This window comes from Paraburkholderia humisilvae, assembly GCF_902859855.1.
GTDB classification, from domain to species: Bacteria; Pseudomonadota; Gammaproteobacteria; order Burkholderiales; family Burkholderiaceae; genus Paraburkholderia; species Paraburkholderia humisilvae.
Map to the genome: position 1 here is coordinate 1 of NZ_CADIKH010000009.1, position 56,619 is coordinate 56,619.

Here is a 56,619-nt window from a genome sequence, read left to right on the forward strand (position 1 = left end):
CCGGATTGGCAAGCAGGTCACGCTGGAGTGTTTTTGCGACTTTATTGCTCGATACGTGGGGTTGGGAGCACAGAGGACCGTGACCGATTGAAATACCATTGTCACATTCAACATACTTAAAAGCCGAAGACGTAATGCCGAGTCACAAACTCAAAACTCCACTTACGTAGTCACTAGTTGTAGTCGAAGCAGTTCACCGAAACGGCTGCGTCATAAGAGCTGACCGCCCACTCGCTATTTCCCAGGAACGTGACACCTCCAGCCGGGTTTCCATCGGAGCAGCCGTTGTTATTGATAACCGCCGTGGCACAGTACTTGTGCGTACCTGGTATCGGCGTGTAGGTACTCGCGCAGGTATTCGCGGAATAGGTGCTGATGACGGGTTCGAACGTTCGATCCCACACACCGGATTGGCAAGGCGATCACAAGATGGCGAGCGCCGTCGTCACATACCCGCACCGGGCACATTGAGGCAGTTCACGATGACCTGCCCAGCGTAGCTACCCCAAGCGATGTCGTCGCCCCACCAGTTGTTACTTCCGTCCGTGTACACCTTTTGCCAGCCACCTGTCGGGTCACCGCCTAGTTCGCCGATGGCGCAGTAGGCGTGCACGCCAAGATAGTTTCCGGTCGTGAACGGTGTTATCGAATACGTCGATACAGAGAAGGTTCCAGAGGCGACCCTCCACACGCCGGATTGGCAATCGCATCTAGCTCCTGCTCGTCAGTCGTAAGTGGCCGAGTTACAGGTTCGGCTGGAGCGGCACATCTGGCGAGCACCACTCGCTTCGCGACGCGATCGGGCCATAAATTCCGACAATTGTAGGATGACGACTATTGTCTGCGAGATGCAGAATTCTGGCTGTTCTCTTGCGGCCAGAATGACAAGCTACAGTCGAGCCTTTGGTAAGGCACTCCGCGGTTTCCGGAAAGCAACGAAGAGCACGCAGGATGCTCTCGCAAGCGAAGCCGGACTTGACCGAACCTATATTTCCCTCCTTGAGTTGGGGCAGCGATCCCCTACGCTAGACACGATGTTTGCTTTGTGTCAGGCGCTCAATATTTCCCTCGCCGAGATGGCTGCCGCGATTGAGGCAGCTTTACCTCCTCATTTGGACGAGTGAGGGACGGTGCGTGTCGGAAATTCTCGTGGCCGAATCTGCCGGAAGAAGGGTGCTCGTCAAGGAAGCTCTGAAGAAGTATACGGAGCGGATCTCCATCGGCAAGCGCGGGTACCAGCAGGAGCGATATCGAGCAAAGATGATTGGCCGGTCGTTCCTGGGTAAGCTCGAGTTGCCCGCCGTGACGTCGGTCGATATTGCGAACTATCGCGACATGCGGCTCGGCAGCATTTCCCGGAACACGAACAAGCCCGTATCGGGGAATACGGTGCGCCTAGAACTGGCGCTACTCAGCGACATGTTCAATGTCGGAATCATCGAATGGGGTGAATGCAAGGACAACCCCGTCTCACGAGTCCGCAAACCGAAGCTCCCGCCGGGAAGAGATCGTCGCGTAACGTGGGGCGAAGAGCGACGGATTCTGCGCGCGGCCGCAGCCTACCAGAACGATCAGGTGTATTCGATCGTCGTGCTCGCCATAGAAACGGCCATGCGACAAGGGGAAATCCTTGGCCTCACATGGGAGAACATCGACCTACGTGCCCGTATCGCTCACCTTCCAATAACAAAGAACGGCACAAAACGTGACGTCCCCTTGTCGCTGCGGGCCGTCGATGCGCTCAGCCGAAGGGGAGTGAAAACGGAAGGATCAGTCTTTTCCTACACGTCCGACGGGTTCAAAAGCGCTTGGCGATTGATTCTGAAGCGGGCTCGCGTCCAGGATCTGCACTTTCACGATCTTCGACACGAGGCGGTATCGCGGCTGTTCGAGCTCGGGACGTTGGACGTCATGGAAGTTGCGACTATTTCAGGCCACAAGAGCATGCAGATGCTCAAGCGGTATACGCACCTGAAGGCATCGAATCTGGTGGCAAAGCTCGACGGAAAGCGGATGCTCAATAAGGGTAAGAAAGTAATCACGCAAGCGGTGATTCCTTACCCTGCAATCGTGGGCAACAATCCTCACGGGACGACGTTGCAATTCATCGATTTCCCGCACCTGCGCGTGGATGGTGGCTCTGTGGACGACGTGGCTACCCGGGCGAAGGACATCCTGCTGCGCGAGTTGGTCAACCTGGTCAGGGACTCGAAGAAGGCGCCGGCGCCGACGCCTCCGCTCGAATATTCTGAAGATGCCCACGTGCTTCTCATTGATCCACTGTAATGCGGTGGCGTTGACCATGCAGGTCAGCCTGAGGGCATGAGTCCCCACGACTTGAGGATTCGCTGGATGGCAGTAGCGTACTGATCGCGGTAGCGCGGCGTTTCGGAATGGTACGAACCGATGGCGGCCCACGTGTTCCCGTACTTGACCATCTTCTGCTTGAGCTGCCAAGCGGCAACGTAGATGTTGACGCACTGGTCTCGCAGAGAGGACGGACTTACTCCATAAGCCTCAAGCTCCGGAAAGTGAATCGAGTTGATCTGCAATTCACCCACGTCGATCGAGCCGTTGGAGTTGCGATGTACGGCCGTGGGGTCACCTTTGGATTCGTACCAGGCAATGGCCCGAAGAACGTTCGGGTTTACCGATTGATACGCAGCGGCGTTGTCGAAGCAGTCTGCCCGGGCGGATTGCACTGCGGTCAACAGCACAAGGGCCACCCCGGGCACTAACCCCGCAAGCCGACGACGGATGCGAAGGCTGGCGTGCAAAGCGAGCTCCCTGGGCGGAAGTGGGAACGGATACCACGTCCATCCGAGTCGTCGGAGTTCGAGGAATCGATGTCGTACTTCGAGGCAACCTCTGAAAGCTTCGTGTTGAGGCTCTCGAGCTTGACTAGCAGGCGGTTAAGGCGAACCAGCAGCCACGCGAGCGCCGGCGTCAGCTTCGTGCCGGACATTGCCGCCGAATAGGTGTCGACGACATCACCGTTTCGCTCGACTAGGCTATTCTTCACGCCCTCCATACGTAGGAACAGCTCGTACAGATCGGCCCGGCCGTCGCCGTTGCCGCGCAGTTGCGCAGGAACGCTCCGACGATCGATTTGCGCGTATTCGCACATGTATTGGTTGGTCACGCTCATGGTTTTCTCCTTGATTTGTCTTACAGGAGTCAATCTACCGAACTTCGTCTGTGTTTCTATCCCTGTTGTTTCAGTCCGGCAGCCACGCGAACGGCGCTTGGGATGCGTCCACCACAAGACCACCAGTTGCTGCGACGGGGTTGGCCTCTGCAGCCGGCGGAAGGGATTGCGGTGCCGTCGAGGTTTCCCGGACATCAGCACTGCGGGCTGGACGTTGTGGCTCAACTGCCGCAGCCGGCAACAGCGCGATCGCGGTGGCGCTTCGCGAATGAGACAGCTTGACGATATCGGCAACTGACTTGATCGGTCCGTGCAATTCCTCGAGGTGAGCGCCGAGCTCGGCAAGACGGAGGAGCTCGGCATTTGCGTCCGAGCCTTCCTCGAGACGTTCCATATGGCGGCGAACGGCGTGATGCGTGGGCACCGTTATCCGGAGGCGCATGGCGGAAGGAGGGCGTGCCATGGTCGCTTCCCTCAGGCCGCGGCGCGGCTGTTCGCGTCACGCGCCGCCCAGAATTCCCCCGCGAACTGAAAACCGCGGACATTGCTGTGGACGGGATCGGCGTCGGTGTGAATCTGGCTATGTGATTTGCCCAATTCCTTCTTCACGTAGCCCGCGAACAGATGTGCTCCACCGCCGGTGATCAGGATGTTGTCGATGTCGGAGATGTTTCCGATAGACAACAGCATTTCGTTGATTGCGTCTTCAACGATCTGCGTCACGATTGGACGCATCGGCGCGATGTTCACCTCGCGGCCGTTGATATTCAGGGCGGCGCCGACGCGAAGAGCGTTGTCGATTCGCTGCATGGTCCGCGGGTTCAGAGTGAGGTCTGGAGCGATGTGTTCAGCCACTGCGCTAATGACGGCCCAGACCGACTTGGGAGTAGCGCTGCAACGGCCGGTTAAGGGCCGGGCTCCCTCGGTGACGAACCAGTCGAGCGTGCCGTAGCCGGCATCGATGACCAGATTCGTTTGGTATTGCATCGTTTCCAGAAGTTTGCGGGGGACCGCGTAGTTATAGAAAGCGCCGCTCGGTTGCGGGAAGACTTTTACGCGGCGCACGTCGACCTTGAGGATCTGGTCGTGCTGGACGGGATTAGGAACTTCGTGAACGCCGGTCAGGAGGCCTTTGAGTTCGTCGGCGTAGCGATCGTAAGTGGTCAGAGGCAGACCGACCACCATGTAATCAACTGCCGACAGGCGCATCTTCTGAAGAGCGCCTAGGAAAAGTGCGCGGTAGATGCGGGTCGTCGAGTAAGCCGCTGCGACCTCGCGTTTGTAGATGCCCTTGGATTCCGTCAGGGCATCAGCGCCAACGGCATAACTCTCACCGTCTACAGTGACGACGATCCGATCCGCCTTGCTCATGAGACCGCCGGTGAAATCCGACTGAGTAGCTCGGGGGGCGAGAGAAGGGAAGAGGCCGACTTGAGCGTCGGTGTCGATGTTGCGCTGCGAGGTGGTGTATTTGGTGTTGCCGTAGCCGACGTCGATGGCGCGAACGATGGGCGGGGTTGCCTTGCTCATATAGATTCTCCACAAGAAGTTAACAAAGCATATGGACTATTAAGATTCTTGGCAAGAAGTGAAGTGAAAAATTGGCCAGTTATCGGCCAAGTGCGGGCGGTAAATGGCCTATATGCGGCCAAAGATCGGCCGGATACATGGATTGAGATGTGATGCGCGGCACGAAAATGTACCGCTCAGGGCCAGAAACAGGCCATTTATCGGCCAAGCGTGGCCGATTTTCCGACGGTTGTCCGCAAAGTTAGCAGGACGATCGACCGAGCTGGCACACCGCTCGATCGTTTTGTGTGCAACTTGCAAAAGGTATTGTAAAGAGAGTGTCCTGCCATGTGGCGTGAGACACATGAGCAAAGGGGAGTTCGGGAATTTGTGTAAAAGGTAAAGGCGTAGTGAAGAGATTCAGATTCTTGACAAGAACCGTTTACCTATCTAATCTGCGAACCATCGATAGCACCGAACGGTGCGTTGATCGGCAGCTGGGCCGCTTCTAGCCACCGACGCCCGCACGTAGGCAGCGTCGGGGACCGGACGCGCAACGCGTCCAAAAGCAGGACAGTAGAGGCAATCGCCTCGCCCGAAATCCGATGAGGATCGCTCGGGCAAAACGCAACTGTGGTCCCACGCGGATTCACTCGGCTCGCAAATCAGCGACGCCAAGCATCATCGCCCGCCAGAACCTTTCATACAGACAACGACACCTGATTGCACGATGACCTCCTGCGCGAATAGCGCCGGGTTGGTCCGGCAAGCGTCACGCATCGAGCGTGAGATCAGCCCTCAGCGTCTGCACTGGAAGCCTCCGGCGCAAGAAAGCGCTCGCCACTTACATTCCGTCAGGAAGCATGTGGCGTGACGTTAGCAATATGGAATCGGTACACACCACCGACCCAAAATGTGTGATTGCTCCACGAGGAGCAGCCCGCCAGCCGCCTGACCTACACGGGCGGCATCCACTGGCGCGAAGCGCATGCGCTTCTAGTTATTCCGATGACTCCCATTCCGCTAGACGCGGCTTCGTGCGAAACGCATGGAAGCCGACCTACCCGTTTTCGAGCGCCCGTTGAGGCGTATCGAGGGCGGGCCGGGTATCTGGCAACTTGCTCGAACTCCATCACGGGTTCGGAGGCTGCAAGGGAAGGAATGGGAGGAAGCAGATTCGTTCGGGAAGCGCTTAGGGCGCTAACCGAGAGTCAGGAGGATGCCGCACCTCTTAAAAATGCGACAAAGGCCCCCCGCTTAGGACACAAGCGGGGGTGGCGCGAAAGCGCATCTGTACGGCCGAGGGATCGGTTGTGCAGTTCCGGAAGGTTCTAACGTAATGGCTCTGCCACCCCCCGTCGCTCCGGAAGGCGACAAGAATCACGTTGTAGGGATAGCAACAGAAACAGATCGCCGGCCTCAAGCCCGGAGGGATTGGTGCGCGTGCGCGCCGATTCCTGCGGGAATGAGGCCGGTTGAAGGATTCACGTGCTCACGCGCCTACCGATAGAGCACACAAGGGCAAGCAGGAATCAGGAGTGAGGATGACGGACTTCTTCAATACGGACGGTAAAGCAGCGGAAACGCCAAGGCACGGCGCGCAGGCTTCTATTCCTCACGGGAACTGGAGAAAGCAACTTTCCGACCTACTGAAGCAACAGGAGAACCTGCGGACGGTTCGTGGCGACCGGCGGGCAGCGGACAAGACGCTCGAAGCTCGAGGCCACATTCTTTACCAGGGGTTTCATGAGCTACGCATTCTCGGATACCGGTTCGACACGATTACCAGTTTCCGGCAGAAACACATGCAAGCGCTGGTGGATAAGTGGCTCGATGAGCGCAAGGCGGCGTCCACTATCCAGAACCGGATCACGACCTTCCGCATCTTCTGCAACTGGATCGGCAAGCCAGACCTCATTGGCTCGACCGCGCAGTACGTAAAAGACCCCAAACGCGCCACGCGCGTGCTCTCTGCGCAGACAGACAAGAGCTGGTCGGGAAATGGCGTGAACATCGACGAAAAGCTGGCGCAGATCAGGCAGGCTGACGAGCGCGCGGGGCTGATGCTGCTCGCCGGCCGGACGTGGGGACTGCGTCGACTGGAGATGGTCTGTATCCGTCCATACGCGACCGTCGTCGTGGGCGGAACCACGAACATCGTCGCATTCAGCGATGTGAAGGTGTCGCGTGAGGAGTTGAAGGCTGCGATCGCTGCGAGTGGTTCAGGACTTCCTATCAAGAAAGGCACGAAGGGCGGTCGATATCGTGTGCTTCCTCTGGACACGCCGGAGAAGATCGACGTACTCCGCCAGCTTCAGTCCGTGGTCCAGGACCACGACGGCTTTCTGGGGTGGCCAGGGGAGTCGCTCAAGACCAACGCCCGCCGTCTTTCGTACATCGCCAAGAAGTTCGGGCTGACCAAGGCCGATCTGGGCGTCACCCTTCACGGCCTGCGCCACGAGGTCGCGAATAACGAGTTCGAGCACCTGTCGGGGGTCCAGAGCGCTATCCGGGGGGGCAGCAGTCCGCTGCGTGGCGAAACGCGTGTTGCGGCACAACTGGTAGCCCAGCTTCTCGGACATTCCCGCGTGTCGATCATCAGCGCCTACTGCGGCAGCGTGATCAACCTTGGCGAAATCCAGAAGAACCGCGCGATCGCGGAGCTGGACGCGCTCCAGACTCATCTTGACGCGATCCGGGACGCGCTTGATCGCCACGGCTTCATCAGCCTCTACCTGGTCGGTGCTCGTGCGACAGGGAAGCGTCGTCCGCAGGACACGGCTGTTCCGTACGAGTTCATGACATTCGGGGAGACCGGACAGCCCACCTACGCGTTGCGCTCCGAGCTCGAGGCACTGCTTTCGGCGCCTGTGTACGTCCGCATCATGTCCGAGGAAGGGGACGAGGCGAGCGCGACTTACCTGAACAACATGCTTCAGGTGATCGACGGCACGAACGCCGGGACGGACCAGAATGCTGGCGATTTCGGTCAGGACGATGGAGGGATCGATGCTGCTATTGAGTCGTGACGGTGCGGGAGAGAACCCGCGAGAGGTTGCCTCAGAATGGGTGCGTGACGGACGGAACTGGGTTTGCCTTGCGGCCGAGGACCCGGTTCGGTGGATGCTTGGGAGGGAAGCCGGCGAGGTGAAGCGCAAGCTTGTCGCGGATGGGGTCGAGTATCGCCTGGTGCGAAATGGCTCACTGCTCGATTTTCTGGCTGCGATCCTGACTGGAACCGTGAGCGGCTATGGCACCGTCGTCATGCCGATTCCTGTCAGCGATTGCCTGATGGGCAGGACGGCTCGGGAGGTCCGCGCCGAATTCGGTGTGGATCTTCCCCGCGCGTGGGAAAGGATCATGGCGTGGTGCGACGGTTTCCAGATTGGACGTATCGAGGTCTTCGGCAGCGACGCTGGCCGGACGGGTTACGTTTCTCCGGATGCGCCGCGCGGGATCGTGGCGGCGAATCGCGCGCTACGGTCGTCCGTTTCTGCCCGGGTGCTCTGGTTTGGCGCGATGGTCGGTGTTTCGTTCGGGATCGATCTGGAATCCGGGTTGACCGTGGGCGTTACGGATTCAGACCGGAGTGTGTGGATCGCTACGCGGCGTCCGGCCGAGATGATCGTCTGGCTGCTCGGCCTCGTGACGATGCGCGAGGTCGCTTTCGCCAATCCGTTGACCCAAGGCGACTGGCCCTCCTTTGTGGCTGGCGTGCTCGCCTCTCCCGCACAGTTGCACCCGGTTTGTGAGCGACGCCTTCCGGGGAGCACGGGCGAGAAGGAACAGTTCGGGCGATAGGTTACCGTCCTCACGGCGAAGCGCCGCTCTAGCCGGGATACGTGGTGGATTGTTGCGTACTGCTCCGGAGGCTCGCGTAAGAACTCTCTAATGGATGCGGCAGTTTGCGCAATCTTCTGTCTCCGAATACCGTTATCAGGCCGGATTAGCGAAGTTTCGACCTGAAAGCGCTTCTTCCGGTCATCTCTTTCAGGTGTTTCCGGGTATTCACCCGGGATTTTCGAGACTGCACGCCCTGCATGCTGATCGCGGCACCGTACATCTGGTCACCATTGCACGCTGAGGAGAGGGATCGCCACGGATGTGCGCGAGGTCTGGAGACCGGCGACTCCTGCGATCGTGAATCACCTGATCCTCCGGGCTTCCACAAGCTCCGGGACATAAGGGAGCGGGCTGAAGCAAGCGGCGGCGTGAGACGCAACGGCGACAGAAAGCCGTAAATGGCGGGAAACGCCCCGTGATAGGCGTCCATTCGGGATTTCTGTCTGGCGGCCCGCTCCATACACTGGCGTTTCAGCAACTCACAACCACTTTCCCGACGCCCCAGACAACGTGTTGTTGGACCTGATCCAGGGCGCTGCGAATCATCAACCGTTCAAACCGGACACAAGGATTCCCATGAAGAAACTCGCCTCCCTGATCTTCGCGACGTGCGCCGCTATCGCTACCGCAGCCCACGCGGAGGGAGCCGGTCAGTCGGCCATCCACCTGGCAGACTCGCCCAGCGTCGCGTTCATCGGCGATTCAATCGACTGGAATGTGCATTTCGGCAAGGATGGCCGGGATATCGTTCTCAGCCCTCGCGCCTCAGTTGCGAACGAAACGAACATGATTTTCCTGACGCCCGGTGGCCCGGCTGCGTACGACATCGCGAAGAACGGTGCCGCCACGCCTGACAATGATCGTCGGATCGTGCAAAACGGCGGCACGCTGGAACTCGCGCCGCGGCGGGTTTCCATTCTCGAACTGCCGGGTGAGATCACCAGGGTCGAAGCCTCGAGGTCGCTCAGGCTGCACATCATGGGCGAGGCCGATCATCGGTATGTCGCGCTGAAATATCTGCCGTTCCATGACTCGCGCATCAAGGAAACGGGCCGCCTGACCGTCACGACAGATTCCGGAACGTATTCGTTCGACGTGGCGGTCGGCGCCGGAGCGCCGGTGTACCGCCTGGCAACCCCGATCTGATTGAGCAACGTTCGTCAGGTAATGATCCACCAGCAAGCCGCGTCAGTGGTGTCACGCCCGCTTGAACCAGATCCGTTCGCGTCTGATCTCGCTGCTGTCATCCTCGGCAAGCGTATCGAAACGGACCACCGCGATTACAACGCGTTGCTCGCCCGCCTGCGCGGCGCCGGCAGGCCGGTCGAACTGGCGTTCTATGGCCCGGATGCAGCGACCGCGGGCTGCGTGATCGAAGCGGTCGCAGACGTGAACCTGCGGGCTATCCCGGCTTTCCGGATACTCAGCCGCATCGCAAGCCTCAAGCGACGTCAGTCCGCTTCGCTGTCCGCGGATATGGCACGGTTCGATCCGGCCAGGCTGGGAGGGCGTGGTGCCGCCGGCCGCCAGCGCGATCGTGCCCGCTCGGCCGAGCAGCGTCTGTTGCTGGCGAATCGGATCCGTCGGCTGACCGCGGAGCTCGAGCGGCGCGAGAAGATCGGGCAGGGACAGGCGGAAGGCTGACGTCGGCGGGCCGGGTGATGGCCGGCCTTGCGGGGCGGAGTTCCCTGGCGTGAGGTGAATTGCGGGTCGCGGGTCCTGACAGGATGCGTCAGAAGTGGTGAAGGAGCCGCAGCGCCACGACGCCGACGCCCAGCCAGATTACGAGTGGCGCGAAGGCTCCGGAAAGCGTTGCGGCAAGGAAGGGCAGCCGCGAGGCCCGTCGCGATGACGCGGCATATTCCCGTGCCCGGTGGATAGTCGCGGTGACCGTGTTTCGCACCAGCTCGTCCGGTTCCGTCTGTACGTCCCAACCGGAATACCACGCCATGTCCGAGTTGTGGATCTCGCCCACGAAAAGCGAGACTTCGTCCGTGTTGGCAAGCCTTGCGCGCTCGACGGCGTACTCGAGCATGTGGATGCTACGCAGCGGTATGTTGATGTACGGCTCGATGCGCGCCAGCCAGAACCAGTCGTTATCCGGAAAGACCGGCCCGGCGAACCTGCCGGTCCGCCGGCGCCGACGGCAGTTCTCGACGAGATACGCATGCGGCGGCAGGAACCCGGCGACGCGGCGGCGCTCATCGGGGGAGAGCAGGTGAAAGGCCGGGGAGCCGCCGATATCCTGCAGGCGTCGCACGCCGCCGGCGCCGAAGCGATCGGTGAGCGTGCGGCGTTCGCGTCTGGCTTGCCAGACAACGCGGGCAAACCGCCATGGCATGAGCGACGCCGCGATCTGCGTCATGAACGCGTCGCGCAGCGGGAATTCGAGCCAGTCATCCATTTCCACGTCGAGACCTTCGTACAGCCGCCTGAACTGCGTCTCACCGAACCGCAGACCGGGCGCGGCCCTGATCGTCCGATTGACGAACTCCCGGTATTGCCGGTTCGTTCCTCCCCTCAGTCCATGCAGTACGCCGTACACGTGGCACTGCACACCCCGGTATGTGAAGCTGACGGCGTCGAGTTGTCCCGGTAGCGGCTGGCTGCCGCCGAGCAGGTCATTCACGGCCACGTAATGTCCGGACGGAGTGTGTTGCGCAAGGTGCGGGTCGCTGTGCATGGTGAAGATGGCTTGGGAAGGAATGTGGCCAGACGGCATATATACTTCCTGACAGGAAGCGGTATGTGCAGGATAACCGATGCGCCTGCTGGCTGGCGTGTGGGGGGCTCGCTTCACGCAGGATTGCGCAACCGAAACCACGGAGAACCCATGCCAACGCCATCAGAAAATCCTGCCGGGAACGACAGCCTGTTCTCGCTTGCGCTCTACGCGCGGTGCGAGTCAGCGCTTATGTGGTTACTCGTGACCGCCGGTGAAGTCGGCTCTCCCGCCTTCAACCTGCACCGGCGCAATGCGTTTGATGCCGCCATGCGCGCCGGGTACCTCTACGCGGATGAGTCACAGCCGCTCCTGTTGCAGGACAACTGCGAGGTCATCGATGCGTGGGAGTACGGCGTGGCCTTGCGCCAGCGCGAGCAGCAGGACGCGCAGCGGCTGAACGGGCAGGAGCGGCGTGCTGCGCTCGCTGCCGCGAAGGACTGGGATGCACTGGGCTATCCGCATCCCGAAGCAATCCTCGCCGGTCTGCGGGCCGGCAGGCACCTGTGCGTCGCCGGCCACGAACTCTATCCGGATGGGGAATGCGTGTTTTTCGAGAACCCGTACAACGTGCCGGGCGCGTTCGGTGACCTCCGCGACCTCACGGTTGCCCACGTTGAGGAGTTCCTGACCGACATGGCAAGGGGCGTAGAGTGGGGGCTGGTGCCGCACTGAACCGCGTCGGCGCCGGCGTCGAGGACTGGAAAATCCTGTACCTTCCGGCATGATGAACTGGATGTCGCTACGGCGGCCATTCTACGGAGAGGAACGACGATGAAACGGTTGGCGGATGGCGAACGCAGGGAGATTAAGGCATCGCGCAACTGGTCGATGCTCAAAAACCGCCATTTCAAGGTCGAAGCCGAGCGCATCGATAGTGATACGCCCTGCATCCATGTGACATTGGGGGATTGCACCGCCGCACTCACCGATGTCGAGGCCCTCGACCTGATTGAACGGCTTCAAACTGCCATCAGCGTCTTGCCGACCAGCAAATGAAAGCCGCTGCCGCTTGAGCGATGTGCTTGATCTGGCGGTCGCCGCACGCGGGCAGCTTCCGTTGTGTTGAGGTTTTTCGCAGCCATTCACCGGGTACAAGTTGCCTGATATGCTATTCGCAATTCACCAGTTGCAGGGTACTTGCACCCGACGCTGAACAGGCCGCGATGTCAGGCGCTCTAGACATATCGGGTTACGTACCATAAGGAAGCCGCGGAAACGCGGCTTTTTTGTTGCTGGCCGACGTGCCGCGTGCATCCCACAGTTTTCTGCGCAAGTCTCGCTTCCCCGGAAAGGCTACCCTGATAGCCTCCCATTGTGGCTTCCTGATAGGAAGTGCCCCCCATAGAATGAGCAGCTGCATGGCAGAAACAGGTCGATGACCAGCCTGCCGCGCCGTCCGCGTGTCCGTGCGTCAGTGTCGCTCGCGGCACACGCGATGCGCCGCAATCCTGTCCGTGCTTGCGGATTGCCCGAAGCACGGGATTGTGAAAATTCCCGGTTGGAGTGGAAGGAACGCATGAAAACGACACGTAAGTGCCCCCGGCCGCGTTTGGCTCGATATGCTGCGGCTACGGTGGCCGCAGTGGTGCTTTGCGCTGCCGTCAGCCTCACGGTCAAGCGACACGAGGCGCACCGGAACGACGCGAGGAGCGTTGCTCTCAGCGGCGTTGCCGGCGAGATGCGCAAGGACGCATCGCCCTGGGCGGATCGTCAGAAAGACGCGTCGCAACTGCTTCTCGATCTGGACAGGCGCGATGTCGCCGCGATCGGCATCCGGCGCGACGCGATTCTGGTGTCGACCGTTCACGGTGACCAATACTACGTGGCTGATGACAACGGCGCGTTGGCAAATCTGCTACTGAACCGCGCGTTCAAACAGGGAACTATTCCACCGTGGCAACTGGTCTGGCTACGGGACGCCGATGTGCGTACCGGACTCGGACAGGCGGCTTACGTGATGGGAGAAGTGCGCGCGACAATAGCTTTTTTCCTCCCGATGCTGCTGATCGGTGGTCTTTTCTGGTTCGTGCGCCGTGAAATGACCGGCGGTGCGCAACTGCTCAGGAAGTCTCCGAAGCTCCGGTTCGACGACGTGATCGGCGCGGGTGAAGCGAAAGCCGCGCTGGCCGACGTACGCGCGTGGCTCACCGAACCGGCGCAGTTCAAGGACATAGGCGCACGCGCACCGTGCGGCGTTCTGATGACGGGCGGGCCGGGCGTTGGCAAGACACGGCTCGCGCAGGCGCTGGCGGGTGAATGCGGTGCGAACTTCATCGCGATCACCGGCGGCTACTTCAGCTCGAAGTATTACGGCGTCGGTATCCAGAAGGTGAAGCGTCTGTTCGAGCTTGCGCGCAAGCACGCGCCGACTGTCATCTTCATTGACGAAGCCGACGGTCTGGGCAAGCGTACCGATACCGGCAGCGGCCCGACTGAAGCGGAAAGCAACCGCATCCTCAATGAGCTGCTCGCCCAGATGGACGGCTTTGCGTCGAACGAGGGCGTCATCGTCGTCGCCGCGACGAATCATCCGGACAACATCGACGAGGCGCTGCGGCGCCACGGCCGCTTTGACCGGACAGTCCAGGTGCAGCTGCCCGGCGTCGAGGACCGTGCGAAGATCCTCAAATTCTATGCCTCGAACCTGAAGACGAGCGCCGCAGGCATTGATTTCGACCAGCTCGCGCGATTGACCACGGGTCTGTCGCCGGCGACGCTTTCGATGATAGTGAACCAGGCGGGTCTTGTCGCGCGCAAAGCCGGGGAGAGCGAAGTATGCGCAGAGCACTTTGTCGAGGCGGTCAAGATCGCTCGCATTGGCGACATCAACGGCGCAGAGCGTGTACTGACAGATGAGGAGCGCAGGCGCATCGCTGTTCATGAGGCCGGGCACGGTCTCGTCGCGGCGTTACTCGACACCGGAATACTCGAGGAAGTCACGATCCTGCCGCGCGGCGGCGCGCTGGGCGTCGCGTTGATCACGAAGAAACGGGACAAATACCTGTATAGCGAGACCGAAATGCGCAATGAGGTTCAGGTGCTGCTCGGCGGGCGAAACGCGGAACTGCTGATGCTCGATGAGGCGTCGAGCGGCGCGGCACAGGATCTTCAGGAAGCGTCCCGCATCAGTCTCGACATGGTTTCAACGCACGGCTTCAACGCCGATGGCAATCTGTTCAGCCTCTCGTCCCTGCCGCAGCAGGTTGCCGGTTTGCAGTTGAAGACGTCCATTGCCCAGGCGAACGTGCTGCTGCAGGAACTGAACGAAGCCTGTTTCGCCCTGTTGCGCTCGAACAGGCCGGTGCTGGATGCGATCGCCGACCAGTTGCTGGCGGCCGAAACGGTGCCGGGTGAAACGGTCTATCGATTGCTTCGCGAACATGCGGCAGCCGTCGCAAGGAGCAACGCACTGGCCGAAGAAGTCGCCGTATAGATCCTTGTGGTTCGCTGCAGGCAAGGTGCTCCCGATGCGGTACGGGAGCGTTGCGTGTAAATCCCGACTGGATGCGTCAGAGGCAATGGCGGCCCCGCACGGGCGGTGGCCAAGCTGGCAACGATGACTGGCTGCGATGACTGGAATGGCGCGCGCGTTTCGGCATCATGGTCGGGCCATGGAGAATCAGAAAAATGAAATCGATCTGCATAGCCTTCAGCGTTGCCACAACGACCTGCCAGTTCACGGTGTACGCGCGGGTTCTTGACGAAGCCCGTGCCATTGCCGAGGGATATCGGCGCTCAGGAGGCGAGAAAGGTGCTTGTCCGTAGAGGAAAGACCGACTCAACGATGGCGCCAGAGGACGAAGTGGCGTACCTGCTGCGCTATGCGTACCCCCAGCCGGAGTTGCCACCCGTCAGTTGCGAAACGCAAGCGGCCCATCCAGTCCGACCTGCCCTGAGAAACGCAGCTGACCAGGTTCCGGTGAGAGGTCAAGCATGATCATTCACCGGTATTCGGACGGCTCCGAAGGTTACCAGTACGCGCCTGGCGACCGCGTCATTGTCGAACGGACCATCCATGGAGGCTGGTTCAACTACGGCCCGACGCGCGCAGAGCGTTGCACCGTGCGCCGGCTCTCGACCCCGGAGAACTGGCGGACAGGCGTGATGGATATCCACTATTCCGACGAGTGGGGCTGCGCATCCTGCTATCCCTGGATGATCAGACCGCACGCCGATACCTTGCGGGCTGCGACGATCCTCGTTGAGGAACAGGCCGAATCGGTCGCAGCGGTATAAGCGCGGCACAACGGATGAACGAATCAGGCGGAATAAACGACATGAACGACATGAACGACATCAACGAACAGGACATCGCACAGATCCTGAAGGCCTACCGGAGCGCGATCGTGTCGCTCGAGTGCGCGGCGCAGTGGGTCGAGAAGGCTGGCGATCCGAGGGCCGCCGCGGCTGAAATCAGGGCGGCGCTCAAGCTGCTGAACGAGGCCGGCCTTGATACGAGGATTGCCCGGATACCGGAAAGGAAACAGCGCGACGCCGCTGCCCCTGACGATAGCCTGGGCGGGTCGGACGATCAGCCCGACTACCAGGCCGCTTTCCGGCGCGTGTGCGCGGACATGGGCGCCATCAGTGCGTTGCTCGGTGTCGGTGATTATCCCGGTATCGATCGCATCCTTCGCGAGATCACGGAGTTGCACCTGAAGAGCAGGACTGGTTCGATTCCGGAAGGGTGGAGACCGATGCCCGAAGTGATCAGTCCGGAAATGATCCAGGCGGCGCTCGCGGTGGTCTGGCCGGCGCTCTACCGGGATTCGGTCTATCGGGACGGCGACGGGCCGAACCTGAAGAACGAGACCATGAAGCGCGTTGAACGGATCATCGACCAGTACAACGCCTTGATGGCTGCAGCTCCCCAGCCGAACATCAACGCTCAACCGGACCCGTCGTCGGCAGGCAATCTCCCGAAAGGCACCGCACAGGAAAGGCTGGACACCGCGCTGGCGCGGTACGACGCCCTGATGGCATCGGTGGAGGGCTGCACTGACGGCGGCTGCGTGATCCGGCGGCCGGCGGGGATGCACACCAATGGCGGATGCCGCTGTACGCGGGCTGCGCACAAGATGCAACGCGCGATGCACGCGGCGAAGGATCTGCGTACCGCTGTCGCCGCGCTTGCCGTGCAGGTATCCGCCGGCGCGGTCTCTGCTGGTCTGGAGGACGAGGCGATTCTCGCGCCGTTCATCGAGAGCGGCGCGTTCCACCGCGGCGTTGGTGGTGCTGTAGAGGGCGGAAAGGTCGAGGGTTCGGACTACAGGGAAGAAATCCTGTCGAGCGTGGCCAGGCTGATCAGCGTCGCACAGCAACCCGCGGGCGCAGCGAGCGACGCACAGGCCGTCCGCGCCATCGAGATCGCCGACCAGAGCATGGTCGAGCTGCTGCGCTCGCACGCGGTGCGCTTTGATGCGCTCACGCCGGCATTTGGCCTGTCGACCGAAGACGGTACCGAAGTGGCGACGCTCGAGGAAGCCGACCCGGCCATCCAGGAGGCGTTCGAGTGGCTTCAGTCGCGCGGCCTGGCCGAGCTCCTCGAGGAGACCACCGGCACATGCATCCTTCTCAAGGGGCACGCGCTGGAATTCCTGAACGCCTGAGCAGACCCCCCCTGCAGGACCTCACTTCGTCACAGCGCAGGCACCCGGCACCGCAGAATAGGCAAAAAAGTCGAAAATACTTCCTGACAGGAAGTAACGTGCATAGAATGCGGATACGCTGAGGACCAGCCTATGAATGCTAGCCGAATCTCGGCCCTCTGTTGCTGACAGACGCTGGCGCAGCGGGTCGGTTGTGCGTCTCAGAGCGGCCACAACTAGGCAACCCGAAGACCTCGCGGCAATAGAGGTGCCTGCTCTGAATCACCAGCCTCCGGAACAGATTGGCGAAACCCTGCGCAAGAAGTACTACGCAAGGGCACCGCGTGCGCCGCGCTGCCGGCCACGCGCAATGCTGACTGCGGCGACTGCTACCGCTTCTGTGCGTGATTCCGGCAGGAACTGGCTTTTTAACCGAATGGCACGGAGAACACAAATGGATGACGTGAACAGGAATGTGATCGCGCAAAGCCTCAAGGATCTCGACTGGAAGGGCGTACCGCTGCGAAACCGGGAAGCGCTCGAGCGGGCGATCGCGGCGCTCGAGTGCAGTGAGCTGGATGCGGTGCCGATTCCAATGCTGCTCTTCTGTCCGAAATGTGGTCTTCAGCATGTCGACGCCGCCGAACCGGCGCGAGTCGGCGAGAGCGTCTGGGACAAGCCCCCGCATCGGTCGCACAGGTGCCATGCGTGTGCGACGGTCTGGCGGCCGGCAGATGTGCCAACCGTCGGCGTGGCGAGCATCGGGACCACCGGCCAGGCGGATAACTGGGAGCGCGTAGCCCATACCGTCGCAGTGGGCGCGGTACGGACGGTAACCGTCGACGAGGTTGAAAAGAACCTCCTGCGCAAACTGCTCACGTTTGCCTGGGAGGTCGACATCGCGTGGCATCGCGATCGCAATGAAGTCCGCCGTATCAAGTTGGACCTTCGCGATGGAGTGTCGATGGCGCCGAGCCTGATCGAGCATCGTGTCGATCTCATTCGGGAATTCCTCGCGACGGCCAGGCACGCGGTCTTCGCGGGTGGCGGCGACCCGGACGCCACGCCGGTGAAACACCGGATCAAACGATCGAGGCATCGCAGCGAGTCAGCTCAGGCGTAGGCCCGGGCCGAACGGGACCGGTACCGCATTGACGCTGGGTACCTTGAAATCCGCTCGTCGTCCGGCACGATGTGATGACACTGCGGACCTCGCCACTTCATTCCGGCAGGATCTGCCTTTTAAACCCGAATGGGAATCGTCGACACAGATGGCTGACATGGACAGGAAAGCGATCGCGCAAGCACTCAAGGATCTTGATTTGAACAGCGTCGCGGGACACCGCGAAACAATCGGGCAGGCAATCGCCGCCCTCGAGCATGACGAACCGACCACGACGGATCAGGCCTTGAGCGGCGGCGTGGCCGTATTTGGCGCGCCGGCTGTGGTTGACGCAGATAACGCGCGCCGCTATCTCGCTCTTCGCTCGCGCATGGTTCAAACCGAACCACCCATTGCGCAAGGGCACATCGGCGGCGCATCTTTGGACGCGGTGCTTGATGCGCTCGGCGCTCCGAATGCCGCCGATGCTGCGGCAGCGCAGGGCGATCTGCAAGAACGCGCGCTGCTCGCAGCAGTACAGTGGGCCAACGCCGATACGCCGATTGTCGAGGCTCTCGCCTACCGCAATGGATTCGTTGCGGGCGCATCGCAGCATGCGGCTGTGGGTGAAGCGTTGCGATCGCTTACCGCTGCTCCCGCTGCAGATGCAGCACCAGCGGCGCATCCGGATGGGGGCGACGTTCGCACCCTATTGGAGAAGGCTTTGTACTTTGCCGAAAAAGTGTCCGATGGACCCAGCGACCGTTTGCGGCGCTCGGCTTTTATCGCTGAAGTCAAAAAGGCTCTAACCACCACGCCAGCCACCGCAGCGCATGCAGGGGCGATGGACGCAATCGATAAGGCGATCGACAAGTTGATTTATACCGCGTGGTATTCAGGCGAGCAGGACGGCGCGGAAGGCGTCACCTGGCAAGAGCGCGGCGACAGCTACAACGGCATGTTGCGCGACCGCATTCAGGACGATAAGCGCGCGTTGCTGTCGCTGCTCGCAGCCCCTACGGCCGATAGTGGGGCGATGCTGACGGTCGAGCAGCACCACGACCTGAAATTCGTGCTGGACTTGGCAACGCGGCAGCACCGCTTCGCTGACCCATCGATTGTCAGGCTCCGCACCCTTCTCGCCGCCGCAAAGCCTGTCAGCGTAGCCACCGCAACTACCGCTGCCGTCGATGTTGCGGTAGCGCATGGCGAGCCGAACACGAGCTTCGCGCTAGGCGAAGCACTACGCGGCATGATTGAAGACGCGGAAAACACGTATAACGCCGCGAAAAGCGGAAGGCCATTGGAGATCAGCGTCGGCCAGTTTCGCCGGCTGGCCGCCGCTAAGGCACTTCTCACCTCGCCATCGCAGCACGACGCAGTGGGTGCGCAGGGTGAGCCGGACGTTATTCAGGCACGTCACGCATTTCATCTGGAATCCGACGATCCGCAGTGGACATATGGTGCTTGGAGCGAGGTGAGCAAGGAAGCAGCGCAAACGCTGAGGGCGCAGGGCGGCTTCGAAATTCGTGAACTGTTCGCGGCCGAGCGTATCGCCAATCGCTCTAACGTGGCTGTGGGTGAGGAAATTCATGTCCACGTCATGGGCTGCGATGTGTACTCGCTCCCGCTCCAGGCTTCGGGCATGGAACCCCCGACCGGGCCGCGCTTCGTCGTACATGTGCCATCGGCTGTGGGCGAGACGGTGGCGTGGGCAGCAGTTCATTTTGGTGGTCCACGTAACGGGAAGATTTACAACACGTGCGACACGAAAGAGGACATCGGCCGCTGTATCGCGCAGGTACATCAAAGCAGCGATTCGATCACGCTAACCGCTAGGCCGATCGCATTCGCGGACGCCACTCCCATTCCGCGTGTCAACGATGAGGCAGATATCCCGCAACTGGCTGACGTCGAGGAACGCCTCGTGCATGCGGCCGACGACGGCGCCCGGTCCGCACGAGCTGGCACCCACGAACTGATCGTCGATGAAGACGGATGCGCGGGGCTGCCCAGCGAGCATCCCGCGCAGGAAGGCGATAGGCCGATCTGCCGTTTCCGTTGGCGCGAGGACCGCGGTGACCCGGGTATAGGCATGCCGGGCTTCTGTGGATGGGTGCTGGCGGATGATCAAAGCGGGACGCTGCTGGCGGATCTTTCAGTGGCATCGTCGCACCCAACTGACACGCCGGGCGCAACAGACGCCCTCTAATCCGGAAGCCAGTCTCCAGTCCCGGAATTTCACATATGGCCAACGGTTACACGGCGCTTCACGGTGTTGCATTCGAAAGAGTCGAGCTTCAACTTCGCGCGCAAGGTTACTCGTGCAAATTCGCCTGCACCTATGACGAACCCGCGGGAAGCATCCCCAAGGATCTTCTCTATACCGGCAAAGAGGGTGGTTGGGAGATGCGCAGAAAAATCAAGGCGTGGTGTGTGAAGTATGGCGTCACGGATTACAGGATTGTCCGCAATACCGGTTTGTGCGCGATCTGCACGGCGACGTCTACGAATTGTGGACCAGAAGCGAATTACCGGACTACACCTCAGCGCAGAACCAACCGGTGAGATGAGATGAAAACACTCGATAAGGTACTGGCCCGACCGTGGGTACTCGCGGCAGACGACGAGCGCGGTGAGGGTAACCCGATCATGGTCGTTCTGAAAGACGGATGGGACTTCGCGGACGATCCGGGCTGCGGTACGCGCGGGGTAGATACGGTGCGCGAGGCGGAAGAAATCACTCGCTCGCACAACATCATCGAGGCGCAGCACCAGAGCAACGATGTATCGCTTGTCGCAACAGAAGAACCAACCGATCCGGCCAGCGACTTTTCAGGGTCGCACACCGTTCGCCGTGAGGACAACGGGTTGGCGGTCGCAGTGCTGAGCGGTTACAACAGGCACGAGCGTGCTACCTACGCTCGCCAGATGGCGGCGGCACCGATACTGCTGCGCGCCTTGCGCGTGTTGCAGGCAAATCCGAATGATCCTCGCGCCCATCGCACGGCATTGGATGCGATTGCGTTGGCCACGGATGTCTAGACATGGAACCCACTAACAGCCTGTCGCGCATTGCCAGCTGGGTGATCCGCGAGAAGGCAACGGGACGCGTTTTTTGCGAGGTATTTGACGAATGGATTGTGAAAAGGCTTAACACGGTCACGTACGAAGCCGTACCGATCCTTCAGTATCTGCAATCGCTAAATCGCGTGTGACAGCCGCAGTACGAACCGGAGAGAGTTGAGATGGAACGCACGCAGCAGGTCGTCGTGGCCGACAAACCTAACTGGGAAGGCTGGACCGAAATGACGGTTATTTCGCGAGACCTGCACGGTCAGATCAACAGCAAAACGGTCATCCGCTCAAAAGACGGAACGAACTTTCTGGACGTTGCGATCGAGGAATACACCGGGCTGACGCGTCGCATGAAGTACAGCACGGTCCGGCTCGAAGACGAGGCGGCGCGTGCCCTTCACGGCATGCTGTCCGCAAGGTTTGGAAACGGGAACTGAGCATGCTGGCCCGCTTGGGAGTTGCTGCGAACAATCTACCCGACCGGGATATATGCGCAGCGCTCGCATTCGGGGATCTCGCATGATGACCCTGACATTTAACGCGTCGTTCAATGACGCCATGCGCAACCTGTCATGAGAATTCGCATTACCCAGATCGACGGCGCGTTACCGAACATCGCCCTGATGAAACTCGCGCATTGGCACAAGGCGCGGGGCGATGAGGTGGTGGTGACCCGCCATATCGAACGTGATCTGTTTGAGGGTGACTACGACCGCGTCTATGGCTCGTGCATCTTCTCGTTCAGCCGCGATCGCTTCGAGCGGTTCATGAAACAGTGGCCGCAGGCGATCGTCGGTGGTACGGGTAGCGGGAGCGCGACGACGGTGGAGCAACTGATCGGCGACTACGAGTACTTCGACTACGAAGGTTGGCCGAAATTCGACGCTTCGATCGGATTCACGCAGCGTGGATGTCGTCTGAAGTGCAAGTTCTGCGTGGTGCCCGGCAAGGAAGGAAAGAACCGTTCAACGGGCTCCATCACGCAGATCTGGCGCGGTCCACCTCACCCGAAGCACATCCTGCTGCTGGACAACGACTTTTTCGGGCAACCGCGCTGGCGCGAGCTTGTGGACGAGATCCGCGACGGCGACTTCAAGGTCTGCTTCTCGCAGGGCATCAATACCCGCCTCATCACACCGGAGGCCGCTCAGGCGCTCGCCACGATCAAGTATCGGGACACCGGCTTTCACAAGAAGCGGCTCTATACCGCTTGGGACAACCTGAAGGATGAAAGAGTTTTCTTTTCGGGAGTACAGACGCTGGCAGAGGCGGGCATTCCACCCACGCATCTGATGTGCTACATGCTGATCGGTTTCGACCCGCTCGAGACGTGGGATCGCATCTGGCATCGCTTCAACCGGATGACCGAGCTTGGCATCGACCCTTATCCGATGGTCTACAACGACCGTCGCGCGGACCTGAAGTGCTTCCAGCGCTGGGTGATCACCCGGACGTACAAGACCACGCCATGGGACGAATACCGGCGCGAAACGAAGTCGCAGGAAAGCACCGAATCTTACCTGCGCTCAGTCAAACCCGAACTGGGCGCCGCAGCATGAAGGTCACCATTCCCCCGCGACGATCTCCTACCCCTGGTCGGGAGCAGCGGCCGTGCCGCCGGCGAGCGTCGTGCAGGCAGCGCAGAACGAATCCAACGCTTCCCGCCGGGATCTTGCATGTGGCTCGCCGGAGAAGCGGCGGTAGTACCGGAGACCGATGTCGCACTGGATCAACTGACGGAGTGCCGATGCAAGACCAACTCGCAAATCCTGATCGGAAGTTCCCTGATGATGTGGTGCCGGCGACCGCACCCGCGGAAGACCTGTTCTCGTTAGCGCTCGGCGCCCGGGTCGAAAGCGCGCTGATGTGGCTGCTTTTCATGCGAGGTGACCTGCCCACCGAAGCATTCGACGGGCACCGGCGCAAGGCGTTTGAACTAGCGTGTCGCGCGGGGTATCTGTACGCGGACGAGCCGATACCGCATCTGCTTCGTGATGACGTCGAGTTGCGCGAAGCGTGGGCGCATGGCGTTGCGCGTCGAGACGATGAGAGACGCAATGGTATGGATGACGCTATGGCAGTTGATCGCGAGCCGTTGATCATCGCGAGAGACTGGTACGCATTGGGCCTGCCGTTCCCGGAGCAGATTCTGTCCAACCTTCGGTGCGGCGAGATATGCCACGTCTGTGGCCACAACCTGTACCCGGAGGGCGGCACGGTGTTCTTTGACAATCCCCGCGGCCAGCTGGGGGTTTTCGGCGGGCTGCACGATCTGACGCTGGCGGATCTCGAGGTCTTCCTGACGCATATGGCCCGTCGGCAAACGTGGACAGTGCGTAGCTCTGATGACACCGGACTATGACCAGAGCACGCTCTGCTCGCGGGCATCTGTTTTAGCGGGATGTACGGCTACTTTCGCAAGTGCAGGCCGCCGCAAGCCGGGCCTGATCGCAGATAGAGGGAAGTGGGGCGTACGCCACGCCCGCTATAAGCAGGCACGTTATAAGGAATAGCCACATGGAAAGACTTCTCTTGGTGACCAACCTCGCCCACGAAGACCGTGGGGAGGACCTTTATCTGGCTGAACGCTTCGGTGAACACTACGACCTGACGATTGCGTCGCCGACGGCTGCCGTGCCGCTGCTGGCCGCGCAGGCCGTAGACGGCTGCTTGATTCGCAATGCCTGGCCTGGTCGGCAGTTCAAGGATGCGTTCGCTGCAATCGAAAGGTTGACAGCGTTGAATAGCATCACGACTTACAACCCGTTGCTGCCGGGGCGACGTGGCCCGGTTGAGAACAAAGCCTATGTGGTCGATCTGTTCCAGCAGGGCTATGGGGTGATCCCGTCGTACCACGGGCCGGAAGACATGGTCACCGCCGGCTATCCCGAAGGCCAGCAAGTGCTTGCGAAGCCAATGGATGGCTGTTCTTCCGCTGGAATCGTCGAGATGGCGTTGAAAGACAGTCAGCCCGCGCCGGGCAGATTTGTATTCCAGCCGAAGATTGTCTTCTCGTTCGAGATCTCGTTCTACTTCATTGACGGGCATTTTGCCTGGGCGATGCGCTCGGGCGGCCCCTCCGCTGATGATCGCTGGGACCTGACGCTCTACGATGCGACGGCGGCGGAGGTCGATTGGGCGCTCGCATTCGTGCACTGGAATAACCTGCCCTATGGGATTGAGCGTATCGACGTCGCGAAGCTGCCTGACGGCGGAATGCTATTGATGGAAGTTGAGGATTCGACGCCGATGCTATCTCTGGAGAATCTGCCCGTGGCAGTGCGCAATGTCGCAACCAGGGCGATCGTGGAATCTGTCTGCCAGCGCGTAAGCAACTCGCGCCCGTCGCAGCTCGCAAGCCGGCGGCGTACGAGCCCGCTGGCCGGTCTTGTCGCTGCCATTGCTGGAGTGGCTAAAGCTTTCGTTGAGTAGACCGGCGAACTCTCGAGGAGGAAGCCGGGTGGTCGGCTTGCGATGACGCGCGAAAGGGTGCCCGGGTGTCTGCGCATTTTCAAGAAGCGAACAAGACGGATCACAACAAGAAAGAACACGATGAATCAAAACACAACGATGTCCGAAAGTTCGCAAGGTCTCGAAGACTGGGCCGCTACCGTCCGGCGTGCGGCGGTCGACGAACTGCATGCACGAACGGCCGTCTATACGGCGAGCCACATCGTCGACGACATGCTCGGCCGGCTTGGTTGGCCCGCCGGAAACGACCGGCTGGTCGATCCGGGCTGTGGCGACGGCATGTTTCTCGCTCGGGCACTTGATGCGCTGCTCGTGACGCAACCGGCCGGATTCGATCCCCGCGGCCGCGTTGAGGGGTGGGAGATCCACCCCACGGCTTGCCTCGACGCCCGGTCCCGTGTTGCATCCGTCCTGGCAGCGCACGGCTGGGTGCCGGCCCGTGCGGCTGCGATCGCCAGCGATATGGTGCACAACAGGGACTTCCTGACCGAAGGGCCTACGACGCCACAGTGGGACATCCTGGCGGGTAACCCACCGTACCTGCGCGCCGCCAATGTGCCAGATATCCTGCGTAACGAATACAGCCGCCACGTACCTGATTTCGCTCGGGGCGACATGCTGCACAGCTTTCTGGAGCGGTGCAGCCGTGCGGTGCGTCCCTCGGGCAGAATCGGATTTATTACGGCGGACAGATGGTTGATGAACGAACAGGCGAGCCGGTTGCGCGAGCAGCTCGGTCAGCGCCTGTCGCTCGCCCACACCGAGCGGCTGAGCGCCGAGACAGCTTTTTATCGCGCGAAGCTGCGACGCTCTAAGGCGCCGCCACGTGTTCATCCGGTATCAGTCGTGCTCGTGTCCGACGCCGGTGCCGCGCGGAACCTGACGGCGAGCCCGATTCACCCGGGCGTGGACGCTTCCCGTTACGAAGGAATGGAGCAGTTGTCCGCGTTCGCGCAGATCCGCATTGCGCCATGGCTCGGTACCAAGGGTGTGTTCGTCGTGGACGCAGCGACGGCACGCCGGCTGCCGCCCGAATACCTGGTGCCAGCTATCGACACTGACGACATCGTGAACGGACAGCTGCGTACGCCAACGCGCTGGGCGATCCGCACGCGCCCGTCAGAGGAACCGTGTCCGGAGATCATGGCTCACCTTACCAGTCAGATGCATCGGATGGCAAAGCGCGGCCGGCAAGGCAGACTCTGGATGCCGCCGGAGTCCTTCCATGCGCTGGACCTCACCTGTGAGTCGCTGATCGTGCCGCGGATCGCGAAGACGCCGAAGGCCGTGCGCGTGCCACCGGGCATCCTGCCGATCAATCACAACCTGAGCATCGTCGCTGGCGGTGCGACCACCCTCGATCAGGTTGAGCAGGCTTTGGCGTCGGCGGTCGCAGCCGAGTGGGCGCGGGATTACGCACCTCGCCTCGAAGGAGGCTACCTGTCTCTTACGACCACGCTTCTGCGGCGCATGCCGATGGTTAATGTGCCGGGGGTATCGGAGTCAGTCGAAAAGGATTTGCGCAAAGCGTTCCAGCATCCTCTTCCTTTCCCGGGTGCGGCTGAGCGTAACGATGTGCCGTAGACGGAGTGTCGTACCATGCTGACTTCCTGTAAGGAAGTTCTTGTTATACTTGACACGTTAAAAGGTAGCTGGACCCTCCAGCCATTCCGGGCGCTGAAAACGTCCCGAACTGCCGTCGGCGGTGCATCAATTCGCCAATCCCTGCGGGAATCCGTTCCCGCAGGGGACGATTCCTGCTCTTTTTCTTAGGAGCAGCAATGCAGTCTACTCATTCTCACCGGAAGTCGTCGCCGCGTATTGACGCCCCGATCGACCGATTGAAAGCGGCTGTCGTTCAGGTCGCATTTGCTGTCCGGTGGAAGCTCCATGAGATCTTCTCCTTCCGGCCGGCGTACGCGTTCGATCAGGCTCAATACACCGTGGCCTGCGGCCACGAGGCGGACTTCATTCAGGCCGGTATCAACGAGGCGCGCTTCGCCTGGGACATACGCAGGTTCATGCAGGGATGGATCGAAGGCTTCTTCAAGCCATCCTTGCACATTGACCTGTCCTTCACGCACGCCCGTCTTCGTCATCCTGTGCAGGTGAAGCACGATCCGCACATCGCTGATTTTGACGAATCGGCGTTGTACGTTTCGATGCCGCTCACCTTGCGAGACCTCTCCGGGCGCTTCGAGTGCCGGATAGCGCGGCCGATGCAATGGTCGCCTGAAAAACTCCTGTGTGCGTTGAGCACGCCAGTCGCACAGGCGTTCTGCAAGCACCACTTCGGAGCGGACGCCTATCTGGGGCATGAATGCATCGGAAGTACCGAGGTGTCAGTAAACGTATGAGCCGCGCTTCCGGAAAGGGAGCGCGGCTAGAACGCTGTGCGCTCCAGGAAGGGACTGCAGGCGGCTGAAAAGTGACTTTTAAAACACCCGCGGGGACGCGCTTCCCGGTGGGGACGCTTCTCGCACTCATATTTGGGAGAAGCAAATGAATGAAAAGAAAATGCCGGAAACGCAGGAGTTGGCTGTTGAAACTCTGCGAGTCGGTGATCAAGTCGATCTGAAGTCGTGTCCGTTCCTCAAGGGGCATGCTGCGGCCGAGTCGGAGTATGCCGTGGTGGAGTCGATCGAGCGGGAAACGCCGAATTGCCTCGCCGTTGGATACGAAGGTATCGACGTGGTGGGCTATCCGGTGGGTACCAGGCTGACCGTTTCTCCCCTGACAATCGCAAGCCGGAAACTGCCGGAAGCGAGGACGCTGCGTATTAACGTTCGTCAGGTATCGAAGGTGTTGGCTGATTTCGAGGACGAGGGTGTCGCGGGTATTTACGCGGTGATTCTCCCCGTACTCAGTCGGTCGCCGTCGGATGCGAAACGTGCATCCATCGCGCTCGATATTTTCCGTGCACGCCAGTGCATCGGGTGTCTGGACGACTTCGAGATCGAGGTGATTGATGAGCAGAACAACGTCATCGATCAGGATTCCGATCACGTGGTCTATCCAGGCTCGTTGGATGGCCATGTTCAGAGGATCAGCGACAAGCCGGTTACCGGAAGCGAGCTGAAAGTGCCCCACGCGAGCGTGCGGGACGCTGCACAGCGGTTGCTCAACGCATTTGGTGGCGACGCGCCGTCCTGGCTGCGAGAAGAAGTCGTTGCTCTCGAAAGCGCCTTGGCTCGCGAAGTTGAGACGGATGAGAGGAGTGTTCCGGCGCAACACCGCAATGCCGTAAAGATTGAAAGCGGCTGCGACGAAGAAGAGCAGCTGAGTTCCTTCCAGAACGGTACGCTACAGTCCTTCGGGAAGGGTCTGGCCGTCACGATCCAGGTGCATGTTCAGGTGCCACCCGAGTTGGCTGAGTGCTCGGAGGCCGAGGCGCAAAACTACCTTCGCGAGAAACTGGAAGCGGCATCTGCCACGGCCGGCGGCGCACTGAAGTTCGATGCGCGGATCGGTGTCAGCTGCGAGCGTGCACGAGAGTTGTCACGTGCGTCGTCGCTGTCTGCTGACATGTGATTGATCTTGCTGAAGCCGCCCGTGCACCCCTCGCAAGAGGGAGCCGGCGGGCTTCTTTGTTTTTGAGGTTTCATGGACCCAGCTTGATATGCGGGCATTCCTGATGGGAAGCGTTTGATGTAACATTGGCTCGCTTTCACACGGTAGCTGGACCTTAGCCAGCCTCATGCGGCATCTGCCGCAAATCAAAACCCTTGCGGGGCTTGTGTCCTGCTATCGGGCACCTGCTTCGCGTTTCCAGACAGGAGCAGGTACCATGAATCAAGTTCATCTCCAGCGTTCTCAAACCACTTCCTGCGAGCATGCACGCCCGTATGTTGTGGAGGTCAGGTCCGGCGAGGCAGTTCCCCACTGCCCCTTCGAAACTAATTTTCCGACTCTCGAGACAGCTGAATCGGCCGCCATCGAGCTTCTGAACGAAGATCCTGAGGCTCGGGAGGCACGCGTCTTTCACTACTCGGACGAGTCCGACCCCACGCAGGTAAAGGAATTGAAGTGCATCGGTCGAAGCGAGGCCGTCGCACGGAAACTGCGGGAAGCCCGAGTTAGCGTCGCGCAGAGGGTGCTCGACCTGTACGAACTGGATGTCGACTTTGACCCGCGCAACGTGACGCATCTCGGGTGGAATACGGCGGATCTTCAGGATCTGCAGTGCTTCATCGACGCGTACTACTGGGTTGGCAACGACATGCGCGAGGCCAGACTACAGTTCCATGTGAAATTCGACGCGTCAGGAATTGTCGCGGATGCATACGCTCACGACGCGCGCAATAAAGTGGTGGGCAAGCGTGGCGACGTCCGTCAGGGTGTTGCTGACGGGAACTGGCCGCGAAGTCAGCTTCGGTCCGTCGCCGGGATCATGCCTGACGGCAAAATGCCGGAAGATCGCGGAGGCGTCTCCGAAATCGAGGCCGTCCTGGTTCAGGCAATCGAGGCGTCGGGTTTCACGGTCAGCGGTCCGACTGATTCCCGGGCTGCGGAGCACGGCGAACCAATGTGGGTCTGTAACGCGCGGGGCGCCCTGGCGCAGGCGAGGGTTGAACGAAGGAAACGGCCGCCAAAGCGGTACGCACAGCCGATCGGCCACACGGTCGACGGTTTTACCGTTGGCCACTTGGCGACGATGAACTGCAGCAAGGCCGTTGGAACGATCGTCGGCATCGGAAACCCCGTTAGCCGTCGGACCATCATCCTGGAGTTTGATGAGCCGCAGCCGGTCGATGCGCCAGAGGGGGTAACGTCGCGCCGATTTGAGCTTGATTGCCGCAGCATTTCGTCCACGTGGGCGCCTCCGGGCGGCCTGAAACTGTCGGACAGCAAGGCGATTGCGCTATTTCCGTCCGGCCGGTTCATCACCGATGGTGACCATCGGAAGGTCGCCGAAATGTTCCAGCCTGGTGATTCGCCCCTCGAGATGGAAATGATCAAGCGTCGCATCGTGGGGTCATTCAACGCGTTACCGGGTCTCGTTGGCGTGCTCATGCGTGCCGACAAGGAAAGTGCGCTCTGGCAGGCGATCTCCAAGGAGGGTATTGCGGACTCTTACGCGATCGCTCTGTCGGAGGCCGTCATAGCCCTTGGGGATAGTGGCATCGCTGAGGTCGCGCATCGCTATGAGCTCGACCCTGATGCGATTTGTGCGAAGCAGGGGGTCGAAGTGCTGGTCGATTCGACTTCCGCCAGCCCGTCGTCGGCTATCTGATCCATACCCGTAACCCATGCCCGCTGCGTACCCTCGATAGAGGGTGCCGGCGGGCTTTTTTCTTTGTGCTCGTGCTGGGGAGAATAGTCCGGGGCTTGTCACAGCCCCGCTAACGCCGCTTGCGGCGTGCGTGGCCTGCGGGAAAACGGATAAGCAGACAGGCCGCGCACCTTGAGGGTGGGCAAATAGCCGCTGGTGCTGATAGGGCACAATAGGCGTTCCAACCTGTCCGAGGAGCGTCCATGCCTGCCCGAATCCCGCTCGACCCGAAGCTGCCGCCCGGCTTCGACGATACGCCAAACGAAGATCGCACCAAAGATGAGCTGGACGCCTGGTGGGACCATCCCTTCGGTGTAACGCGAGCCGATGGTCGTATTGATGTCCGGTGCCTGCACGGCGGCTCATGGGACCGTTCAACGTCCCTTGGCATTGCCGAGGATTACGACAAGGCATGCGCGCTGGCGGCCGAGAAGCTGGCGGAATGGTTGAAGTATCGCGAGCGCCCGACGTTGTCCCTCGACCTGAAGCCGAGCGTTGTGATGATGCCGCAGCGGCCCGACGAAGAGATGCGGGTTATCGCGACATTCGAGACGACCGAGGAAGCGGGCGCCTATATCCGCGAGCATTACCCGCAAGCAGCGGCGCGAGCCGGCACAACCGGACGGCAGAACGGCGAACCTGCTTGAGCGTGGCGCCAGTGCGCACCGGCTCACGCGCGACTCGGCGGAGCGTTGTTCGCAGCCATGCGTGCGATGTGCAGCAACCCCTGCGCGATGACAACGTTGGCGTTGTGCGAAACGTCCTTCGCCCCGTTTTTCAGGACGATGAGAGGCATCTGCGAGGCGATCTTCTCCCACTCTGCGAGGAGGAGGGCCGGGTTCGGGTGCGTCTTGAACAGCACGCTCAACGCCGCGGTGAAAACCGTCGCCGGGTCGGCGTCGTCGGCTTGAGGCAAGTCCGTCTGAAGTGCGTCAGTCACGATATCCTCCGATATGAGCGCTGCGGATGCCAAACGGTCAGGCTCGAAGTTCGAAGTGCCCGAAGTGGACGGCCGAATACATGCCGTCCTCAGTCATCGCAGATGGCGGTCAGTCGCTATCTTAACGATCGGAATAGTTGATTTGAAAGTCAAGGAGCGTGTGGTCGCGGGCATGCGGCTGCGGATCTATTATTTTTCTACGTCATGTCTTGGAAGACAAACCTTAGAACATGGTCGGGGGTTAAGGAAAATCCTTCTGCGATGAAATAGCGCAGACCCTTTTCGCCAGAGCGTCGCCATTGGTTTCCGGAAAAAGCTGGATGGGCTGGTGATATCCGACTGGTGCAGTTGAACTGTCAACCATGTTGCCGTTGGCATCATATTTCGCGATGGACAGCACATCCACCGTCCAATTGGTGCAATCCACTTGCCACCGGAAAACCACGTAGGCATATCGCTTCCCGCCCTGCGTTCCGTGTTTGTCAAGCCGGACAAAGACTGCACGCATTGGACCATCGATCCCGATATGCTCCGAATTGAACGAGTAATTGTTCTGAACTGGAATCCATTCGGCTTGCGCGGCAGGCGCGGCAACCAGTGAAGTGCCCACGACAAGTGCGCCAATGATATTGCGTGTTCTCACGATTTCTTCCTTTCTTAAAAATAGGTTGGAATCAAGACAACGCAATACCGAACCGGCAGGCCTACGTGCTGAAGTTATCAACCGAAATAAAAAGATCACGATCGACGATTGCAATCCTCTTTTTTACGTTTTCGATCGGTCGTTGACCTTACGAATATAATACATTCTCGCTTGCACACGGCGTGCGGCGAAGCGCCACAGATCAAGCGTTTAATCTAGAAATCTGCAGATAATCAACTCCCGCCTTTCTGGCGTTAGCGAGCCGGCACACGCGAACGCTTTTCAACTGAAATCATTCTTGGAAACGATGCCTCATGGACACGCTGTCGTGAGCCAACTGCCGCCGGCTGCTGACCGGACAGCATCCGACGCACAAGATGGTCAGAAAGACCGTACCATCCAAGAGAGAATCCGAATAACGAGTGACGAAGAAGAGACATCGCCATGCCAGATTCATTGCTCGATCCGCGGTTCGTGAGGCGCGTAAGTCTGCTCTGTTGCCACTGCACCCGCAACATTGCGTACTACCGTGCGGGCTTTGTGAGCGAGGACGGAACCGGCGAACTTAAACAGCAAACTGAGTTTGGGGCCACGGTGAACGGGAACATGCTTGATATCGCCGTGCTCGAGTGGTGCAAGCTGTTTGCGGATAGGCGCGCGCATCATTACTGGAAGCGTGTTGTCCGAGATGAAAAGGAGCAGCAGCAGTTCCTCGCTCACTTGCTTCGCGATGCCGGTATGAATCTGCAGGGCTGGAAGCGTTACCTCGACACGATGCGGGTGTACCGGGATAAGTTCGTTGCTCATCTGGACACGCAGAATGTCATGAATATTCCGTCGCTCGACGGGGCGCTGGCTAGCGTGCAGTTTCTCTACGCATACCTGCGTGCAACCAATCCTGCATCGACGTTCGAAATGCTTCACGGTGAACCTTTGCCACAGGATCTCACCGGGTACTACACGCGTTGCCGCGACGAGGCGCGTGCTTCCTACGCATAGCTTAGCGTTGAAGCCTTGCGTTGGTCTCGCCCGGCCTCGACGCCGTGTTGGATGGAGACTCCGTAGAGCCACCGAAGTGCCTGAGATCGGATGACATCGTTCTGGCACACAAGCTGTCCGACGACGGCTCTGGAGTCGCTTCGTGCCGACCAGCGGGCGAAGCGCGCCCTTCACTTTGACTGCTGCCCGTCGCGCGTCGGGTTACGTTCTCCAAAAAGCGGCATCAGGCATTTCCATCATCCCGGTGGCCGCGGCGCGTGTGCCTACGAAGCAGAGTCGAAAGCCCATCAGAGCCTCAGATACGCGATTCTGATAGCGCTACTGTCCGGATCGCCCTGGAGGGCGGATGTCCTTGCACAGAGCGGTGCTGCAAGCATTGCGGAGAAGACGCGGGCGGCGGGGTGAGGAAGGCGACGTCATGCTCTCAAGTCTTCGTGTTCTGTGGTCGACCGAAAGTGGGGAGGAGGCGAGGAAGCACTGTTCGACAGGGATTGAACTGGCTGGCTCGACCGGTACATTGTCCACATCCCATAGAACTGAGGAACCTCGGCATGATTCGCCGCGAATATAACGTTTTCACCATGTGCAGCGGCCTGGGCGGTGGCGCTAAAGGATTCCAGGAAGCAGTGTCCCAGGTCGGCGCGAAGGTCGCGACGTGGCGCTGCATCGGCGGTATCGACAACGATCCGGCAGCCTGCCGCGACTTCAAGAGCCTCGTCGGCGTTGACTGTACGCTGATGGATCTGTTCACGCGGGAGCAGTACACCGCATACAACAACCAGCCGCCGCCCGCTGATTGGCGCGAGGTTACTCCTGACGACGTGCGCCGTGCCGCGGGCTACAAGCATCCGCACTGCGTGTTTATTTCTTCACCATGCAAAGGAGCGTCGGGCCTCCTGCCCGAGGCTTTGAGTCGCACGCCGAAGTATCAGGCGCTGAACGAACTCACCCTGCGCTGCGTATGGCTGATGTGCGAGGCATGGAAGGATGATCCCGTCGAACTCATCGTCTTCGAAAATGTGCCCCGTCTGATCTCGCGAGCCAGGCACCTGCTCGATCAGATCGGGGACATCCTGCGCCACTTCGGATACGTCGTTAACGAGACAACTCACGATTGCGGTGAAATCGGCGAACTGGCCCAGAGTCGAAAGCGGTTCCTGCTTGTCGCACGGCACGCTGCGAAGGTTCCGGCGTTCCTCTATCAGCCGACGACGCATCGCCTGCAGGGCGTCGGCACCGTGCTCGGGCGCATGCCCTTGCCCGGCGATCTGCGCGCTGGGCCGATGCACCGTATTCCCTCGCTGCAGTGGAAAACGTGGCTTCGACTGGCGTTTGTGGAAGCAGGAAGCGACTGGCGCAGCCTGAACCGGTTGAACGTCGAGGACGGAAACCTGCGCGACTTCCTCCTGGTGGCTGAAGGTCGCAACGGCCATCTCGGTGTTGCGCGTTGGGAAGACTCGGTTGGCACCATCGCCGGCAAGTCATTGCCCACAAATGGCATGTTCTCGGTGGCTGACATGCGGGCGCCCGCCGACGCCCTGCAGTACCGCAACTATGGCGTGATGCGTTGGGAAGATCCGAGCGGCGCGATCATCGGGGTTAAATCTCCAGGGCAGGGTATGTTCTCGGTGGCCGATGTCCGCACGATGCAGTCAGAGAGCTGGAATCACGGACAGAACTACGGTGTCGTGAAGTGGGAGGATTCCGTGGGGACCATCAGCGGGCAGCAATACCCCAATCAGGGGAAATTCGCCGTGGCCGACGTGCGAACGGGTGTGAAGCACAACAACTGCTTCCGCGTGGTGCGCTACGAAGAAGCGTCAGGCGTTGTGACGGGCGGCACCGGGCCGAGCGCGGGTGGGCAGGCGGTTGCCGATCCGCGGCCGCCTGCGGGCCCGCTTTTCAGCAAGTACAAGGTGTCGCAATGGGACAGCCACACCGGGACCGTGATCGGTGGTGACGATCAGGGCGCGTATGCCGTTGCCGATCCGCGTCCCGCTATCGAAAACGTCGCTACGGCGGGTCGGGATTCACGCGTCGCGGCAACCGCGCAGCTTCCCGCCGCGAACGAAAAGACGATCGCTGTGATCCGCGCGATGGACGGTACGTGGCATCGTCCGTTCACAACGCTCGAGCTCGCCGCATTGCAATCGCTTGTCGAACCCGAACAGCTGCAGATCGATGCCGAAGAGAATGCCTGGCGCCGCAAGCGCGACTCAGCCGAGGGAACCCCGTTCACATTCAAGCTGGATGGGGATAGCGATCAGGCATGGCGCGAGCGTATCGGCAACGCGGTGCCGCCGAAAGCAGCGAGGGCGGTTGGTATGGTGATGGGTACCACGCTCTTGCTTGCAGAGTCGGGTGAAACGTTCATGCTTTCGTCGACGCCCATCTGGGTGCGCCGGGTCGCCCTGGCGCTGACGCTTCCCGCCGTGGAACCGCAATGACCGATGTCGCGATCAGCGCGTCAGAGGCAACAAGCGCAGCAGAGGGCCTTCTATCCGACCAGTCTTCGGTCGGATAGAAGGCGAGCGGCTTCGCGCTGCAAATGACTATTCTTCCCAAAACCACGAACGCTTTCCCCTCGACACGAGGTTCGTGCCTCCCGCCTCACGTCGCTCCATCACTCTGACGGCGCCGAAGTGACGTCTCCGCCATTCGATGGTCCCGAAGTGCTCCACCGAACTCTGGAAATGCATGGGCCGGCGCATCGTCAGGTCTGATCTGCCGATAGGGTCGGCATCTCGGAAAGAATCTCGTTGAAGCGCCGGAACGTCCAATGGTAGTCGTCGGAGCTCTCGATGGTTGCCCACTCCTGAGGGTCTTTCGCCGGCGGGCGACCGGCGTATGGGACGTAATCGTCTGGATACCACGTTACGTTCCGGTGTTTGAAAAGGCTCCCGCACAGGACTTTGCCGGCAACCAGGTGGTCATAGGCATCGTCGTCAATCCGGTAGCCGATCACATGGATATGGCACTTCTGGGCGAAAAACACCACCAGCTTGAGATAGTGCCTGGCGCGCCAGTATGACCACCGACCTTCCTCCCAGAGCTCGTATCGGGTAAAAAACTCCCCTCCGGGGAGTGCCCGCCGGCGCTCAATAACGGGAAGAACATGCGGCATGTGCCTTGCCGCCAACCCATCCTCGGTTTTCGCTTCCAGGTTCGAACTGGCGCCGGTTACGAGGATCAGCTTGACGTCCTCGCCTGAGTGTTTGCCGGTCCACAGAATCTCCGCGGCCTTGTCCGCCGCCTTGTACCACATGTGGAGCTCGCCGGACGTCATCGTGCTGCTCTTTCCGGCGAGCCAATCGTACTTCACGCAAAACTCCTGCGCGATCGACTCGAGCCGTGGCGCCGTCAGCTTGCCGCGAAGCGCGTCCGGCGAGGAAAGGTCCGCAAGGGTGATTCCGAACCGCGTCAGGATCTCCGCAGCGGCCGGATAGGACAGATCGTGCTCCTCGATGAGAAGCGATAGCCGTTCGACGGTGCCCCGCATTGCTGCCTCGGCTCCATGCATCTGAGTCATGGCAACGCCATCAAGGATCGCGCCGGCCACACTTGCGATGGAGCCACCCCACGTCTTTGCGTAGGCCTCGAGGAAGGCGCGGGTATCGGGCCGGACCTGCACCGGAAAGCGACCGGGCTTGTCGGGCTCGCTTTCGAGCGCTGCCCGTGCCTCCTGATTGGCCGCCCCGATTAGCCGATAGATGATCTGCTGGAGTGAAAAGGATTTTCTGGTTATCGACATGGTGAATCACTTTGATTCATGGTTTGTGATGACGGCAATCTTATATGAATCATTTTGATTCAGTCAAGGATTGCGCCAATCGCAGGTAATCCGGCGATCTCATGGCTGTCAGGCGTCCTACGGTAGAATATTGCCCCCGCACGCACATATCAGGAGTCGCCGAATGAAATGGGTGGATCAGCAGGACTATTTTCCGTTCAAGGTAAAGCCGCGTATCGAAGGCGAATACAACCTGCATCATGCGGACGGTGGCCCACCTACCCGCCACGAATTCCGGGCGGGAAATTGGGCCGTCGACACGGCCAGTTTCGTTGGGTGGAGCGGGCGACTGTGGCAGGCCGATAAAGTCGAGGTGGTGGAAGCGAAACGGCACTGCAGCAGATACCGGTCTGGCAAAAGTGAGTCGAAGAGCCGGCGTGTCGCCCTAAGCGCTGTTCGCGTTGCGCGGTTTTACGGGTCCCAAGGCAAGATCGGCCGCACAAAGGCAGTCCGCTTCTATCTCATTGCGCACCGGATCGACCCGACGGCTCTCAAGGATTGGGACCGCGCGTGGCAGGCGGCTAATGTGCTGAAACTAGGACCGGGGCGGCCGCTTATTGAGGCGCAGGTAGACCGGTTTTTCGGTAAGCGCGGCGAGCCGGTCAGGGCCGCGAGTCCGGCTTCGGCGTAGAGGCAAGCAGCAACGGCTGTCGCTTACAAATCCAGTCAGGACGCAGCGGGCGCGATCCTGTTGCCACACAGGAACGGATATGCCCATCGACGATGCGACACCGGATGTGCACCAGCTGCCTCCAGACCGCGCGATCCTGTTGCGAAATGAGACGTGCCCCTATTGCAGTCGCCCATTCGGGCCGCTCCTGAAGGCAACCAAAGAGCACGTTATCGGTCGACGGTTCGTTCCGAAAGGCACGCTCGCCGGTCAGTGGAATCTGATCCTGAATGCGTGCATCTCCTGCAACCACGACAAGTCCGGCCTTGAAGATGACATCTCCGCTATCGCGATGATTCATGGCTTATCGGGTCAGTATGCGATCGACGATGACCGTTTGCATGCCGAAACAAAGCGAAAAGCAGGGGGATCGCGCAGCAGGCAAACGGGAAAACTGGTTGGTGACAGCCAGGAAGCGATTGAACTGAAGGGTGATCTGGGGTTCGCCGGGTTTGCCGTGAATTTCACGGCGCCGCCGCAGGCAGATCACATGCGGATGTACCGGCTAGCGCATTACCACTTCCGTGCGTTCTTTTACTGGATGACATTTCAGAAGGAATCGAATCTGGGCGGCTTCGCGCCGGGACTGTTTTCGCCTCTCGCGGTAGTGCCGCGATCCGACTGGGGAGCGGCCAGGGTACGTTGGTTCATGAGGCTTGTTCGCGACTGGCGGCTGAGGATCCAGGGAGTCGGCGCCGATGGTTTCTTCAGGGTGATTATTCGCCGCCATTCTGCGGATGAGCAGGTATGGGCGTGGGCAGTTGAATGGAATCGCTCGTTCCGGGTGATGGGCTTTGCGGGGAATCGGGACGTCATTGAGGGACTGCTGACTCAGGCGCCCGAACAGCGTGCGATCTCCGTTCATCGGACGGAAAAGGAAATCATCCGGTTGCGAGCAGAAGAACCGCTTCCGCTCGATCAGGATGATCTGTTTGTTCCATTTTCCACAGCCGCCGATGACATGTAGGCGACATTCCGGTACATGAGACGGATGTCGTAACTCGACTGCATGTGGATACGCACGATGTAATGCGGAGGCGCGGAACGCGCATACCGTAAAATACGCAGTATCCAGCCATGCGGCGCTTTGCGGGAGGTCTTATGTGCGGACGCTATTCGCGAGGTCAGAAGGATCTGTTTTACCTCGAGCCGCTGATGAGTGATGCGCTCGATCCTCGTTTCTCTGGACGGCCGGAGATTTTCCGGCCGAGCTGGAATGTCTCCCCCGGCACCCTGCAGCCAATCATCGGTCCGTCTGGCCCACGGCTGGAAGTCTGGGGGTTCAGGCCATCGTGGGCGGTGAATCGCAAGGTGCCCATGATGATCAATGCGCGCCTCGACAAGGCGACCACGAGCACCTGGAAGGCTCTTTTCACTGCGGGCAGGGTTCTCGTGCCGGCAGACGGCTGGTACGAATGGCTACCGATCGAAGGGAAGAAGCAACCCTATTTCATTCAGGCGAATTCCGGTGCTCCAGTCTACTTCGCGGGGCTAAGCACTGCGCGACCGGAAAGCGACATCGCACCTCCACCGGGAACGGTTTACGGCTTCGTCATTGTGACGGCGCCGGCGGAGAGTGGGATGCTCGACGTACACGATCGTCGACCGCTAGTGCTGACCCGCGAAGAAGCCAGCGAATGGTTGAACCCGGCAACGACGTTTGACGCAGCTGTAAGTCTGGCAAACAGCGCTGGAAAGTCATCCGATGACTTTCATTGGTACAAGGTCTCGCCCGGGGTCAACCGGTCGGGTACCGACAGCCCGACCTTCAATGAGCCGATCGAGGCGTCGTCCGCTGCACAATCGCCGCGTAACTGACCGCCGGAGGCTCCCCAATGCGTCGAGTCTGCTTCTACGATTGCTGCTGCTGCGGGAGTGGTGGCGAAATCTCGAACGTCGCCGCATTTGCGGCGAGCGGCAGCATTTGCCCGGAATGCCAGATGACCGTCGAGGTAGAGTGGCGCGATGTTCACGATGAGCCTGAAGTTGTGCTTCGGGCACAAGGAATTTCGATTGCGAGTAACGAGATGATCGGTGTGGACTTCGACCCGGGCTACCTTCGTACATGCATGGAGTTGTGGAAGGCGGCACTGGATATGACCATACCGGTTCACGACGCCTTCAAGATTCATTTCATGGCAAATAGGCGCCCGCTGCTTGAGGGGTATGTTAAGACCGGGAATGCCTGGTTGATGACACTTCGATGCATGAGGACAACATCCGGTGGGGAAGCGCTTGACCAGCTTCGGGCAGAGATCAAGGAATTCATCGACTGGGCCGAAGATGGACTTCGAGCGCTTGACGCACTACGGCCGGGCTGATTCGAATTGTGAGCGGTGCGCAGTTCGTCGACGCGCCCGGCAATTTGCGGGCACAACGACGTACGCTTCCTGACGGGAAACTGGCGCGGCCATGCTCCGCCATTCGCGTCGTATGAATTCTGAAAGTTTTATTCCATCACAGAGACACAGCTGGCCCAGAAAGGTCCCGGTTGGGTATCCACGCGCGATTTCTGCTTAAGTTTTCCCGTCAAGCGCCGTATACATCAGATGAAACCGCGCCCGTTCATTGTTGCTGCTTATCCTTCGTGCGCTTCCTCTCGAATAATCGCAGCGTAATGCGCCGGTGAACTGCTTTTTCGCTGCTCCGATTGAACAGGAAAAGTCGTGGAGCAAATGCGTCGCTGGAAGCCCCGTACGGGCACCTACGTCTTACTTCTGATCTGCCTTCTCTACCTGCTTCAATACAGTGACCGCGTCAACATCTCAACGGCCGCGAGCGCGATCAGCCATGACCTCCACCTATCAAATACGCAGCTAGGCTTTGCATTTTCGGCATTTGCCTATCCCTATGCGATCGTGCAGCTTTTTGGCGGATGGCTCGCCGATCGCTTCGGACCGCGCCGCGTACTCACCCTGTTTGGCCTGATTGTCGCGCTTGCGTCAATGCTGACCGCTTTTGCTAACGGTCTCGTCATGCTGGCGGCTTTTCGCTTCCTGCTCGGACTGGGTGAGGCGCCTTCGCTGGCCACCGCGACGTCCGCGATGTCACGTTGGCTTCCCGCCGGTCGAAGGGGTTTCGCACAGGGCGTAACGCATGCCTGCTCAAGGCTCGGGAATGCCCTGACGCCACCGCTGGTTGCATTGCTGATTTCCTTATGGAGCTGGCGCGCAGCCTTCGTTTTCGCCGGCCTTGCGGGGATCGTGTGGGTTGCCGTGTGGCATGGGTACTTCCGCGACGAACCGTCCGGTCATCGTGGCGTGTCGCCAGAGGAGCTTGCGTCCTTGCCCGAACGCGCTGATGAACACCGGCCGCAGATTCCAGTGCGCAAGCTACTGCGCCGAATTCTGCCACTGACGATTGTGGACTTCTGCTATGCATGGACGCTGTGGGTCTATCTGACATGGCTGCCGTCCTTCTTCCTCCACAGTTACCACCTCAAACTCAGCGATTCCGCGCTCTACACGGCCGGCGTATTCGTTGCAGGTATCTTTGGTGACACCCTCGGCGGCGTGCTTAGCGACCGGATATACCAGCGAACCGGTGACCTTCAGAAGGCGAGGCGCAACGTAATCGTGACCGGCCTCGCGGGTTCGCTGGTGTTCCTCGCACCCGTTCTCCTCGTCAAGGATCTGACAATCGTGTCCGCGAGCCTGTGCCTCGCGTTCTTCTCAATGGAGCTGGTCATTGCACCGCTCTGGGCTGTACCGATGGATATCGCACCGCGTTACGCGGGCACGGCGAGCAGCTTCATGAATATCGGCTTCGGTCTTGCCGGCATCCTTTCTCCGCTCACTTTCGGCTACGTACTTGACCTCACGGGTGACTGGCATCTGCCGTTTGCATTCTCGATCGCACTGCTTGTCGTCGGTATCGTCGTTTCATTCTGGATGCGCCCGGACCGCGCATTCTCCGACAGTGAAGTGATTGTGACGGAGAGGGCAGCTGCGCCATAGAGTTGGAGCGCTGTCATCTGGTCAGGACTGTTCGATTCGTAGCTCCCTTCAGGACTCCAACCATGCAACTTGATGACGAAGAAAAAGCGATGCTCGCCGGCGAAATGGGCGAGATAGCAAAACTTGCGCTGGAACACCAGATCCAGGTCGGCGACTTCTTCGGCGCACGTGACTTCGTGCCAGTAACGCAGGCGCACATCATGGCCGATACCGAATCTCTCGGTCAGGCTGGCGTCATGTGGCTCGAGAAACTTGCCGACGCGAGGGACGGCAGGAACCAGGTACGCGTGCCGACCATTACCGACCCGCGGGGCACAGACTTTACGCATGCGGACGATCTTGGCCAGGCGAGCTGGATGCTCGAGCTCGAACGTCGCGCCATCGCCGCGTTCGAGAAGCTCGGTGTCGCCATGACGGACACCTGCATTAACTATCAAACGGTGCTTGCCGCAACACGCGGAGAGCACGTTGCCTTCGGCGACACCGGCGTCGTCATCTACTCGAACTCGGTGTGCGGTGCGCGTTCGAATTTCGAAGGTGGACCGTCCGCACTGTCCGCGGGACTGACAGGCCGTACACCGCGCTATGGCTTTCATCTCGAAGCGCGGCGTCAGGCCACGCTGCGCGTTCAGGTCGACTGGACGCCGCGCAAGCTCGACGAATGGGGTGCCCTTGGAGGTGTGATCGGCCGGCTCGCCGGCAACTACTGGCAGGTGCCTGTGATCGACGGCATCGACCGGGCGCCGACGTCCGACGAACTGAAGCACTTCGGCGCCGCGATGGCAAGCTTCGGCTCGGTCGCGATGTTCCATATGGTCGGCGTCACCCCGGAAGCGCAGACACTTCTGGACACCGGGGGTGAAAAACTGGCTCCACAACTCGTTGGCCGCGCGGACGTCGAGGCGCTGATCCAGAGCTATCGCGTAGACAGGAACGTTGATGTCGTCGTGTTCTCCGCGCCTCAGTTGAGCCTTTACGAGCTTCGCGCGCTTGCTGCGCTCTGTGACGGTCGCCAGTTCAAGGTTCCGCTGCTTGCCGTCACGAGCCCGCAGGTCAAACCGGACTGCGATCGCTTCGGCATTACGAGGCGCATCGAAGCGGCAGGCGGCACCGTGCTTGCGGGCATGTGCTTTTACCAGTCATACGCGCGAGAGATCGCAGAAGCCAAAGGGTGGAAGCGCCTTGCGACGAACAGCGCGAAACTCGTCAACATTCTTGGTGGATACGGCTACGCGCCCATGCTTGCGTCGATGGAGGCATGCGTGCAGGCCGCGGAAAGAGGGGAACTGCAATGACCGAACTGCTTCTTACCGCGCGCCACGCGATGGGCCGAAAAGTGTCTGGCGAGGCACTGGTGGCCAACGATGGCTTTTCGGCGCGTTATGACCTCAACCGTCTGCGCGGCGTCTTCTCGCGGCCGGCTCATAAGCTGGCCGGTCAGTCCTACATTGGCAAGGTCCTCGTTCTCGATACCGCAAAGGGCGGCGTGGCGAGCGCATGGATGCTCAAGGAGATGCAGTCGCGGGACATGGTGCCGCTAGCACTTGTATTCAATAGCGTTAATCCGATACTGGCACAAGGCGCGGCGCTCGGCGGAATCAGCATGCTGGCGGGTTTCGATGCAGACGTCACGTCTCTGGTGCCGCATGGCGCATTGGTGGAAGTGGACCCTGGTGCAAAAACGCTGCGCGTGCTCGAAGGCCGAGCGCACCAGGCGACCGTTGAAGCGGGATCATTGCCGACGGTCCGGTTCGTCGACCCACGTTGAGCGGGGCGCGTTGCGCCGCTCAACGCGGTATTGAGCCAGCACAACTACGCAAGGGAGCAGAAAAAGATGCAGTGGTTTAAGAACGCTACGGTATTCACCCAGCTGCTGCTGGGTTTTTCAGCGGTGATGGTCCTGCTCGTCCTGGTTGGTGCGATAGGACTTGTCGAGGTGAGGACCGAGAATCAGCACGTCGTCAATCTGCGCGATGATCAGTTGCCGTCGGTGGAACACGGTCTGCAGATGCTCGCGGGCCTGCGCGCGATCCGTATTGGAGAGTGGGGCGCCGTGGCATCGACGTCCGCCGAGGGCGACCACAGTTCGGATCAGATCCTCGGTGCCGCTATAACGGATTATGACAAGGTGGCAGGGCAATACGAGCATCTCGCAACGTCGCCGGAGCAGAAAGCCGCCTTCGAGCGTCTGCACACGATGACGCCGCAGTACTACGATTTTGACCAGAAGGTCCGCGAACTCGCGAAGCAGCGTAAGCAAGCCGAGGCGATTGAGCTGCTTCACGGCCCGGCGAACGCATTGCGCAAGTCGATGGAAAAGGACGTGCTGGCGTTGGTCGATTCGGACCTTCAGCAGGCGGTGGAAGAAGGGCAGGCGGCAGAGGCCGCTTTTTCGCGAGCCATCGTCCTGATCATTGGGCTAGCTGCGACTGCCGTGCTGGTTGCATTCGCCCTGGCAATGGGGATCGCACGCAGGCTCTCCCGACAACTGGGCGGCGAACCACGTGTCGCCGCGGCGATCGCGGAAACGATTGCGAGCGGCAACGTCGGCATCACGGTGCCGTTGAGAGCTGGCGACCGATCGAGTCTTATGCATTCGCTTGGCGTGATGAGAGACCAGTTGCAGTCGATCGTACGTGGCATCAAGGACTCGAGCGCCTCCATTTCGGCTTCTGCCGGCGAAATCGCTCAGGGCAACACCGATCTGTCGCAGCGCACCGAGGAGCAGGCTGCATCGCTCGAAGAAACGGCCTCGAGCATGGAGCAGCTAACCGCGACCGTGCGGCAGAACGCCGATAACGCGCGTCAGGCAACCACGCTTGCCGGCGCAGCATCGCAGGTCGCGCAGCGCGGCGGCGACGTGATCGGACGGGTGGTGGACACCATGCACGGGATATCCGACAGTTCGGCGAAAGTCGCGGAAATCATCGGTGTCGTCGAAGGCATCGCGTTCCAGACGAACATTCTTGCGCTTAATGCGGCGGTGGAAGCGGCTCGCGCCGGCGAACAGGGGCGAGGGTTCGCCGTCGTAGCCGCCGAAGTACGTACGCTCGCGCAGCGAAGCGCGAACGCCGCGAAGGAGATCAAGGAATTGATCAACGAGTCGCGGGAGCGTGTAGGCGCCGGGACGAATCTCGTCGATGAAGCTGGCGAGACCATCAGGGAGATTGTCCAGTCGGTGCGGCGCGTGACGGATATCATGAGCGAGATCTCAGCGGCCTCTGAGGAGCAAAGTGTTGGCATCGAGCAGATCAATCGCGCTGTCGCTCAAATGGATCAGGTCACGCAGCAAAACGCAGCGCTCGTCGAAGAAGCATCAGCCGCGGCTCACTCAATGTCCCATCAGGCAAGGGAACTGCTCGGAGCAGTGGACGTGTTCAAGCTCGGCGGCACACCACAGATGGCGTTCTGAGCTTTGTTCTGGCCGATAGCTGGATAGCCAGCACGTCTTGAACATGATCCGGTTGCGCGCAGAATTGACTCATGCGCGCAACCATCACTCCCTCCGTACCCACCCTCCGGCCGCTTCCCGCAGAAGCCCAGCGTGTCCTATCGCTGCTCGCCACTCACACCTATGAACAGGTCGCACTGACGACGGGGTGGTCGCGCGGTCGCATCTATGCGTTGGCGCTTGCCACCGGTACGCGCAAGACCGAAGCACGCATTCGGGAGCGTGCCGACCAGCGCCGCAAGCGCCAGTGGGAAACGTTCCAGTCGATGATGGATACCACGGTCAGGGCGGACGTGCTCGACTTCCTCGAGGCAATCCCGGATGACTCAGTGTCGCTCCACGTCACGAGCACGCCGTACAACATAGGCAAGCAATATGGAGACGGCATTGCGGCCGACCGCATGCGCTATGTCTATTTTCACGGCTGGCTAATGCAGGTGGTCAGCGAGATCGGGCGCACGCTCAAGGCGGGCGGCGTCGTATGTCTGAACGTCGGCAAGACCGTTGACTGGCAGGAACGACTCATGCCAATGGACGTAATGCTCTTCGAAAACCTGCGTGCGGCAGGCCTCACGTTTCAGGACCGAATAGTCTTGACGTCGCAGCACGGGTTGACGCCGAAACGAAGACTTGCCGGTCGGCATGAAATGGTACTGGTATTCAGCAAGGGCGAGCCGGCCGTCTTCAATCCGACACCCGCGCGTACACCGCAGAAAAATCCTGGCAAGCGTGCGTACAAGGGGCCGAACCGCGGCAAGTTGTCGGGCAGTCCCCTGGGCGCGCATCCGACTGACGTCTGGGACGATATCGGTCAAGTGCGTCACAACCATCCGGAACGGAAACACGGCGACCACCCAGCGCAGTTCCCGGTTGCGCTACCAAGACGCGCGATTCTGCTCTATACAAACCCGGGTGACGTCGTCTGTGACACATTCTGCGGCAGCGGATCGAGCGCGGTGGCGGCGGTAGAAACCGGGCGGCATTTCATCGGCGCGGACCTCTTCTACGAGGATCTGCGTGCGGCGCGCATCGCGGCGGCGCGGCCAGACACGGTATCTCCGTTGCCGGGCGTATGCGACGAAAGTCTCGCGGTCTGGCAGGCCGAGGCGCGTCGCGTTGAGCACCCAGCCCGGGCAGACAACGCGGATCTGTTCAACGTCGCGTAGCCATAGGGCGGTCAAGAGCCCTCAGCACCAATAGTGACCCGCATCGGAAGCGATCCACAGACAGGATCTGCATTTCAGGCCTGCTGTCTCTTCGGAGCAGCGGGCTTTTCTTTTTGCTGGCGTGACTCCAGCGCCAAACGCCTTTAGCTCGCACGAAACATCGCCGGATGGGCTCTCATTCGCCGTTTCTACTTCCAGGAACGCTCCGTAAACTTCGGGCTTGACGTAGGCGAATCAGCGGCAATTCTCGCTTCCTGTCGGGAATTATGCGCATCACCGACACGAGTGTCGACTTAGCGCCGTGGCGAGCATGTGGCTCGATCTGAGGGCTCTTGAAACAGCGAGACGATCCGGTAGGGTTAAGCCAGATAGTTCCTGGCACGAATTAACCCAAGCGAAGACCTAACGGATGAAGGCAGTTATCCACCATTTCTCGAAGCCGTCAACCCGGACGGCCAAGTACGAAGTTGAGAACCTGAAGATCGAGGTCGATCTCCCGTTTGTCCCGGTGACTGGCATGTCACTACAGGTAACGCCCGCCGGCAGCTTCCTCGTCGTCGAGCAGGTCATGTGGGCAATCAATGAGCCGGATGTCCTGCAGGTTTTCACCGAGGAACCCCAAGACGATTTCGACGTGCGGCCGTACCGCGAAATGGTCGAGCAAGGCTGGCGCAAGGGCTGACGGCCGGGATACATGATGACAAACACAACTGCCTTCCTCGGTTACTTCACGCTGGTCAACTGGGCCGTGATTGCGCAAATCGCGTTGCTGGACCTCACCCTGAGCGCCAACAATGCGGCCGTTGCGGCACCGTCCTGCGCGGCGCTTCCGTCGCCGCAACGGCGTCAGGCAATGATGCTCGGCGGCGCGGCTGCCATCGCTCTGCGTGCGGCGCTGCTCGCGATTCTGCGCCACGTGATCGGCCTGCCATACATCCGGGCAATCGGTGGCGCGTATCTCTGCTTTGCCGGCTATCAGTTGCTGACCCAGACGAGCGCGATGCCAGCAAACGGGACCGGGTTCACGAGCATCGGTTCTGCGATCAGGGCCATCGCGCTCGGCGATGTGCTGATGAGCATAGACAACGTTCTAGCCATCAGTGCGATCACGCGACAGCTGCCGCACAACGGCATCGCATACGGCGTGGCCGGAGTCTGCCTGAGCATTCCGGTCGTCATGTTCGGCGCCAGCCTTATGGCCACGGTCATCGAACGGCTACCGGTCGTGATGTGGATCGGCGCCGGCCTCCTTGGCTGGGTCGGCGTCGACCTTGCCCTATCCGAGCAACACCTCGAATCCTTCCGTTACCTCTCCGACGTCCCGATTGCGGGCAGGGAAGTACCTGTCGCGCAAATCGTGGGTTTTTGTGCAGTCGTTCTTGTCGCCCGCATCGCAAACCGGAGGGCCGCTCGTTCGCGGGCCCTGAACCTCAACTGACTTTTCATCCAACAAACGGGGCCGCTATGACCTTCCTTTCCGTGATCGACTGGAGCGCGATTCTCAAGATCATCGTGCTCGACATCATGCTCGGCGTCGATAACGCCGTCGTGATCGCACTGGCATGCGCTGCGTTGCCGGCCGCTCTGCGGCTTCGCGCACTGCTGCTCGGAACGCTCGGCGCGGTCGTGCTACGAGGCGCGCTGCTCGCTGCCGCGAACTACCTGATGGATATCCCGTATCTCAAGATCGCCGCGGGCGCTTACCTTCTTTACATCGGCTACAAGCTGCTGGTCGCAAGCGACGACGATGATCCGAGCGTCAAGCAGCACGAGAAGGTGCTGGCGGCCGTCTGGACGATCGTCGTCGCCGATCTGATGATGAGCCTCGACAACGTGCTCGCCGTGGCCGCTGCGGCGCACAGCTCGACCGCGCACAGCACTCTGTACGCGGTGGCAGGCGTGTGCGTGAGCATCCCCGTGATTGTCTTCGGCGCGGGCATTCTGACGTCCCTCATGGACCGCATTCCCGCGATCATCTGGTTCGGAGGCGGGCTGCTCGGATGGGTCGGCGCGGAAATGATCCTTTCCGACGCGCTGCTCTCTGGGGTCGCTGACCGTGCGTCTCTGCCGCTCGCCGGCTACGCCGTGCCGCTCGCCAATCTCGCCGGTTTCATGCTCGTCGTTTGCGCCGCGTACCTCATGCGCCGCCGGGCCGGGCACAAGCAACATCAACAGGCCGACGCCACCGTCTAAGGAGCCGCCATGCAACCGACCAGCTTCGGCGTGACATCCTCGCCGTACCTTTCGCTTTCGCCAACGCTCACGCCCGCCGCAATCGACGTGGTTCAGGGGCTCACGCTGCCCGCGAACTTCCCGGTTCAACTGCAGCCCGAGCAGATCGCGAAGATCCGGCAGCGCGTCGGGTCATTCGACTTCGCGCAGATCAGGCAGGAGCAGATCGCCACGCTCGGCGCGGAGCCGACGCTCGCGCTGAACCGCATCCTCGACGCCTACCTCACCCGCATCAACCGCGCCGAAAGCCCGCAGATCTTCAAGCTGATCCCGGCGCTCGATGAGGCCGTCGCGAAGGAGCGGCTGGGCGAGCTCGCGGACAGCATCCTGAACGCCAAACCGAGCGTCATCGACCGGCTGCGCGGGATGCTTAGCAAGCGCAGCCGCGTTCGCGTCCTGAACCGCGTGTACGAGGACCTCAGTCGCGACGCGAAGAAGAAGTCAAAGACGCTCTCGGACGTCGTGGAAGGCATGGAGGGCAAGCTCACGCTGGAACTGAAGAATCTTGGTGCGGAACTACTCGAACTCGAGTCGATGAAGAACGAGTACCGGGGCATTTTCGTGGCGTTCGCGGAAGAGACGGTCTTCCTGCAGAACGTATTGAAGAAGGCCAAGGCCGAGGCGCCGGCGCTGCTCGCGGCCGCCGGCCCGGATCTCGCCCGCCAGCAGGAAATACAGGACAAGCTGCAGTCGCTCGAATCGGTCGCGGTGGCCCGCGAAACGATGATGACGCGAATGCCGGCCGAGCAGATCGTCATCCGGCAGGTCCAGAACGCGGCCATCTCGACCGTGCAGGAAGTTGTCACGACGATGGGCGATCGCTTCGCCAGCATCCGCATGACGCTGATTACGATCAACGGCACGCAGATGATCCAGAACGTGCAACGTCTCGCCGAGTCGGGCGCAAATCTCGACAACAACCTCCAGGAGGTGCGTGCCCACCTCATGCAGGGCGTGGTTACCAACGCGGCGCAAGCGCCGGGCAACAACCGCGTCGAGCAGGCCAACAGCCTGAAGCGCGTTGTCGCCGATACGCAGGCGCTGCAAACGATCGTCGAGAACGCGCGGGTCAGTAACCAGGCGAAGTTCGAAGAAGCCCGCAACACCCTTGCCGGCGTTCGCCAGGACCTCCTGGCGCTCGGCATGAAAGTCAACCCCGCGGCCCCTCTCGTGCCGCAATCCTACTGAGGAGAACCATGAGCTCACTCGTTCTGAATCTCACCAAACCCGGCGATGAAGCACCGAAGCTGGCGCTTAATCTCAGCAAGGGCGACCTGTTCAAGGTCCGCCTGTCGTGGGACGGCGATACCGACCTCGACCTGCACGCGTTCGTGGCCACGAACACCGGCGGCGGCGCCAAGGTCTCGAGCCTCGACGACATCCTTTCCACGTACAACGTGGTGCGTACCGTTAGCGGTCAGCAGGTCGGCACGATCGCGCAAGCGGCCGACCGGACGTTCTCGATCCGGGGCGGCGCGCTCGTACATAGCCCGGACGCACGCGACGGCAACGCGGACGGCGACGACGAATACATCGTGATCCAGCCCGACCGGCTCGCGCCGCCGGCTGCCGGCCAGCTCGAGATTCCGCTGATCGCGATGATTCACCCGCAATCGTCGGGCAAGACATTCAAGTCGGTGGCAAACCCGCGCGTCATCGTCGAGGACGGCAACGGCAGGCCGCTGCTCAACGTTTCCCTATCGACCGAGTTCGGCCAGTTTGTCGGCGTCCACATGGGCTCGATCGTGATCGAGAACGATGGGGCGTCGTCCTTCGAAGGCATCGCCGCCGGTTTCAACGTCGATTTCAACGGCGTGCTCGAGCACTTCTCCTGATCGGCGCGAGGCACTTCGGTAATGGTGATTCCGGTGACGACGATCGGCGGCGGCAAAGATGACGACGGGTTGCCCAGTGAAGGGCAGGAAAAGACCTCGCCGTCTTTGACGCCGACGAGGATCAGTCCGACCGCGATGCCGGGCGGACAACCGGCAGCGGCGGCGGGACCCGCCGGGCCGGCGCAACCGCGCCACGGCCCGATCGCTCCTACAAGGATTGGTGCCGAGGCGTCGCGCCCGGCGCCGGCAGCGGATCCGCAAGCGCCTGCCATTCGCTCTGCGCCCCGTGTCCCGATCGCGGTGTCGGGCATCGGCGGCGCGTCAGCGAAAGCCGTGCCGCTGGAAACGCTGGCGCGTCGCTTCCCGGATGCCAAACCGGACGTACTCGCTCGCGCCCGCGCGGCATTGCTTGGCTACGGAAACGCCGCCGCGGGCGAGACGGACTGGCTGACCTTTGGCGTGGCCGAGCAATCGACCGTCAACGCCGCTCTGAAGGATCAGGTTGCGCTACTCGAATCCCCAGGGCGGCGCGACGCATCGGCCCACGTCGCCCGCCTGCACGAGATTCTCACCGACGTGCTGGGCGCGATGGAAGGGGGCTTTTTCCGGAAGTCGGCACACACGGTATGGCAGCAGCACTCGACCGAGATCAGTCACCTCGAAACGCTGCTGAATCGCGCCGGCGACGAGCTACGACGGATGCTGGACAGCATTGCGGAACTGCACCGGCGCTATGCCACTGCGGTGGAGGAACTGCAGTCCCGCTTCGTCGCGGGACAGTACCTGCTCGATGGCATGAGCCGTAACGACTCGGCGCATCTCCTGCAGTCCCGCCTGATGGCGCTCACGGCGTCGCAGACGTTGGCCCAGGAGAACAGGTTGCACCTCCAGCAGCAGGAAGCAGGGCTGCGCGAGCTCGCTGTCCTGATCCAGGACGGCGTGCTGGTCAAGCTTCCGTCGGTGGTAACGCAAATCGCGGCGCTGCCCGACAAGCCGACCGACACGGATCGCTACCTCGCGCGTGAAGCACTCAGCAATCTCACTCAACTCTTCGAAAGGAGCCGTACATGGCATTGACCCTCAATCTGGAAAAGGCAACCGCCGCTCTCAAACTCAATCTGCAAAAGGCTGGCATCCACACGCCGCCGGAACTCGAAGTCGGTCTAGGCCTCGACGTGTCCGGCTCGTTCGAGGACGAGCACGTCGACGGCATCACGAACACGCTCATCACGCGCCTGATACCGTGGGCGCTGGCCTTCGACCCGGACAAAAAAATCGACTGCTTCACGTTTTCGGACGGCCCGCATCACGTGCACGACGTCGGGCCGATCACCGTTGAGAACCTCGAAGGTTTCGTCAAGAAGCACGTGATCGGCCGCGTCGACGGCTGGAAAGGCGGCACCGACTACTCCTACGTAGTCGAGAGCTATCTCGCCCACTTCGGCTGGGCTCAGGTCGTCGAAAAAGCTGGTTTCCTCGGCAAGCTGTTTGGACAGAAGGATCGCGTCATCGCGAGCGGCGAGAAGCGCAAGAGCCTCGTCATGGTCATCACGGACGGCGAGAACACCGACCAGCAGCGCACGATCGAGGTGCTCCGCGCATCCGAGCAGAGGAAGGACGAGGTGTACTTCATCTTCCTCGGCGTGTCGAACCAGGGGTCGCAATTCCCCTTCATCGAACGGCTGGGCGACATGTTCGGCAACGTCGGCTTCTACGGTATCTCGAACCTGCGCAGCTTCGTCCAGTTGACCGATGATCAGTTTAATGAGGCGCTGATCACCGACGAGCTGATCGACTGGCTGAAATCGTAAGCGCGGCGGGCCGGTGTCGAGGCGATTTCGACGCCGGCGGCTTGGCCGATCACGCACCAGCGGATCGTGGCGCGGGCGACTGTCTCGATACGCAATGAGCGGCGGCTTGAGCCACGTGGCCGGATCGGACCGCGACCGGCTGAAGTCGTGTCAGGAACATCGAATTGCACAACAGGTGAAACGTGCCCGCATGAGCGCTCATTCGTAATTGCTGTCCGGCCCCGCTCTCAATACCCTTCATCTGGTGCGTAACGCGAGGATGCAGGATGAACACGGAAGTCCGTAGCGAGGTCTTGATCGGGGCCGGCCCGGAAAACAATCCGGTGCCCGGTTCCGAGGCGAAGCGTTTTGTTGAGGACATCAGGAAGGCCATCGAAGCCTGCTTGCCTGCCTGCCCGCGGAAAGTCTCGCTGATGCCGTATCGGTACGGTAGCGGCGAACTGCTCGGATTCGACTGGTCGGACGGCGAGAGCAACGCTTTCTCCGTAACGTTTCATATCGAGGGCGCATCGGTGCTCCCTAGCGCTGAAAGGATCGGCAGGGTCAGCGTGGACGTAGGCGTGACCGACATGACCGATGCGCTCCATCTCGCGCGGCTGATCGTCCAGGCGGTCAACGGAAACACCAGCGTCGAGTTGTAAGGGCAGACACCGCCGCCGCGCTCCGGCGGGGGCCGTGCTTAGGCAAGTAGACAATCCCGAACCTGCTGCGCGATGGCGACGAGCTCGAGCGCGCACGGAACTGCTTGCGGTTCCGGTCGAACAGGATTGACGCGTGATCGCGATCAGCCCAACGGGAGAGAGCAGGATGGCGACACAAGAACAGGCGGCGTGCCCGCACACCGAGCAGCGGCCCGTCGAAAACCAGTGGATTGACCCGAGCGGAAACGAGGCCGTCGAGGTTGAGCGCATTGCATTTTCGACCATGGACGATATCGACCTGCGCCGTATGAAATACAGGCTTTGCGGGAAGGTCGGGTACTACTCGGAGGCCGCGCGGGCGTTCTACGAGGACGGCATCAGATCGCCCGGGATATCGGGACTGGAATAGGAGAACGACGATGTTGGAGAAGGCTATTGGGGCTCCTGCACAGATCGACAGCGCGATCGTCAAAGGGCGTGCGCTCGCCGGCGCCGCCGTCGAGGGAGGCAACGCTCAGAGCAGGTTGCCGATGCCGGACCACAGCGCCATGACGCAGGGTCTGGCGGAACAGCCGCCGGAATTCGTGCTTGCTGGGTATGCGGGCTCGAGAGATTACGAGCGCCTCGCCGCGTTAGCCAGCAAGGCCAGCATCATCTGTATCGTCGATTACGACATGCCTGGCGTTGGGACCGTACGGGACATCGCGCGCACGCAATACACACTGCACCGGAAAGATGAAGTGTTCATGGTGAGTGCCAGGGGGATCTCCTATATCCACGCGTTTGGTAAAGCCGATTTCATTGGGCTCTGTGAATTTCGGCAGGTCGAATTTATCGAGCCGCTGCTCGGCGGGGAACGGGGAAGCAAGGCACATAGCGAGAATTGACATGGTCTACTACCTTTGTATCTCGATCGCGTGCAACGCTCTGCTTGGTCTTACGGTGTTGACGTTGGTTCGAGCATACCGGTCGAACCAGCGGTACATGGCCAACCGCCTGCTCAGGGATAGTGAAGCGGCGGACCGTGTTGCTGGAGACTTGAAGCAGGTGAGCTCCGATTACTCCATCCTCGCCGGGGCAGTTTCAATGAGCCTCGAGGCGATTCGCGAGGACATCAACCGGAACTATCACCACACGCACGATGCTCACGTGCTGGATACGATTGCCTCCAGGCTCAGAAAGGACGTGACAGATCGTAAGGGTGTTTATGAGATTCCGCTGTATGACTACGAAATCGATCAAGTCACCGCTCATGGAGGCGACGTTTCCAGTCGCGGCACGATGTCCTTGGGCCAGATGCTCGAGTTTGCATGGAGTCTGCACACGCTGTCTCGTGAGCGTGCTGACCAACTGACGGCCGTTGTGCAGCAACCGTGTGGCAATCGCGGGCACGCCAACTGGTTAGGGAAGATGCTTGCCATCTACGAACTCATGTGCGATCGGGACAAGAATCTGGCGGTGGCGCGATTGTCGGCGGTTATCGAGTCATGGCGGTACGAATCTGCAGCGTCTGCTTCGCGTTACGTCGAAGATGTCCGATAACGCAGTTACACGGGAAGACATCATGGCATCAACTACGTATCACATTCATATCCCGATCGTGAGCTTGCTGGCGATGTCAGATGCCGAACTGGAAGAAACACTTTCACCGGGCACCGGTGTCGAATTGCGTGCCAAGCTGGTGCTCATGCAGGCGGCTGGCAAGACGGTATTCACCGGTGACGACTGTGATCAGCAGGACGCCAATGGTGTGTGTCTCGGACATCGCAGAGATTGAAGGGCACGTGGAATCCGGCCGGTGCTCAGGCGCCGGTCACCTATGAACGTGTGGCAGACGCTGACCATGCAGCGTAGCGCATCGTACAGCCGGCCACAGGAAAAGAGATCAGAGAGCCGCGGCGCTCATCCTGGTAACCAACTTAAGCCCCCTACAAACGGAGTCACTCATGCCTCTCGTCAAAAACTTCTTCTATGCCGTTGCAATTGGGTTTCTGTTCGCGCTGCAGGGCGTGAACCCGGACAAGGACTTGCTGCGGCAGTTCGTGCTGATTCTCCAGTCCGATATTTTCTGGACATTCGTGAAGCTCGGAACGCTTCTTCTGACGGCATTTGAATGTGCCTTTTCAGGGCCGGCCTCATCGTCTTCCGTGACCGACGATCTCAAGGATCTCTGGGCGGGGCTGAAGAAGGTCGCTGCGAAATATACGCCTGCGCGATTTGAGGCGGCGGGTGGAGTGGACCTCGGCCCGGGGTTTGCCGAAGGCACGGGCGAGAAAAGTCGCTTTATCAGCCCGGGTCACGGGGGAAACGGCCAGTCAACGCATCCGTTCAGGGACTCCGAAAGGGCCGTGGCAAGGAGGATGTGGGAGGGCTCCGAAGCGTTCACGATCGAGGACATGTCCGATGTCTTCTTTCGCGCCCCCAGCCTGTGCATACAAGAACTGGTCGGGATGGGGTTGTATCAGGATATCGTCGCGGTATGCGAAGAAAACAGTCGTCGCCTGAATTTGCGCGCAGGCAGCACAGGACCCGGCGTGGGCGGGGAGCGGGGAACCCGATGAACGAGACGTTGAAAGCCTTGCTTCGCTACTTCAGGCGGGATAACTGTGCCCCGACGTGACAGGCCAAAGGATTCGTATGCCGGAGCGCCTACAACTAAAGCGGACCAAGGGCTGGCGCATGCCCCCGAATACCGTCAAGGTGGACCGCACGACGAAGTGGGGCAATCCGTTCGTCGTCGGCAAAGAAGCTCCGCTTCTGCCTGGGTGCATCGTACAGGATCGTCGGCATGCATGGAGCCTCTATCTCGGCTTCGCGCCTCTGAATGACCGGCTCGTCGCGGCCGCGCGTGCTGAGCTCCGCGGGAAGAATCTCGGATGCTTGCAGGCGCGCTTTTTGGCGGCATGGCATTGCGTCGCCGCGCCAGAGGGTACTGACATATCACTGGCGCGGCTGATCGAACAAAGACCAGATTTAGACAATCAACCACGTAATCCAGATACCCGAAGAGGCTTGGTCGGGAAAACGAAAATATGAATGTGCGCGCAATGACAATTGCGGTAGGTGAGGCCTCGCCGCTCGACTCGCCCGGACGGGGTGAGATGGCGCTGGCCGCGACTATCGTCCATGACGTGCTGACGATAGTACTGCAGTTGCCCGAGGTGTCTGATGAGGATATCGCAGACGTGCAGGGCATTCCGCATGCCCTCGCGCTGCTGCAGACCCCGGAACTGCCGGTGGGCATGCTGATGCTCGCATTGCGTACGGGCGGTGGCAGTGTCTGGCCGCTGACAGCGCCGATTGCCGCCCATGTCGACGTGATGCAGGCGTGGGCGAAGGAGAGGCCGGATAGCAATGTTGTGCTCATCATGCTGGTCGACTCGAATACGAACACGGTCCGCGCGTTGCGTACGATCGGCGCGCCAATGGATCTGTTCGATCTGATCCAGTCGGGCATCCGGTCGTGCCGCCGCTTCGATCCTGCGGAATTTGTCATGAGGGCGGGCGGGATCCCGTTCGAGGACGTCTGGGGTAAAGGTCGGCGCTGGCTGCGAGACGACGAAACCGACTCGTTTCGAATCGCTGGGACCTGATCGCTTCCGGATATGAAACTACGTGGCACGCGGCCGGCGCAGTGCCCAATGCTTCCGGCGTACCCGAATCCAGGATCAGTAGCATTTAACGCATGGGAAAAGGTCGTGAACGACGCCCGAAGTCCAGATGGTCGGCCAATCCCGACATGCTATGCAGAGATGCTCCTCGCGATGGAGCGAGGCTATAAACACGAGCTTTTCTTGAGGGAGGCTGGCTTCTTCGTCACCCTCAAGCATGCTGACTCGATGCCCGACACCAGGATTGACGCGTTCCTCGCGGTGAATGATGGAGGCTACCCCTTCCTGCTGGGATTCGTGCGTGAAGGCCTCGGCATCCGTCTCGTCTTCAATTGCTACATACACGCCAGTCTGTCGCGCGAACTTCAAGGCGTGCGCGAGGTGGAGGTCGTTGAGATCGCGCAAGGGGTTGAGCGGAAGTACAGGACCGAACTGCTGCATTCATTCGACTAGGAACACGACAGCGCTATGGACAGTCTCAAAGCTTTCGCGGACGAGCTCCGCAAGATGGCGAAGCCGGGGGAGCCCGTGCGGCCGTTTGTCTGCGACGGATCGCCTCTCGACTGTAGTGTGTTCATCGTCGGCAACAATCGCGCGGCAAGGCTCGCTAGCGAGTTCTGGACGTATTGGGATGACAGCAGCGGGGTCGACAAGGCCCGCTTCATGTCCGAGTACGGCGACTATCGGCGATCGCGTGGAAGGCCCGAGATTGCCCACTCGCGCAGGGCGCTCGAGGTGTTAGTCAAGAGTTGCGCGCCGCTACGCTGCCTGGAGACTAATGTTTTCGGGGTGTCGACGGACACCCGGGACGAATTGCTCGCGGCGCCGGCGCAAGGGGTCTGCATCCTTCCGTATCTGGTTGATACCATCAAGCCCCGTTGGATCATCGCGCACGGGGCGATCGCTGGAAAGGCGGTGTCGGCCTACGAGGCGAGTGCGACCATCATCAGACTCCCTGATCTGAGAAAGTGCGCGCATGCGGATCTCAGGCGCATCGGGAGGCGAATCGTCGACTCGATGCTCCAGGAGGGTAAGAGCGGGCATCCCGGAGCCGCGTTGACAGCGCAGCTGGGCAACACCGCGCCGGATAACGTGGGCAATCCCGAAGCAGATGTGCCGGAACGTCGGCTCGGCGATG

General features: G+C 60.7%; 62 protein-coding genes (1 of these 62 only partly in view). 53 read left to right on the forward strand and 9 right to left on the reverse strand.

Annotated features, from left to right (window positions below; translation table 11 throughout):
* Positions 1-881: 881 nt before the first annotated feature.
* Together HV796_RS10815 and HV796_RS10820 are read left to right on the forward strand one after the other, a co-directional pair.
* Positions 882-1,124 (forward strand): helix-turn-helix domain-containing protein, encoded by a 243-nt coding sequence (locus tag HV796_RS10815; protein WP_175226760.1) that lies wholly within the window; start codon positions 882-884, stop codon positions 1,122-1,124.
* Positions 1,125-1,134: 10 nt separating this feature from the next.
* Positions 1,135-2,286, forward strand: a complete 1,152-nt coding sequence (locus HV796_RS10820) for a site-specific integrase (protein WP_246355801.1) — start codon at positions 1,135-1,137, stop codon at positions 2,284-2,286.
* Between the two features lie 23 nt (positions 2,287-2,309).
* Here HV796_RS10820 and HV796_RS10825 read toward each other — a convergent pair whose 3' ends face one another.
* From HV796_RS10825 to HV796_RS10840, 4 genes are all read right to left on the reverse strand, one after another.
* The gene (locus HV796_RS10825) at positions 2,310-2,717 is read right to left on the reverse strand and encodes a lytic transglycosylase domain-containing protein (protein WP_377695236.1); all 408 of its coding nucleotides are present in this window, start codon (positions 2,715-2,717) and stop codon (positions 2,310-2,312) included.
* A 17-nt stretch (positions 2,718-2,734) separates the two neighbouring features.
* Complete coding sequence (locus HV796_RS10830) at positions 2,735-3,148, reverse strand: hypothetical protein (protein WP_175226476.1); 414 nt, start codon at positions 3,146-3,148, stop codon at positions 2,735-2,737.
* Between the two features lie 70 nt (positions 3,149-3,218).
* Entirely contained in the window at positions 3,219-3,611 is a 393-nt protein-coding gene (locus HV796_RS10835) for a hypothetical protein (protein ID WP_175226477.1), read from the reverse strand.
* A gap of 11 nt (positions 3,612-3,622) precedes the next feature.
* Positions 3,623-4,678, reverse strand: coding sequence for a PRTRC system protein D (locus HV796_RS10840; protein ID WP_175226478.1), 1,056 nt, complete (start codon positions 4,676-4,678; stop codon positions 3,623-3,625).
* 1,523 nt (positions 4,679-6,201) lie between these two features.
* Between HV796_RS10840 and HV796_RS10845 the strand changes: the two genes are divergently transcribed.
* The 4 genes from HV796_RS10845 (at position 6,202) to HV796_RS10860 (ending at position 10,144) form a co-directional block, all read left to right on the forward strand.
* Positions 6,202-7,686: a phage integrase N-terminal domain-containing protein gene (locus HV796_RS10845; RefSeq protein WP_175226479.1), complete on the forward strand. Its 1,485-nt coding sequence runs from the start codon at positions 6,202-6,204 to the stop codon at positions 7,684-7,686.
* Positions 7,687-7,804: 118 nt separating this feature from the next.
* The gene (locus HV796_RS10850) at positions 7,805-8,458 is read left to right on the forward strand and encodes a hypothetical protein (protein ID WP_175226480.1); all 654 of its coding nucleotides are present in this window, start codon (positions 7,805-7,807) and stop codon (positions 8,456-8,458) included.
* 618 nt (positions 8,459-9,076) lie between these two features.
* Positions 9,077-9,646, forward strand: a complete 570-nt coding sequence (locus tag HV796_RS10855) for a hypothetical protein (protein WP_175226481.1) — start codon at positions 9,077-9,079, stop codon at positions 9,644-9,646.
* A 21-nt stretch (positions 9,647-9,667) separates the two neighbouring features.
* Positions 9,668-10,144: a hypothetical protein gene (locus tag HV796_RS10860; protein WP_217477883.1), complete on the forward strand. Its 477-nt coding sequence runs from the start codon at positions 9,668-9,670 to the stop codon at positions 10,142-10,144.
* Between the two features lie 88 nt (positions 10,145-10,232).
* Here the strand turns inward: HV796_RS10860 and HV796_RS10865 are convergent, their stop codons facing one another.
* Positions 10,233-11,222, reverse strand: coding sequence for a hypothetical protein (locus HV796_RS10865; protein ID WP_246355802.1), 990 nt, complete (start codon positions 11,220-11,222; stop codon positions 10,233-10,235).
* 111 nt (positions 11,223-11,333) lie between these two features.
* Here HV796_RS10865 and HV796_RS10870 point away from each other — a divergent pair, with 111 nt between their 5' ends.
* From HV796_RS10870 to HV796_RS10895, 6 genes are all read left to right on the forward strand, one after another.
* Positions 11,334-11,897, forward strand: a complete 564-nt coding sequence (locus tag HV796_RS10870) for a hypothetical protein (protein ID WP_175226483.1) — start codon at positions 11,334-11,336, stop codon at positions 11,895-11,897.
* Between the two features lie 99 nt (positions 11,898-11,996).
* Positions 11,997-12,221, forward strand: coding sequence for a hypothetical protein (locus HV796_RS10875; protein ID WP_175226484.1), 225 nt, complete (start codon positions 11,997-11,999; stop codon positions 12,219-12,221).
* A 520-nt stretch (positions 12,222-12,741) separates the two neighbouring features.
* Positions 12,742-14,658, forward strand: coding sequence for an AAA family ATPase (locus tag HV796_RS10880; RefSeq protein WP_175226485.1), 1,917 nt, complete (start codon positions 12,742-12,744; stop codon positions 14,656-14,658).
* A gap of 500 nt (positions 14,659-15,158) precedes the next feature.
* Positions 15,159-15,461 (forward strand): hypothetical protein, encoded by a 303-nt coding sequence (locus HV796_RS10885; RefSeq protein ID WP_175226486.1) that lies wholly within the window; start codon positions 15,159-15,161, stop codon positions 15,459-15,461.
* Between the two features lie 41 nt (positions 15,462-15,502).
* Positions 15,503-16,834, forward strand: a complete 1,332-nt coding sequence (locus HV796_RS10890; protein WP_175226487.1) for a hypothetical protein — start codon at positions 15,503-15,505, stop codon at positions 16,832-16,834.
* A gap of 433 nt (positions 16,835-17,267) precedes the next feature.
* Positions 17,268-17,936, forward strand: coding sequence for a hypothetical protein (locus HV796_RS10895; protein ID WP_175226488.1), 669 nt, complete (start codon positions 17,268-17,270; stop codon positions 17,934-17,936).
* 97 nt (positions 17,937-18,033) lie between these two features.
* Here the strand turns inward: HV796_RS10895 and HV796_RS10900 are convergent, their stop codons facing one another.
* Positions 18,034-18,429 (reverse strand): hypothetical protein, encoded by a 396-nt coding sequence (locus HV796_RS10900; protein WP_175226489.1) that lies wholly within the window; start codon positions 18,427-18,429, stop codon positions 18,034-18,036.
* Between HV796_RS10900 and HV796_RS10905 the strand changes: the two genes are divergently transcribed.
* The 13 genes from HV796_RS10905 to HV796_RS10965 all read left to right on the forward strand — a co-directional run bounded on the left by HV796_RS10905 (position 18,367) and on the right by HV796_RS10965 (position 30,383).
* On the forward strand, positions 18,367-20,127 hold the full coding sequence (locus tag HV796_RS10905; RefSeq protein WP_175226490.1) for a hypothetical protein: 1,761 nt from the start codon (positions 18,367-18,369) through the stop codon (positions 20,125-20,127). The two genes, HV796_RS10900 and HV796_RS10905, sit on opposite strands and share 63 nt — an antisense overlap.
* Before the next feature lie 35 nt (positions 20,128-20,162).
* On the forward strand, positions 20,163-20,483 hold the full coding sequence (locus HV796_RS10910; protein ID WP_175226491.1) for a hypothetical protein: 321 nt from the start codon (positions 20,163-20,165) through the stop codon (positions 20,481-20,483).
* 84 nt (positions 20,484-20,567) lie between these two features.
* Positions 20,568-20,960 (forward strand): hypothetical protein, encoded by a 393-nt coding sequence (locus HV796_RS10915; protein WP_175226492.1) that lies wholly within the window; start codon positions 20,568-20,570, stop codon positions 20,958-20,960.
* Positions 20,961-20,962: 2 nt separating this feature from the next.
* On the forward strand, positions 20,963-21,133 hold the full coding sequence (locus HV796_RS10920; protein ID WP_175226493.1) for a hypothetical protein: 171 nt from the start codon (positions 20,963-20,965) through the stop codon (positions 21,131-21,133).
* 30 nt (positions 21,134-21,163) lie between these two features.
* Positions 21,164-21,430 carry a hypothetical protein gene (locus HV796_RS10925; protein ID WP_175226494.1) on the forward strand — a complete coding sequence of 89 codons (267 nt, stop codon included), beginning with the start codon at positions 21,164-21,166 and terminating at the stop codon, positions 21,428-21,430.
* A 135-nt stretch (positions 21,431-21,565) separates the two neighbouring features.
* Positions 21,566-22,552: a radical SAM protein gene (locus HV796_RS10930; RefSeq protein ID WP_175226495.1), complete on the forward strand. Its 987-nt coding sequence runs from the start codon at positions 21,566-21,568 to the stop codon at positions 22,550-22,552.
* Positions 22,553-22,740: 188 nt separating this feature from the next.
* On the forward strand, positions 22,741-23,355 hold the full coding sequence (locus HV796_RS10935) for a hypothetical protein (protein ID WP_175226496.1): 615 nt from the start codon (positions 22,741-22,743) through the stop codon (positions 23,353-23,355).
* A gap of 155 nt (positions 23,356-23,510) precedes the next feature.
* A complete protein-coding gene (locus HV796_RS10940) occupies positions 23,511-24,425 on the forward strand; it encodes a hypothetical protein (protein WP_175226497.1) in 915 nt (304 codons plus the stop codon).
* Between the two features lie 120 nt (positions 24,426-24,545).
* Entirely contained in the window at positions 24,546-26,048 is a 1,503-nt protein-coding gene (locus HV796_RS10945; RefSeq protein ID WP_175226498.1) for an Eco57I restriction-modification methylase domain-containing protein, read from the forward strand.
* A gap of 197 nt (positions 26,049-26,245) precedes the next feature.
* Entirely contained in the window at positions 26,246-26,821 is a 576-nt protein-coding gene (locus tag HV796_RS10950) for a hypothetical protein (protein WP_175226499.1), read from the forward strand.
* Positions 26,822-26,966: 145 nt separating this feature from the next.
* On the forward strand, positions 26,967-27,995 hold the full coding sequence (locus tag HV796_RS10955) for a hypothetical protein (protein WP_175226473.1): 1,029 nt from the start codon (positions 26,967-26,969) through the stop codon (positions 27,993-27,995).
* A 256-nt stretch (positions 27,996-28,251) separates the two neighbouring features.
* Positions 28,252-29,697, forward strand: a complete 1,446-nt coding sequence (locus tag HV796_RS10960; protein ID WP_175226500.1) for a hypothetical protein — start codon at positions 28,252-28,254, stop codon at positions 29,695-29,697.
* A gap of 242 nt (positions 29,698-29,939) precedes the next feature.
* Complete coding sequence (locus HV796_RS10965) at positions 29,940-30,383, forward strand: DNA-binding protein (protein WP_175226501.1); 444 nt, start codon at positions 29,940-29,942, stop codon at positions 30,381-30,383.
* A gap of 23 nt (positions 30,384-30,406) precedes the next feature.
* Here the strand turns inward: HV796_RS10965 and HV796_RS10970 are convergent, their stop codons facing one another.
* Both HV796_RS10970 and HV796_RS10975 read right to left on the reverse strand, forming a co-directional pair.
* A complete protein-coding gene (locus tag HV796_RS10970; RefSeq protein ID WP_175226502.1) occupies positions 30,407-30,676 on the reverse strand; it encodes a hypothetical protein in 270 nt (89 codons plus the stop codon).
* 241 nt (positions 30,677-30,917) lie between these two features.
* Complete coding sequence (locus HV796_RS10975; RefSeq protein ID WP_175226503.1) at positions 30,918-31,319, reverse strand: surface-adhesin E family protein; 402 nt, start codon at positions 31,317-31,319, stop codon at positions 30,918-30,920.
* 444 nt (positions 31,320-31,763) lie between these two features.
* On the opposite strand from HV796_RS10975, the gene HV796_RS10980 reads away from it, so the two are divergent.
* Together HV796_RS10980 and HV796_RS10985 are read left to right on the forward strand one after the other, a co-directional pair.
* Entirely contained in the window at positions 31,764-32,318 is a 555-nt protein-coding gene (locus HV796_RS10980) for a hypothetical protein (protein ID WP_175226504.1), read from the forward strand.
* A 551-nt stretch (positions 32,319-32,869) separates the two neighbouring features.
* A complete protein-coding gene (locus HV796_RS10985; RefSeq protein WP_175226763.1) occupies positions 32,870-34,765 on the forward strand; it encodes a DNA cytosine methyltransferase in 1,896 nt (631 codons plus the stop codon).
* Between the two features lie 266 nt (positions 34,766-35,031).
* On the opposite strand, the gene HV796_RS10990 is transcribed toward HV796_RS10985, so the two are convergent.
* A complete protein-coding gene (locus HV796_RS10990; RefSeq protein ID WP_175226505.1) occupies positions 35,032-36,069 on the reverse strand; it encodes a hypothetical protein in 1,038 nt (345 codons plus the stop codon).
* Positions 36,070-36,232: 163 nt separating this feature from the next.
* Between HV796_RS10990 and HV796_RS10995 the strand changes: the two genes are divergently transcribed.
* The 26 genes from HV796_RS10995 to HV796_RS11120 form a co-directional block, all read left to right on the forward strand.
* Positions 36,233-36,739 (forward strand): hypothetical protein, encoded by a 507-nt coding sequence (locus HV796_RS10995; RefSeq protein WP_175226506.1) that lies wholly within the window; start codon positions 36,233-36,235, stop codon positions 36,737-36,739.
* A 79-nt stretch (positions 36,740-36,818) separates the two neighbouring features.
* Positions 36,819-37,745 (forward strand): HNH endonuclease signature motif containing protein, encoded by a 927-nt coding sequence (locus HV796_RS11000; RefSeq protein ID WP_175226507.1) that lies wholly within the window; start codon positions 36,819-36,821, stop codon positions 37,743-37,745.
* 134 nt (positions 37,746-37,879) lie between these two features.
* Entirely contained in the window at positions 37,880-38,596 is a 717-nt protein-coding gene (locus tag HV796_RS11005; RefSeq protein ID WP_175226508.1) for an SOS response-associated peptidase, read from the forward strand.
* 122 nt (positions 38,597-38,718) lie between these two features.
* Positions 38,719-39,099, forward strand: coding sequence for a hypothetical protein (locus tag HV796_RS11010; protein ID WP_175226509.1), 381 nt, complete (start codon positions 38,719-38,721; stop codon positions 39,097-39,099).
* Between the two features lie 354 nt (positions 39,100-39,453).
* Positions 39,454-40,734, forward strand: a complete 1,281-nt coding sequence (locus HV796_RS11015) for an MFS transporter (RefSeq protein ID WP_175226764.1) — start codon at positions 39,454-39,456, stop codon at positions 40,732-40,734.
* 62 nt (positions 40,735-40,796) lie between these two features.
* Entirely contained in the window at positions 40,797-42,029 is a 1,233-nt protein-coding gene (locus HV796_RS11020) for an aconitase X (RefSeq protein WP_175226510.1), read from the forward strand.
* Complete coding sequence (locus HV796_RS11025) at positions 42,026-42,502, forward strand: aconitase X swivel domain-containing protein (RefSeq protein WP_175226511.1); 477 nt, start codon at positions 42,026-42,028, stop codon at positions 42,500-42,502. The genes HV796_RS11020 and HV796_RS11025 overlap by 4 nt, the downstream gene beginning before the upstream one ends.
* Positions 42,503-42,568: 66 nt before the next feature.
* Positions 42,569-44,146 (forward strand): methyl-accepting chemotaxis protein, encoded by a 1,578-nt coding sequence (locus HV796_RS11030; protein ID WP_175226512.1) that lies wholly within the window; start codon positions 42,569-42,571, stop codon positions 44,144-44,146.
* A 71-nt stretch (positions 44,147-44,217) separates the two neighbouring features.
* On the forward strand, positions 44,218-45,351 hold the full coding sequence (locus HV796_RS11035; RefSeq protein WP_175226513.1) for a DNA-methyltransferase: 1,134 nt from the start codon (positions 44,218-44,220) through the stop codon (positions 45,349-45,351).
* Between the two features lie 409 nt (positions 45,352-45,760).
* Complete coding sequence (locus tag HV796_RS11040; RefSeq protein WP_175226514.1) at positions 45,761-46,033, forward strand: hypothetical protein; 273 nt, start codon at positions 45,761-45,763, stop codon at positions 46,031-46,033.
* Between the two features lie 66 nt (positions 46,034-46,099).
* On the forward strand, positions 46,100-46,789 hold the full coding sequence (locus tag HV796_RS11045) for a TerC family protein (protein WP_175226515.1): 690 nt from the start codon (positions 46,100-46,102) through the stop codon (positions 46,787-46,789).
* A 26-nt stretch (positions 46,790-46,815) separates the two neighbouring features.
* Positions 46,816-47,544 (forward strand): YjbE family putative metal transport protein, encoded by a 729-nt coding sequence (locus tag HV796_RS11050; RefSeq protein ID WP_175226516.1) that lies wholly within the window; start codon positions 46,816-46,818, stop codon positions 47,542-47,544.
* Positions 47,545-47,553: 9 nt separating this feature from the next.
* Complete coding sequence (locus HV796_RS11055) at positions 47,554-48,771, forward strand: hypothetical protein (protein WP_175226517.1); 1,218 nt, start codon at positions 47,554-47,556, stop codon at positions 48,769-48,771.
* Between the two features lie 8 nt (positions 48,772-48,779).
* Positions 48,780-49,418, forward strand: coding sequence for a TerD family protein (locus HV796_RS11060; protein WP_175226518.1), 639 nt, complete (start codon positions 48,780-48,782; stop codon positions 49,416-49,418).
* Positions 49,419-49,451: 33 nt separating this feature from the next.
* Positions 49,452-50,495 carry a hypothetical protein gene (locus HV796_RS11065; protein ID WP_175226519.1) on the forward strand — a complete coding sequence of 348 codons (1,044 nt, stop codon included), beginning with the start codon at positions 49,452-49,454 and terminating at the stop codon, positions 50,493-50,495.
* Complete coding sequence (locus HV796_RS11070; RefSeq protein WP_175226520.1) at positions 50,486-51,229, forward strand: VWA domain-containing protein; 744 nt, start codon at positions 50,486-50,488, stop codon at positions 51,227-51,229. The genes HV796_RS11065 and HV796_RS11070 overlap by 10 nt, the downstream gene beginning before the upstream one ends.
* Before the next feature lie 266 nt (positions 51,230-51,495).
* Positions 51,496-51,870, forward strand: a complete 375-nt coding sequence (locus HV796_RS11075; RefSeq protein WP_175226521.1) for a hypothetical protein — start codon at positions 51,496-51,498, stop codon at positions 51,868-51,870.
* 133 nt (positions 51,871-52,003) lie between these two features.
* On the forward strand, positions 52,004-52,279 hold the full coding sequence (locus tag HV796_RS11080) for a hypothetical protein (RefSeq protein WP_175226522.1): 276 nt from the start codon (positions 52,004-52,006) through the stop codon (positions 52,277-52,279).
* Between the two features lie 10 nt (positions 52,280-52,289).
* Positions 52,290-52,757, forward strand: coding sequence for a hypothetical protein (locus HV796_RS11085; protein WP_175226523.1), 468 nt, complete (start codon positions 52,290-52,292; stop codon positions 52,755-52,757).
* Between the two features lie 97 nt (positions 52,758-52,854).
* Positions 52,855-53,412, forward strand: coding sequence for a hypothetical protein (locus HV796_RS11090; protein ID WP_246355804.1), 558 nt, complete (start codon positions 52,855-52,857; stop codon positions 53,410-53,412).
* A gap of 22 nt (positions 53,413-53,434) precedes the next feature.
* Positions 53,435-53,647, forward strand: a complete 213-nt coding sequence (locus HV796_RS11095) for a hypothetical protein (protein WP_175226525.1) — start codon at positions 53,435-53,437, stop codon at positions 53,645-53,647.
* A 169-nt stretch (positions 53,648-53,816) separates the two neighbouring features.
* Entirely contained in the window at positions 53,817-54,431 is a 615-nt protein-coding gene (locus HV796_RS11100) for a hypothetical protein (RefSeq protein WP_175226526.1), read from the forward strand.
* Positions 54,432-54,507: 76 nt separating this feature from the next.
* A complete protein-coding gene (locus HV796_RS11105) occupies positions 54,508-54,906 on the forward strand; it encodes a DUF4326 domain-containing protein (protein WP_175226527.1) in 399 nt (132 codons plus the stop codon).
* Positions 54,907-54,917: 11 nt separating this feature from the next.
* Positions 54,918-55,463, forward strand: a complete 546-nt coding sequence (locus tag HV796_RS11110) for a hypothetical protein (RefSeq protein ID WP_175226528.1) — start codon at positions 54,918-54,920, stop codon at positions 55,461-55,463.
* Positions 55,464-55,568: 105 nt separating this feature from the next.
* Positions 55,569-55,934 carry a hypothetical protein gene (locus tag HV796_RS11115; RefSeq protein ID WP_175226529.1) on the forward strand — a complete coding sequence of 122 codons (366 nt, stop codon included), beginning with the start codon at positions 55,569-55,571 and terminating at the stop codon, positions 55,932-55,934.
* Between the two features lie 15 nt (positions 55,935-55,949).
* On the forward strand, positions 55,950-56,619 hold the 5' portion of the coding sequence (locus HV796_RS11120; RefSeq protein WP_175226530.1) for a hypothetical protein. The gene runs 155 nt beyond the window's last position; 670 of the gene's 825 nt are visible here — the first part of the coding sequence; its start codon is at positions 55,950-55,952; its stop codon lies off the right edge, out of view.

What these genes read in the sequence shown, in the direction of transcription:
- HV796_RS10815 (WP_175226760.1), top strand. Translation starts at nt 882, where the DNA reads ATGACAAGCTACAGTCGAGCCTTTGGTAAGGCACTCCGCGGTTTCCGG.
- HV796_RS10830 (WP_175226476.1), bottom strand. Translation starts at nt 3,148, where the DNA reads ATGAGCGTGACCAACCAATACATGTGCGAATACGCGCAAATCGATCGT.
- HV796_RS10835 (WP_175226477.1), bottom strand. Translation starts at nt 3,611, where the DNA reads ATGGCACGCCCTCCTTCCGCCATGCGCCTCCGGATAACGGTGCCCACG.
- HV796_RS10840 (WP_175226478.1), bottom strand. Translation starts at nt 4,678, where the DNA reads ATGAGCAAGGCAACCCCGCCCATCGTTCGCGCCATCGACGTCGGCTAC.
- HV796_RS10845 (WP_175226479.1), top strand. Translation starts at nt 6,202, where the DNA reads ATGACGGACTTCTTCAATACGGACGGTAAAGCAGCGGAAACGCCAAGG.
- HV796_RS10855 (WP_175226481.1), top strand. Translation starts at nt 9,077, where the DNA reads ATGAAGAAACTCGCCTCCCTGATCTTCGCGACGTGCGCCGCTATCGCT.
- HV796_RS10860 (WP_217477883.1), top strand. Translation starts at nt 9,668, where the DNA reads ATGATCCACCAGCAAGCCGCGTCAGTGGTGTCACGCCCGCTTGAACCA.
- HV796_RS10865 (WP_246355802.1), bottom strand. Translation starts at nt 11,222, where the DNA reads ATGCCGTCTGGCCACATTCCTTCCCAAGCCATCTTCACCATGCACAGC.
- HV796_RS10870 (WP_175226483.1), top strand. Translation starts at nt 11,334, where the DNA reads ATGCCAACGCCATCAGAAAATCCTGCCGGGAACGACAGCCTGTTCTCG.
- HV796_RS10875 (WP_175226484.1), top strand. Translation starts at nt 11,997, where the DNA reads ATGAAACGGTTGGCGGATGGCGAACGCAGGGAGATTAAGGCATCGCGC.
- HV796_RS10880 (WP_175226485.1), top strand. Translation starts at nt 12,742, where the DNA reads ATGAAAACGACACGTAAGTGCCCCCGGCCGCGTTTGGCTCGATATGCT.
- HV796_RS10885 (WP_175226486.1), top strand. Translation starts at nt 15,159, where the DNA reads ATGATCATTCACCGGTATTCGGACGGCTCCGAAGGTTACCAGTACGCG.
- HV796_RS10890 (WP_175226487.1), top strand. Translation starts at nt 15,503, where the DNA reads ATGAACGACATGAACGACATCAACGAACAGGACATCGCACAGATCCTG.
- HV796_RS10895 (WP_175226488.1), top strand. Translation starts at nt 17,268, where the DNA reads ATGGATGACGTGAACAGGAATGTGATCGCGCAAAGCCTCAAGGATCTC.
- HV796_RS10910 (WP_175226491.1), top strand. Translation starts at nt 20,163, where the DNA reads ATGGCCAACGGTTACACGGCGCTTCACGGTGTTGCATTCGAAAGAGTC.
- HV796_RS10915 (WP_175226492.1), top strand. Translation starts at nt 20,568, where the DNA reads ATGGTCGTTCTGAAAGACGGATGGGACTTCGCGGACGATCCGGGCTGC.
- HV796_RS10920 (WP_175226493.1), top strand. Translation starts at nt 20,963, where the DNA reads ATGGAACCCACTAACAGCCTGTCGCGCATTGCCAGCTGGGTGATCCGC.
- HV796_RS10925 (WP_175226494.1), top strand. Translation starts at nt 21,164, where the DNA reads ATGGAACGCACGCAGCAGGTCGTCGTGGCCGACAAACCTAACTGGGAA.
- HV796_RS10930 (WP_175226495.1), top strand. Translation starts at nt 21,566, where the DNA reads ATGAGAATTCGCATTACCCAGATCGACGGCGCGTTACCGAACATCGCC.
- HV796_RS10935 (WP_175226496.1), top strand. Translation starts at nt 22,741, where the DNA reads ATGCAAGACCAACTCGCAAATCCTGATCGGAAGTTCCCTGATGATGTG.
- HV796_RS10940 (WP_175226497.1), top strand. Translation starts at nt 23,511, where the DNA reads ATGGAAAGACTTCTCTTGGTGACCAACCTCGCCCACGAAGACCGTGGG.
- HV796_RS10945 (WP_175226498.1), top strand. Translation starts at nt 24,546, where the DNA reads ATGAATCAAAACACAACGATGTCCGAAAGTTCGCAAGGTCTCGAAGAC.
- HV796_RS10950 (WP_175226499.1), top strand. Translation starts at nt 26,246, where the DNA reads ATGCAGTCTACTCATTCTCACCGGAAGTCGTCGCCGCGTATTGACGCC.
- HV796_RS10955 (WP_175226473.1), top strand. Translation starts at nt 26,967, where the DNA reads ATGAATGAAAAGAAAATGCCGGAAACGCAGGAGTTGGCTGTTGAAACT.
- HV796_RS10960 (WP_175226500.1), top strand. Translation starts at nt 28,252, where the DNA reads ATGAATCAAGTTCATCTCCAGCGTTCTCAAACCACTTCCTGCGAGCAT.
- HV796_RS10965 (WP_175226501.1), top strand. Translation starts at nt 29,940, where the DNA reads ATGCCTGCCCGAATCCCGCTCGACCCGAAGCTGCCGCCCGGCTTCGAC.
- HV796_RS10980 (WP_175226504.1), top strand. Translation starts at nt 31,764, where the DNA reads ATGCCAGATTCATTGCTCGATCCGCGGTTCGTGAGGCGCGTAAGTCTG.
- HV796_RS10985 (WP_175226763.1), top strand. Translation starts at nt 32,870, where the DNA reads ATGATTCGCCGCGAATATAACGTTTTCACCATGTGCAGCGGCCTGGGC.
- HV796_RS10990 (WP_175226505.1), bottom strand. Translation starts at nt 36,069, where the DNA reads ATGTCGATAACCAGAAAATCCTTTTCACTCCAGCAGATCATCTATCGG.
- HV796_RS10995 (WP_175226506.1), top strand. Translation starts at nt 36,233, where the DNA reads ATGAAATGGGTGGATCAGCAGGACTATTTTCCGTTCAAGGTAAAGCCG.
- HV796_RS11000 (WP_175226507.1), top strand. Translation starts at nt 36,819, where the DNA reads ATGCCCATCGACGATGCGACACCGGATGTGCACCAGCTGCCTCCAGAC.
- HV796_RS11005 (WP_175226508.1), top strand. Translation starts at nt 37,880, where the DNA reads ATGTGCGGACGCTATTCGCGAGGTCAGAAGGATCTGTTTTACCTCGAG.
- HV796_RS11010 (WP_175226509.1), top strand. Translation starts at nt 38,719, where the DNA reads ATGACCGTCGAGGTAGAGTGGCGCGATGTTCACGATGAGCCTGAAGTT.
- HV796_RS11015 (WP_175226764.1), top strand. Translation starts at nt 39,454, where the DNA reads ATGCGTCGCTGGAAGCCCCGTACGGGCACCTACGTCTTACTTCTGATC.
- HV796_RS11020 (WP_175226510.1), top strand. Translation starts at nt 40,797, where the DNA reads ATGCAACTTGATGACGAAGAAAAAGCGATGCTCGCCGGCGAAATGGGC.
- HV796_RS11025 (WP_175226511.1), top strand. Translation starts at nt 42,026, where the DNA reads ATGACCGAACTGCTTCTTACCGCGCGCCACGCGATGGGCCGAAAAGTG.
- HV796_RS11030 (WP_175226512.1), top strand. Translation starts at nt 42,569, where the DNA reads ATGCAGTGGTTTAAGAACGCTACGGTATTCACCCAGCTGCTGCTGGGT.
- HV796_RS11035 (WP_175226513.1), top strand. Translation starts at nt 44,218, where the DNA reads ATGCGCGCAACCATCACTCCCTCCGTACCCACCCTCCGGCCGCTTCCC.
- HV796_RS11040 (WP_175226514.1), top strand. Translation starts at nt 45,761, where the DNA reads ATGAAGGCAGTTATCCACCATTTCTCGAAGCCGTCAACCCGGACGGCC.
- HV796_RS11050 (WP_175226516.1), top strand. Translation starts at nt 46,816, where the DNA reads ATGACCTTCCTTTCCGTGATCGACTGGAGCGCGATTCTCAAGATCATC.
- HV796_RS11055 (WP_175226517.1), top strand. Translation starts at nt 47,554, where the DNA reads ATGCAACCGACCAGCTTCGGCGTGACATCCTCGCCGTACCTTTCGCTT.
- HV796_RS11060 (WP_175226518.1), top strand. Translation starts at nt 48,780, where the DNA reads ATGAGCTCACTCGTTCTGAATCTCACCAAACCCGGCGATGAAGCACCG.
- HV796_RS11070 (WP_175226520.1), top strand. Translation starts at nt 50,486, where the DNA reads ATGGCATTGACCCTCAATCTGGAAAAGGCAACCGCCGCTCTCAAACTC.
- HV796_RS11075 (WP_175226521.1), top strand. Translation starts at nt 51,496, where the DNA reads ATGAACACGGAAGTCCGTAGCGAGGTCTTGATCGGGGCCGGCCCGGAA.
- HV796_RS11085 (WP_175226523.1), top strand. Translation starts at nt 52,290, where the DNA reads ATGTTGGAGAAGGCTATTGGGGCTCCTGCACAGATCGACAGCGCGATC.
- HV796_RS11090 (WP_246355804.1), top strand. Translation starts at nt 52,855, where the DNA reads ATGGCCAACCGCCTGCTCAGGGATAGTGAAGCGGCGGACCGTGTTGCT.
- HV796_RS11095 (WP_175226525.1), top strand. Translation starts at nt 53,435, where the DNA reads ATGGCATCAACTACGTATCACATTCATATCCCGATCGTGAGCTTGCTG.
- HV796_RS11100 (WP_175226526.1), top strand. Translation starts at nt 53,817, where the DNA reads ATGCCTCTCGTCAAAAACTTCTTCTATGCCGTTGCAATTGGGTTTCTG.
- HV796_RS11105 (WP_175226527.1), top strand. Translation starts at nt 54,508, where the DNA reads ATGCCGGAGCGCCTACAACTAAAGCGGACCAAGGGCTGGCGCATGCCC.
- HV796_RS11110 (WP_175226528.1), top strand. Translation starts at nt 54,918, where the DNA reads ATGACAATTGCGGTAGGTGAGGCCTCGCCGCTCGACTCGCCCGGACGG.